The organism is Streptomyces sp. NPDC005931 (assembly GCF_042871235.1).
In the GTDB taxonomy this organism is placed as follows: Bacteria; Actinomycetota; Actinomycetes; order Streptomycetales; family Streptomycetaceae; genus Streptomyces.
This window is the reverse complement of the sequence record NZ_JBIAIG010000008.1, coordinates 260,387-318,057: the sequence shown is the minus strand read 5'-3', so window position 1 is coordinate 318,057 and position 57,671 is coordinate 260,387. Positions and strand designations below refer to the sequence as shown.

At 72.4% G+C, this 57,671-nt stretch carries 48 protein-coding genes and 3 pseudogenes (1 of these 51 cut by a window edge); 38 read left to right on the top strand and 13 right to left on the bottom strand.

From position 1 onward, the window contains the following. Together ACFYOV_RS20940 and ACFYOV_RS20935 are read right to left on the bottom strand one after the other, a co-directional pair. Positions 1-819, bottom strand: partial view of an amino acid adenylation domain-containing protein gene (locus ACFYOV_RS20940; protein ID WP_389089642.1) — the 5' end (the start) only. The gene continues 6,699 nt to the left of window position 1, outside the view; only the first 819 of its 7,518 coding nucleotides appear in the window; it begins with the start codon at positions 817-819; its stop codon lies off the left edge, out of view. Positions 820-863: 44 nt separating this feature from the next. After that, entirely contained in the window at positions 864-1,067 is a 204-nt protein-coding gene (locus ACFYOV_RS20935) for an MbtH family protein (protein ID WP_389089641.1), read from the bottom strand. A gap of 203 nt (positions 1,068-1,270) precedes the next feature. Between ACFYOV_RS20935 and ACFYOV_RS20930 the strand changes: the two genes are divergently transcribed. The 5 genes and pseudogenes from ACFYOV_RS20930 to ACFYOV_RS20910 all read left to right on the top strand — a co-directional run. Next, entirely contained in the window at positions 1,271-1,702 is a 432-nt protein-coding gene (locus ACFYOV_RS20930) for an enediyne antibiotic chromoprotein (RefSeq protein ID WP_389089640.1), read from the top strand. A gap of 71 nt (positions 1,703-1,773) precedes the next feature. Then, a complete protein-coding gene (locus tag ACFYOV_RS20925; RefSeq protein ID WP_389089638.1) occupies positions 1,774-3,018 on the top strand; it encodes a beta-ketoacyl-[acyl-carrier-protein] synthase family protein in 1,245 nt (414 codons plus the stop codon). Between the two features lie 5 nt (positions 3,019-3,023). After that, the gene (locus ACFYOV_RS20920; protein WP_389089637.1) at positions 3,024-4,073 is read left to right on the top strand and encodes a beta-ketoacyl synthase N-terminal-like domain-containing protein; all 1,050 of its coding nucleotides are present in this window, start codon (positions 3,024-3,026) and stop codon (positions 4,071-4,073) included. 22 nt (positions 4,074-4,095) lie between these two features. Then, positions 4,096-5,778 (top strand): phytoene desaturase family protein, encoded by a 1,683-nt coding sequence (locus ACFYOV_RS20915; protein WP_389089635.1) that lies wholly within the window; start codon positions 4,096-4,098, stop codon positions 5,776-5,778. Positions 5,779-5,855: 77 nt separating this feature from the next. Next, positions 5,856-6,614 (top strand): annotated as a pseudogene (locus tag ACFYOV_RS20910) (helix-turn-helix domain-containing protein); the annotation flags it as partial. Positions 6,615-7,013: 399 nt separating this feature from the next. Here ACFYOV_RS20910 and ACFYOV_RS20905 read toward each other — a convergent pair. Then, positions 7,014-7,676: an O-methyltransferase gene (locus ACFYOV_RS20905; RefSeq protein WP_389089633.1), complete on the bottom strand. Its 663-nt coding sequence runs from the start codon at positions 7,674-7,676 to the stop codon at positions 7,014-7,016. A 40-nt stretch (positions 7,677-7,716) separates the two neighbouring features. Further along, positions 7,717-8,475, bottom strand: a complete 759-nt coding sequence (locus ACFYOV_RS20900) for a phenylalanine 4-monooxygenase (protein ID WP_389089632.1) — start codon at positions 8,473-8,475, stop codon at positions 7,717-7,719. A 180-nt stretch (positions 8,476-8,655) separates the two neighbouring features. Here ACFYOV_RS20900 and ACFYOV_RS20895 point away from each other — a divergent pair, with 180 nt between their 5' ends. From ACFYOV_RS20895 to ACFYOV_RS20825, 15 genes are read left to right on the top strand one after another with little or no spacing between them, the layout of a single operon-like run. Further along, positions 8,656-8,916, top strand: coding sequence for an acyl carrier protein (locus ACFYOV_RS20895; protein ID WP_389089630.1), 261 nt, complete (start codon positions 8,656-8,658; stop codon positions 8,914-8,916). Positions 8,917-8,940: 24 nt separating this feature from the next. Next, positions 8,941-10,167, top strand: a complete 1,227-nt coding sequence (locus tag ACFYOV_RS20890) for a beta-ketoacyl-[acyl-carrier-protein] synthase family protein (RefSeq protein WP_389089629.1) — start codon at positions 8,941-8,943, stop codon at positions 10,165-10,167. After that, positions 10,164-11,303, top strand: a complete 1,140-nt coding sequence (locus ACFYOV_RS20885; protein WP_389089628.1) for a beta-ketoacyl synthase N-terminal-like domain-containing protein — start codon at positions 10,164-10,166, stop codon at positions 11,301-11,303. Before ACFYOV_RS20890 ends, ACFYOV_RS20885 begins: the two co-directional genes overlap by 4 nt. After that, positions 11,300-12,292, top strand: coding sequence for a beta-ketoacyl synthase N-terminal-like domain-containing protein (locus ACFYOV_RS20880; protein WP_389089626.1), 993 nt, complete (start codon positions 11,300-11,302; stop codon positions 12,290-12,292). Before ACFYOV_RS20885 ends, ACFYOV_RS20880 begins: the two co-directional genes overlap by 4 nt. After that, positions 12,289-13,155, top strand: coding sequence for an alpha/beta fold hydrolase (locus ACFYOV_RS20875; protein ID WP_389089625.1), 867 nt, complete (start codon positions 12,289-12,291; stop codon positions 13,153-13,155). The genes ACFYOV_RS20880 and ACFYOV_RS20875 overlap by 4 nt, the downstream gene beginning before the upstream one ends. Next, positions 13,155-14,165, top strand: coding sequence for a hypothetical protein (locus ACFYOV_RS20870; RefSeq protein WP_389089623.1), 1,011 nt, complete (start codon positions 13,155-13,157; stop codon positions 14,163-14,165). Before ACFYOV_RS20875 ends, ACFYOV_RS20870 begins: the two co-directional genes overlap by 1 nt. Further along, on the top strand, positions 14,162-15,223 hold the full coding sequence (locus ACFYOV_RS20865; protein ID WP_389089622.1) for a beta-ketoacyl synthase N-terminal-like domain-containing protein: 1,062 nt from the start codon (positions 14,162-14,164) through the stop codon (positions 15,221-15,223). The genes ACFYOV_RS20870 and ACFYOV_RS20865 overlap by 4 nt, the downstream gene beginning before the upstream one ends. Further along, complete coding sequence (fabG, locus tag ACFYOV_RS20860; protein WP_389089620.1) at positions 15,216-15,962, top strand: 3-oxoacyl-ACP reductase FabG; 747 nt, start codon at positions 15,216-15,218, stop codon at positions 15,960-15,962. Before ACFYOV_RS20865 ends, fabG begins: the two co-directional genes overlap by 8 nt. A 30-nt stretch (positions 15,963-15,992) precedes the next feature. Continuing rightward, positions 15,993-16,709, top strand: a complete 717-nt coding sequence (locus ACFYOV_RS20855; protein ID WP_389089619.1) for a 2-hydroxychromene-2-carboxylate isomerase — start codon at positions 15,993-15,995, stop codon at positions 16,707-16,709. A gap of 42 nt (positions 16,710-16,751) precedes the next feature. Continuing rightward, positions 16,752-17,009 (top strand): acyl carrier protein, encoded by a 258-nt coding sequence (locus ACFYOV_RS20850; protein WP_389089617.1) that lies wholly within the window; start codon positions 16,752-16,754, stop codon positions 17,007-17,009. Next, on the top strand, positions 17,006-17,341 hold the full coding sequence (locus tag ACFYOV_RS20845; RefSeq protein WP_389089616.1) for a hypothetical protein: 336 nt from the start codon (positions 17,006-17,008) through the stop codon (positions 17,339-17,341). The genes ACFYOV_RS20850 and ACFYOV_RS20845 overlap by 4 nt, the downstream gene beginning before the upstream one ends. Beyond that, a complete protein-coding gene (locus ACFYOV_RS20840) occupies positions 17,332-17,757 on the top strand; it encodes a DsrE family protein (protein ID WP_389089615.1) in 426 nt (141 codons plus the stop codon). The genes ACFYOV_RS20845 and ACFYOV_RS20840 overlap by 10 nt, the downstream gene beginning before the upstream one ends. Beyond that, complete coding sequence (locus tag ACFYOV_RS20835; RefSeq protein ID WP_389089613.1) at positions 17,758-18,141, top strand: hypothetical protein; 384 nt, start codon at positions 17,758-17,760, stop codon at positions 18,139-18,141. Continuing rightward, a complete protein-coding gene (locus tag ACFYOV_RS20830; RefSeq protein ID WP_389089612.1) occupies positions 18,129-18,590 on the top strand; it encodes a hypothetical protein in 462 nt (153 codons plus the stop codon). Before ACFYOV_RS20835 ends, ACFYOV_RS20830 begins: the two co-directional genes overlap by 13 nt. Next, on the top strand, positions 18,587-19,105 hold the full coding sequence (locus ACFYOV_RS20825) for a 3-hydroxyacyl-ACP dehydratase FabZ family protein (protein ID WP_389089611.1): 519 nt from the start codon (positions 18,587-18,589) through the stop codon (positions 19,103-19,105). Before ACFYOV_RS20830 ends, ACFYOV_RS20825 begins: the two co-directional genes overlap by 4 nt. Here the strand turns inward: ACFYOV_RS20825 and ACFYOV_RS20820 are convergent. From ACFYOV_RS20820 to ACFYOV_RS20810, 3 genes are all read right to left on the bottom strand, one after another. Further along, positions 19,091-20,488: an NB-ARC domain-containing protein gene (locus ACFYOV_RS20820; RefSeq protein WP_389089609.1), complete on the bottom strand. Its 1,398-nt coding sequence runs from the start codon at positions 20,486-20,488 to the stop codon at positions 19,091-19,093. The two genes, ACFYOV_RS20825 and ACFYOV_RS20820, sit on opposite strands and share 15 nt — an antisense overlap. Positions 20,489-20,541: 53 nt before the next feature. Beyond that, the gene (locus ACFYOV_RS20815) at positions 20,542-21,072 is read right to left on the bottom strand and encodes a DUF3995 domain-containing protein (protein WP_389089608.1); all 531 of its coding nucleotides are present in this window, start codon (positions 21,070-21,072) and stop codon (positions 20,542-20,544) included. 178 nt (positions 21,073-21,250) lie between these two features. Continuing rightward, positions 21,251-32,671, bottom strand: a complete 11,421-nt coding sequence (locus tag ACFYOV_RS20810) for an amino acid adenylation domain-containing protein (protein ID WP_389089606.1) — start codon at positions 32,669-32,671, stop codon at positions 21,251-21,253. A 165-nt stretch (positions 32,672-32,836) separates the two neighbouring features. Between ACFYOV_RS20810 and ACFYOV_RS20805 the strand changes: the two genes are divergently transcribed. From ACFYOV_RS20805 to ACFYOV_RS20790, 4 genes are all read left to right on the top strand, one after another. Continuing rightward, positions 32,837-33,217 carry a DUF6191 domain-containing protein gene (locus tag ACFYOV_RS20805; RefSeq protein ID WP_389089605.1) on the top strand — a complete coding sequence of 127 codons (381 nt, stop codon included), beginning with the start codon at positions 32,837-32,839 and terminating at the stop codon, positions 33,215-33,217. Next, positions 33,214-34,518, top strand: a complete 1,305-nt coding sequence (locus tag ACFYOV_RS20800) for a cation:proton antiporter (RefSeq protein WP_389089603.1) — start codon at positions 33,214-33,216, stop codon at positions 34,516-34,518. Before ACFYOV_RS20805 ends, ACFYOV_RS20800 begins: the two co-directional genes overlap by 4 nt. A 314-nt stretch (positions 34,519-34,832) precedes the next feature. Then, positions 34,833-35,300 (top strand): MarR family transcriptional regulator, encoded by a 468-nt coding sequence (locus ACFYOV_RS20795; RefSeq protein WP_389089602.1) that lies wholly within the window; start codon positions 34,833-34,835, stop codon positions 35,298-35,300. An 860-nt stretch (positions 35,301-36,160) separates the two neighbouring features. Beyond that, positions 36,161-38,842: a LuxR C-terminal-related transcriptional regulator gene (locus ACFYOV_RS20790; protein WP_389089600.1), complete on the top strand. Its 2,682-nt coding sequence runs from the start codon at positions 36,161-36,163 to the stop codon at positions 38,840-38,842. 98 nt (positions 38,843-38,940) lie between these two features. On the opposite strand, the gene ACFYOV_RS20785 is transcribed toward ACFYOV_RS20790, so the two are convergent. Next, on the bottom strand, positions 38,941-39,918 hold the full coding sequence (locus ACFYOV_RS20785) for a hypothetical protein (protein ID WP_389089599.1): 978 nt from the start codon (positions 39,916-39,918) through the stop codon (positions 38,941-38,943). 214 nt (positions 39,919-40,132) lie between these two features. Here ACFYOV_RS20785 and ACFYOV_RS20780 point away from each other — a divergent pair, with 214 nt between their 5' ends. From ACFYOV_RS20780 to ACFYOV_RS20770, 3 genes are all read left to right on the top strand, one after another. Continuing rightward, positions 40,133-41,761: an MFS transporter gene (locus tag ACFYOV_RS20780; RefSeq protein WP_389089597.1), complete on the top strand. Its 1,629-nt coding sequence runs from the start codon at positions 40,133-40,135 to the stop codon at positions 41,759-41,761. A 57-nt stretch (positions 41,762-41,818) separates the two neighbouring features. Continuing rightward, positions 41,819-42,307, top strand: coding sequence for a hypothetical protein (locus ACFYOV_RS20775; protein ID WP_389089668.1), 489 nt, complete (start codon positions 41,819-41,821; stop codon positions 42,305-42,307). Positions 42,308-42,436: 129 nt separating this feature from the next. Continuing rightward, positions 42,437-42,634, top strand: coding sequence for a hypothetical protein (locus tag ACFYOV_RS20770; protein WP_389089596.1), 198 nt, complete (start codon positions 42,437-42,439; stop codon positions 42,632-42,634). Positions 42,635-42,707: 73 nt separating this feature from the next. On the opposite strand, the gene ACFYOV_RS20765 is transcribed toward ACFYOV_RS20770, so the two are convergent. Further along, positions 42,708-44,159, bottom strand: coding sequence for a DUF2252 domain-containing protein (locus tag ACFYOV_RS20765; protein ID WP_389089594.1), 1,452 nt, complete (start codon positions 44,157-44,159; stop codon positions 42,708-42,710). After that, entirely contained in the window at positions 44,156-44,797 is a 642-nt protein-coding gene (locus ACFYOV_RS20760; protein ID WP_389089593.1) for a potassium channel family protein, read from the bottom strand. The genes ACFYOV_RS20765 and ACFYOV_RS20760 overlap by 4 nt, the downstream gene beginning before the upstream one ends. Positions 44,798-45,025: 228 nt before the next feature. Here ACFYOV_RS20760 and ACFYOV_RS20755 point away from each other — a divergent pair, with 228 nt between their 5' ends. The 10 genes and pseudogenes from ACFYOV_RS20755 (at position 45,026) to ACFYOV_RS20710 (ending at position 54,026) form a co-directional block, all read left to right on the top strand. After that, on the top strand, positions 45,026-45,688 hold the full coding sequence (locus ACFYOV_RS20755; RefSeq protein WP_389089592.1) for an HdeD family acid-resistance protein: 663 nt from the start codon (positions 45,026-45,028) through the stop codon (positions 45,686-45,688). A 91-nt stretch (positions 45,689-45,779) separates the two neighbouring features. Next, entirely contained in the window at positions 45,780-47,126 is a 1,347-nt protein-coding gene (locus tag ACFYOV_RS20750; RefSeq protein WP_389089590.1) for a hypothetical protein, read from the top strand. Between the two features lie 211 nt (positions 47,127-47,337). Then, the gene (locus ACFYOV_RS20745) at positions 47,338-47,802 is read left to right on the top strand and encodes an SHOCT domain-containing protein (protein WP_389089589.1); all 465 of its coding nucleotides are present in this window, start codon (positions 47,338-47,340) and stop codon (positions 47,800-47,802) included. A gap of 29 nt (positions 47,803-47,831) precedes the next feature. Continuing rightward, positions 47,832-48,320 (top strand): hypothetical protein, encoded by a 489-nt coding sequence (locus tag ACFYOV_RS20740; RefSeq protein ID WP_389089587.1) that lies wholly within the window; start codon positions 47,832-47,834, stop codon positions 48,318-48,320. A gap of 60 nt (positions 48,321-48,380) precedes the next feature. Further along, complete coding sequence (locus tag ACFYOV_RS20735; RefSeq protein ID WP_389089586.1) at positions 48,381-49,745, top strand: diacylglycerol/lipid kinase family protein; 1,365 nt, start codon at positions 48,381-48,383, stop codon at positions 49,743-49,745. Between the two features lie 387 nt (positions 49,746-50,132). Next, positions 50,133-50,957, top strand: a complete 825-nt coding sequence (locus ACFYOV_RS20730; protein WP_389089584.1) for an SAM-dependent methyltransferase — start codon at positions 50,133-50,135, stop codon at positions 50,955-50,957. A 142-nt stretch (positions 50,958-51,099) separates the two neighbouring features. After that, positions 51,100-51,807 carry a nucleotidyl transferase AbiEii/AbiGii toxin family protein gene (locus ACFYOV_RS20725; protein WP_389089583.1) on the top strand — a complete coding sequence of 236 codons (708 nt, stop codon included), beginning with the start codon at positions 51,100-51,102 and terminating at the stop codon, positions 51,805-51,807. A gap of 152 nt (positions 51,808-51,959) precedes the next feature. Next, a pseudogene (locus tag ACFYOV_RS20720) lies at positions 51,960-52,571 on the top strand (ArsR/SmtB family transcription factor); the annotation flags it as partial. Then, positions 52,568-53,101, top strand: a complete 534-nt coding sequence (locus tag ACFYOV_RS20715) for a glutathione peroxidase (protein ID WP_389089582.1) — start codon at positions 52,568-52,570, stop codon at positions 53,099-53,101. The pseudogene ACFYOV_RS20720 and the gene ACFYOV_RS20715, both read left to right, overlap by 4 nt. Positions 53,102-53,174: 73 nt before the next feature. Beyond that, positions 53,175-54,026 carry a MerR family transcriptional regulator gene (locus tag ACFYOV_RS20710; protein WP_389089581.1) on the top strand — a complete coding sequence of 284 codons (852 nt, stop codon included), beginning with the start codon at positions 53,175-53,177 and terminating at the stop codon, positions 54,024-54,026. A gap of 147 nt (positions 54,027-54,173) precedes the next feature. Here the strand turns inward: ACFYOV_RS20710 and ACFYOV_RS20705 are convergent, their stop codons facing one another. The 3 genes from ACFYOV_RS20705 to ACFYOV_RS20695 form a co-directional block, all read right to left on the bottom strand. Further along, positions 54,174-54,365, bottom strand: coding sequence for a DUF397 domain-containing protein (locus tag ACFYOV_RS20705; protein WP_389089580.1), 192 nt, complete (start codon positions 54,363-54,365; stop codon positions 54,174-54,176). Positions 54,366-54,593: 228 nt separating this feature from the next. Further along, positions 54,594-55,451: a helix-turn-helix domain-containing protein gene (locus tag ACFYOV_RS20700; RefSeq protein WP_389089578.1), complete on the bottom strand. Its 858-nt coding sequence runs from the start codon at positions 55,449-55,451 to the stop codon at positions 54,594-54,596. Between the two features lie 387 nt (positions 55,452-55,838). Further along, the gene (locus ACFYOV_RS20695; RefSeq protein WP_389089576.1) at positions 55,839-56,594 is read right to left on the bottom strand and encodes a GPP34 family phosphoprotein; all 756 of its coding nucleotides are present in this window, start codon (positions 56,592-56,594) and stop codon (positions 55,839-55,841) included. Between the two features lie 237 nt (positions 56,595-56,831). On the opposite strand from ACFYOV_RS20695, the pseudogene ACFYOV_RS20690 reads away from it, so the two are divergent. Next, positions 56,832-57,671 (top strand): annotated as a pseudogene (locus ACFYOV_RS20690) (D-alanyl-D-alanine carboxypeptidase); the annotation flags it as partial.

Sequence of the window (57,671 nt, the reverse complement as noted above, 5' to 3'; positions counted from 1 at the left end):
CGCCACCGGCAGGCCGAGCACGAGGTCCTGCGCCCCGGTCACTCGGTGCAGATATGCGGCCACAGCGGCGAGCACGACGGTCGGCTGCGCCCGCCCGGTGGACTCGGTCAGCCGCCGCTGGGCGTCCGGGCCGAGCTGCGCCGAGCAGCGCACCGAACCCTCGGCGCCGGCGGACGACCGCCCGGCCAGGGTCACCGGCTCCGGCCGGTCGGCCAGCCGAGCACGCCAGTACTCCTGGTCGGCGGTGAAGGAGCCGGAGGCACGGTAGGCGGCTTCCTGGTCGAGCAGACCGCGCAGCGGCAGCGGATCCGGCCGGTCGACCGGCTCGCCCGCGACGAGCGCGGAGTACACCTCGGCCACGCGACGGACCACCGTCGCCCCGCTGTAGCCGTCCAGGGCGGCGTGGTGGAACTGGAAGTACCACCACCAGCGGTTCGTGGCCAGCTTGAACAGCAACACGGTGTGCAGCGGGCCACGGGACAGCTCGACCGGCTGGTCCAGGTCGGCGCGCATCTGCTCCAGCGCGGCACCCTCGGGGTCCGGCCGCGCGGAGACGTCCACCAGTCCGACGCCGGTGACCGAAGCGGTGACGCGCTGGCGAGGCCCGTCCGGTCCCTCGGTGAACCTCACGCGCAGCGCCTCGGTCTCCGTCACGACCCGGCGCCAGGCGGCATCGAACGCGCCGGGATCGACGGGGCCGTGGATGTCGAAGTACTCCGCGATCCGGTAGCGACGACCACTGGGATCGAGTTGATGTCCGTACCAGATTCCGCGTTGGGCGGCGGAAAGCGGCAGCAGGTCATCGCCGACGTTGCTCATTCTCATTCCCGGGGTGAGTGCCGGTGGGCCAGGGCGGGCGAGTCTCAGGAGGCTTCGCGCAGGCTCTTCGGCCGCATGTCCGTCCAGTGCTCTTCGATGTACGCCAGGCAGGTCTCGCGGCTGCCCTCGGAGAGTTCCGCGGTCCAGCCCTCCGGAATACCGGCGAACACCGGCCAGAGCGAATACTGCCCTTCACCGTTCACCAGGACGGAAAAGACCGCATCGTTGTCGTCGAACGGATTCGCCATGTGAACTACCCCCATCGCATCGGCACGCTCCACCGCAGGCTTTCCCGCGCCTGGGTGTCCCGGCAAGGGGCAGGACGGTACGGGACGGAACGAGACGCAGGCAGTGGTGTACCGGGCATGGGGCCGACTTGTAGCCTGCCGGACGGAAACCCGGAATTCATTTCCATCCTGAAGAGGGGTCAATAATGCTCGCTGGAGACCGGATGGCGTTACTTTCGAAGGCCGCCCTCACCGCCGCGTCGGTATGCGCCGCGGTGCTGGCCGTAGCCGTACCCGCCTCGGCCGCACCCACGGCAGCGGGCGTCGCCGTCAGTCCCTCGTCCGGGCTCTCCGACGGCGCCACCGTGACCGTGGACGTGACGGGCTTCGGCGCCGGCGAGGCGGTCTCCGTGTCCGAGTGTGCCGGCACTCCCGGAACGGACACGCTGGTGTGCGACGTCGCCGGGATCAGGCAGCTCACCACCGACAGCGCCGGGGCCGGCTCGGCGACGATCACGGTGAAGAAGACGTTCCAGGGCCAGGACCAGTCCGGCAACCCGGTGACCGTCGACTGCGCCACCGTCGCCGGCGGCTGCTTCATCGGCGCCACCGACGAGGCCCGGACCCACGCCACCGCGGCGATCTCCTTCTCCTGACCAACTCCGCACGTCCGGGCCGCCGTCGGCGGCATGAGCCGGTCGACGGGCGACGAGAGGACCAGCAGTACGTGACGGGAAGCCCAACGACGAAACCCGGTCGACGCGTCGTGATCACCGGGGTCGGCGCAGTTTCCAGCATCGGCACCTCGATCGCCGAGTTCCTCGCCGGTCTGCGCGCCGGCCGGAGCGAGGTCCGTCCCATATCCGCGTTCGACACCACCGGCTTCGAGCACGACAACGGCTGCGAGATAGCCGGGTTCGAACCGGAGCGCTGGATCGAGCGGCTCGACCCCGGCGAGCTGGGCCGGGCGGCCCGGCTCGCCGTGGCCGCCGCGAGAATGGCAGCGAGCGACGCCGGGCTGACGGCGCACGTACTGGCCGCGCGCCGCGTCCTGGTGGCCGTCGGCACCACCGACGGCGAGACCCGTGACCTCGACCGGCTGGTGGCGCAGGACGTCGCGGAACCCGGTGTGATGTCCCCCAGGATCGCCCGCCGGGCCTCCACCTCGCGGCTGTCGGCCGCCGTCGCCCGCGAGTTCGCGCTGCCGCACGCCGAGGCGGTGACCATCCCCACGGCGTGCGCCGCCGGCAACTACGCGATCGGCTACGGTCTGGACGCCATCCGCGCGGGCGACACGGATCTGGCCTTCTGCGGCGGCGCGGACGCGATCTGCCTCAAGACCTTCGCCGGGTTCTACCGGCTCGGGACGATCGCTCCCGACCGCTGTCGGCCCTTCGACCTCGACCGCAAGGGCATCCTCACCGGCGAGGGGGCGGGGATGCTGGTGCTGGAGAGCCTCGACTCGGCGCTCGCCCGGGGCGCACAGATCCACGCCGAGGTCCTCGGATACGGCCTCAACTGCGATGCGTACCACCAGGTCGCACCGCTCGAGGAGAGTGTCGCCGACTGCATGCGACTGGCGGTCGCCGACGCGGGCGTCACACCGGACCAGGTGGACCTCATCTCGGCGCACGGCACGGGCACCAAGGCCAACGACAGCACCGAGGCGCGGGCGATCCACGCGGTCTTCGGCGACCGGCCGCCCCGCACGGTGTCGATGAAGTCGATGCTCGGTCACACCATGGGCGCGGCCAGCGCGCTGGCCGCGATCGGCTGCACACTGGCCCTGCAGCACGGGTTCATCCCGCCGACCGTCAACCACACGACGACCGACCCCGAGTGCGACCTCGACTGCGTACCCAACCGGTCCGTCTCGGCGGATCTGCGGATCGTGCAGAACAACGGGCTCGCCTTCGGCGGCAACAACGCGGTGGTCCTCTTCGGCCGCTACGACGACGAAGGAGCAGCGTGACCGGCATGCGATCCGTCATCACGGCCTGGTCCGCGATCTCGCCGTTCGGGCTGGGCGCCGACGCCTTCCGGGCGGGGCTGCGGGCCGGGGTCCCGGCTCCCGCCGAGGCCGCCCCGGCCGCGCCCGCCCGGCTGGTTCCGGAGTTCGACGCCCGTACCGTGCTGGGCAGGAAGGGCACCCGCTCGATGGACCGGGTCACCGCGCTGGCGGTGGCGGTGGTCGGCGACCTGGCGGGCGGGCCGGGGGCCGCCCCGCCCGCCGGGGGCCCGGCCCCCGGCCTGGTGCTCGGCACGACCGGCAGTGTGCAGTCCACGATGGACTTCACCCGCAGCTCACTCGACGGCGACCGGCCGTTCTACGTCGACCCGGCGCGTTTCCCCAACACGGTGATGAACTGCGCGGCCGGCCTGAGTGCCATCTGGCACGGGCTCAAGGGCCCGAACGCAACCGTCGCCGGCGGCCGTGCGGCCGGCCTGCTCGCGCTCAACTACGCCCGCCGGCTGCAGGCCGGCGGGCGGGCCGGCACGCTGTTCTGCGGCGCTGCCGAGGAGTACTCCGACGCGCGGGCACGGCTGCGCCACCACGGCGGACACGGCCCCGCCGGCACGGTCCTCGGTGAGGGGGCGGCCGTGTGGCGCCTGGATCCGGCCGGCTCCGCCGCCGGGCGGGACGGCCTGGCGGAGGTCGTCGCGCTGGAGTTCGGCGTGTTCGAGCACGCCGAGGAGGTCCCGGCGACGCTGCTCGGCTGTCTGCGCCGAGCACTCGAGCGGGCCGGAGCGCGTCCCGCGGACATCGCACTCGTCGCCCCGGGCGACCCGGCCGGCCCGGAACAGGCCGCGCTCACCGCCCTGTTCGGACGCCGATCGCCCGCGCGGATCGACTGCACCGGCCTGATCGGCGACGCGGCGGCCGCCGCGGCCGCCTTCCAGGTGCTGGGCGTGCTCGTCAGCGCCGAGGACGACCCGGCGCTCGCCGGCCGCCTGGCGCTGGTGACCGCGGTCGACCACGACGGCACCCTCGGCTGCGCCCTCCTGCGGCCGTGTCCCGCAGGCTGACCACAACTACGGCGAGGTCCCCTTGACCACAACCAGCACCGAAGAGCAGTGGGACGCCATCGTCGTGGGAGGCGGCCTCGGCGGCCTGACCTGCGCCGCCTACCTCGCCGCGGCGGGACGGCGGGTGCTCGTGCTCGAGCAGCACGACTGGGCGGGCGGCAACAGTCACGTCTTCCGCCGGCGCCGTGCCTACGAGTTCGACGTCGGCGTGCACTACCTGGGCGACTGCGGACCCGACGGTGTCATCCCGGCCATCCTGTCCGGCCTCGGCGCCGGCGACCGCGTACGGTTCCGCGAACTGGACCCCGGCTGCTTCGATCACATCGTGATTCCCGGGCTCACCCTCGACGTACCCGCCGACTGGGACGCGTACCTGACCCGGCTGGAGCGGATCCTGCCCGGTGACGCGGAGGGCCTGCGCACGTTCACCGGGATCTGCCGGGCCGTCGGCGGTGAGCAGCGCTGGGCACTGTTCACCGACGCGGAGCTGCCGGAGATCGCCGCCGGCACCCCGCACGTACGGGCCTGGGGCCGGCGGCCGCTGTCCGAACTGTTCGACCACTGCGGGCTTTCCGTCCGGGCCCGTACGGTGCTCGCCGCCCAGTCGCCGAACTACGGCATGAGCCCGGACGTCGCGACGGTGGCCACCCATGCCATGGTGACCGACCACTACCTGCGGGGCGCCTATGTCCCGGTCGGGGGCGGGCAGATGCTGGCCGCCACACTGATCGAGGTGCTGGAGGCGCACGGCGGCGAACTGCGCACGCGCAGCCGGGTCACCTCGATCGACGTCGTGGAGCGGACGGCCACCGGTGTGCACCTGGCCGACGGGACCTCGCTCACCGCGCCGCTGGTGATCTCCGGTGCCGACTACCGGCGTACGGTGCTGGACCTGGTCGGGGCGGAGCACTTCGGTTCGCGGATCGTCCGCACGACCCGGGAGGCGACGATGGGGCTGCCCTTCGCTACCGTCTACGTGGCCCTGGACCGTCCGCTGGCGCGGCGGGCCGAGGCCAACATCTGGTGGTACGACCACGAGGACATCGGTGAGCTCTACCGGGGTCTGCTCGCCGGCGAGCAGCCGGACGACGTGCGGTTCCTCTTCATCTCGCTCGCCTCGCTCAAGGAGCCCGGCGGCCGGCACCTGTGTCCGCCCGGACACGCGAACTTCCAGCTGATGACGATGTGCCCGCCCGGCTACCGGCACTGGGGGGTCGAGCGGGGGCCGGCCGAGGGCGGGCGGTACCGCCGCGAGTCCGCCTATCTGGCGGAGAAGCGGCGCTTCACCGACGCCGTGCTGCGGGCCGGCGAGCAGGTGCTCGGGCCGTTCCGGGACAGCATCACCCACCTGGAGCTGGCCACCCCGCTGACCCAGGAGCGGTACACGCTCTCCACCGGCGGATCCCCGTTCGGCTTGGCCACCTGGGGCGCCACGGGTGCCCGGCCGGACACCGTCACCGGAGTCAAGGGCCTGTACGTCGTCGGCCAGAGCACCCGCTACGGCAGCGGAATCACCGGGGTGATGGTCAGCGGGATCGCCTGCGCGGCCCGGATCCTCGGGCGGCCGCTGCTGTCCGAGGCGCACGCCGGCGCGGTGCTCGGCGACCCGGGTCGGCTGCCCGAGCGCGTCGCGGGATGGGACCCGCTCGCCGTCTCCCGGGGAGCCGCGAGGCGCACCGCGCGCGGACTGGCCAAGGTGGACTAGTTGTGCTGTCCATGGAGGTTGGTGACAGCGATCACGCACATGTGATCCTGAAATGGGTGAGGGCCTTCTGGCTCGGTGTGGATTGCCGCGTCTGCACCGGCGACCAGAAAGGCCCTCATGCGCCCCGTAACGCATCCCTGACCGAGACCGGCCGTCTGCGCCTGGCCCGCTGCGTCGTCGAGGACGACTGGCCCCTGCGGCCGCGGAACGCTTCCAGGTCTCCGTGAGCACCGCCAAGCGGTGGGCCGACCGCTACCGGCAGCACGGCGAGGCGGGCCTGGCCGACCGCTCCAGCCGTCCCCACACCGGCCCAGGACGAATTGCGACGCGCACCGAGCGGCGCGCATCATCAAGGTGCGCGTGCCGTGCCGATCGGGACCGGCCCGCATCGCGGGCCTGCTGCGGCTGGTGCCCTCCACCGTGCACCGGGTGCTGACCCGTTACGGCCTGGCACACCTGGACCGGGCCACCGGCCGGGTCATCCGCCGCTACGAGCGCGCCCGTCCCGGCGAACCGGCGCACGTCGACATCAGGAAGCTCGGCACCATCCCCGACGGCGGCGGCCACAGTCCTCGGCCGCGCGCGATGCCCTGGCCGCGGCCGGAATCACGCACGAGCGCACCCGCGCCTACCGGCCCCGGACGAACGGCAAGGCCGAATGCTGCAACGGCACCCTGCTCAACTAATGGGCCTACGCCCGCCCCTGCCGCTCAGAGACCGAACGGCGCGACGCCTTGCCCGACTGGCTGCACATCTGCCCTCACCACCACGGACACACGGCGCTGAAAGGCCAACCACCCGCCGGCCGCCTGCCGAGCCTCCCGGGGAAATACAACCAGTACCGCGTCGGCCAAGGTTCGCTCCGTCGCGACGCCCGGCACGCTCCCCCAGCTCTTCGGGCAGAGGGACCCCACTCGCCGCACCGGTCGAAAGCCCAAGTATGTCCAGTACGAGGGCTTCCGGCCGGCACGCCGGGAGCACGCACCGGACGCCGCTCCTTGACGGGAAAACCTTGTCCGACGCGGCACTGGCGCCTGTCGTCCGGATCAGGTCGCGGGGCGTCGACGGCGGCCTGTCGGCTCAGGTGAGCGGGGTCTGGTGCGTACGGCTGCAAGGCGGAGGACGGCGCCGATGCGGAGCATCGGCAACCGACGACAACGCGGCAGATGTGCGTGCCGACCCCGCGTCTGCAAGCCGTTCCTGACGACAGGCCGTGGGCCGGAAGACCCGTCAGGTCAGCGCTTCACGGCGAGGGTCAGGCCGTCGGCGAAGGGCAGCATGCACAGATCGACCCGGTCGTCCTCGCGCAGCTTGGCGTTGAAGGCCCGCAGCGCCCGGGTCTCGCTGTCCTGCGCCGACTCGTCGATCACCAGCCCGGACCACAGCACGTTGTCCGCGGCCAGCAGGCCACCCGGCCGCAGGAGGGTCAGACCGTACTCGTAGTAGGTCTCGTAGCCCTCCTTGTCCGCGTCGAGGAACACGAAGTCGTAGGCACCGGCCGCGCCTTCCTCCTCGACGAGGGCGGCGAGCGTCTCGCGGGCGTCGCCGACCCGGAGGTCCACCTTGTCCGCGACTCCCGCCCGCTCACAGTGCCAGAGCGCGGTCTTCGCCCACTCCTCACTGATGTCGCAGGCCGTGACACGGCCGCCGACGGGCAGGGTCAGCGCCGTACGGAGCAGGCTGTAGCCGGTGAAGACGCCGACCTCGAGGGTCCGCCGCGCGCCGATGGCGCGCAGCAGCACGGACAGGAACTGGCCCTGCTCGGGCGAGATCTGCATGTTGCGCTCGTCGAGCCGGGAGGTCTGCTCGCGCAGTTCGCGCAGCGGCGCCGGTTCGGAGAGGGAGACGTCGGCGATGTAGTCCTGAAGCTGCTCGGTGATGGTGACCTGGATTCTCATCTCTTTGCTCTCCGTCTGGTGTCGGCCGGCGGATCGGTGGTCACAGCCGGGTCAGGAACCGCTGCACCTCGGCGACCAGATGATCGACCGATTCAGCGGCGAAAAGCACGGGCATGCAGGCGGTGTCGTCGAAGTCCTGCGACACGATGTCGGCGGTGTCGAACACCCGCAGCTCCACCTGCTCCAGCGATTCCATCTCCGCGACCGAGGACAGGAGGGCCGCGCCGCACGCCTTGGGCCGGCCTCCCTCGTACACGACACCGGTCTCCAGGGAGAACCAGAAGACCTGGCTCAGGTTGCGCAGGGCGCCGGGTGAGGACACCCGCCTGGCGGCCTGGCCGAAGCGCCGGTACAGGTCCGCGAAGACGGGATCCCCCAGCATCACGGCGTGGCCGACCAGTTCGTGTATGACGTCCGGCTCCGGGGAGTGGTAGAGCGACTCGGGCCTGCGCAGGTACTGCGTCGCGTGGAACCCGCTCTCCGCGAAGGTGCCGAGGAACCGCTGGGCAGGGACGGTGCCCTCGGCGGGCCGCAGATGGAAACCGGTCAGCTCGCTCAGCACGGAGGAGACCTCGGCCAGTTGCGGAACCCGATGCCGTTCCAGGACGACCGACTCGGCGGCCCGCCGGTAATGCGCGCACGCCACTTCTTCGTGCAGTGAACTCAGTTTGCCGGTAACCGCCTCCCAGAGGGCGTCCTCCTCCTCCGAATATGCGATGGCCGGCAACGGTTCACCGGGCTGCCATTCCCTGGCCATTTGCTGACGCCGGGCTTTCTGTCGCTCGTATGCATCCGTCATCGCTCTTCCCCCAAATAACGTGTCGTTCACGCTAGCCCACGGCCCTGGTGCGGGGCACGGGGAACGGCTGTCTCGTTTCGTCCCGTGCCGTCCACGGCCTTGCGGGACACGGCCCGCACACGTGAGATCTGAGTACTGAACCTAAGCTCCACCCGGATACCGGAGAACGAGGGCACTTCCGTGGCTATAACCACTGACGCGAATTTCGCCAAGATTAAGGAAATCGTCTGCGAGATCCTTGAGCTGGAGGAGGACGAGGTCACGACCGAGGGCCTCTTCAATGAGGAGTACGGCGCCGACTCGCTGCGGGCCATCGAGATCCTGGGCGCCCTGGAGCGCGAGTTCGGGGTCGTCATCGAACAGGCGGAGCTCGTGCGGATGACGAATCTCCAGGGCGTCTACGACGTCGTGGCCGAAACCGCCGGCTGGCCGAAGCAGTAACCCGGCACAGGGAATGAGGAGCTGATGGCGTCACCTGACAGGCGGGTGGTCCTGACCGGGCTCGGAGTGCTGTCGAGCATCGGAACCGGGGTCGGGGAGTTCACCGCCGGCCTGCGGGCCGGACGCAGCGGCGCGGGGCCGATCACCGCGTTCGACACCGCCGGCTTCGACCACTCCACCGGCTGCGGGCTCGGCGCATTCGACGCGGAGAGCTGGATCCAGCACCTTCCCGTCGACTCACTGGGCCCGGCGAGCCGGTTCTCGGTGTCGGCGGCGCGGATGGCCGTCGAGGACGCCGGGCTGGACCTCGAGACGCTGCGCGAGAGGCCCTGCGTGATCTCCATCGGCACCACCGACGGCGAGTCGCGCGACCTCGACGAACTGGTGGAGACGGAGCTGGCACACGGCCCCGCGGCCATGGACCCGGATGTCGCGGGCCGTCTCGGGGCGGCCCGGCTGTCCTCCGCCGTCGCCCTGGAGCTCGGGCTGTCGGACGTGGAGGCGGTGACCATCCCGACGGCCTGCGCCGCCGGGAACTACGCCATCGGCTACGGCTACGACACGGTTCGCTCCGGGGACGCCGACATCGCTCTCTGCGGCGGAGCGGACGCCATGTGCCGCAAGACCTTCGCCGGTTTCTACCGGCTCGGCACCATCGCCCCCGATCTGTGCCGCCCCTTCGACATCGATCGCAAGGGCATCCTCACCGGCGAGGGCGCCGGCGTACTGGTGCTGGAGGACCTGGAGTCGGCGCTCGCCCGCGGGGCCCGGATCTACGCCGAGGTGCTCGGCTACGGCCTCAACTGCGACGCCTACCACCAGGTCGCGCCGGACCGCTCCAGCGTGGCCCGGGTGATGGAGCTCGCGCTGGAGAACGCGGGGATCGAACCGCACGAGGTGGACCTCATCTCGGCGCACGGCACGGGAACCAGGGCCAACGACGTCATCGAGTCCCAGGCGATCCGGGAGATCTACGGCGACCGGCCGCCGCGCACGGTGTCGGTCAAGTCGATGCTCGGGCACACCATGGGCGCGGCCAGCGCGCTGGCCGCGATCGCCTGCGCGCTGGCGATCACCCACCGGTTCGTCCCTCCGACCATCAACCACAACCGCACCGACCCGGAGTGCCGGATCGACTGCGTTCCCAATCACGCCGTCGAGGCCGACCTGCGGATCGTGCAGAACAACGGTCTCGGCTTCGGGGGCAACAACGCGGTCGTGGTCCTGGGCCGGTACGAGGAGTCCCGTTGAGCGAGCAGGCAAGCCGGCCGATCGCCGGAACCGGCGCGGTGGCCGCCATCGGACGATCCCCGGCCGAGATCTTCGACGCCCTGTGCAGGGGCACGTCCGGCCTGCATCCGATGCGAGGCTTCGATCGTTCGTACTACGCCGGCGACCGGTTGTACGAGATCGACGACCGCGGCGCCGACGACGTCCCGGGCCGGGCCACCGCCTTCCTCCTCGAGGCGATCGCGCAGGCACTGGCCGAGGCCGGGCTGGACGAGCCGCTGGGGGACATCCCGGTCCTGGTCGGCACGGGGCTGCGGGAGCTGCGCTCGGTCGAGCTGTGGGCCCGCGGCAACGCTCCTCTGTCCGCTGGGCAGTTGCACTTCGGCACGGCGCTGCGGGAGCGCTTCGGCGCGACCATGACCCACACCCTGTCGAACGCCTGCTCCGCCTCGCTCTACGCGCTGTCCATGGGCTGCGATCTGCTGACCGCCGGCGCCGAGACGGTGGTCGTAGCCGGAGTCGACGCCATCACCGAGTCCATGGTGGGGATCGCCGACCGGCTGCAGTCGGTGGCTCCCGACACGGTGCGCCCCTTCGACCGCAAACGCATGGGCACGATCCTCGGCGAAGGCGCCTCGGCCGTGGTGCTGCGCCGCTCCGAGGAACCGGGCCGCCCCGGCCTCGGCTGGGTGCGCGGCGTCGCCGTCAACTGCGACGCCCATCACACCACCGCCCCGGATGCCGGAAGCATCGCCGCCGCGATCCGCGACGCGCACCGCCGGGCCGGCATCACACCGGAGGACGTCGGCCTGGTCATGCTGCACGGCACCGGAACCCACGCCAACGACGCCGCCGAAGCCCGCGCGCTGCGGGCGGTGTTCGGTCCAGCCCCGGAGAAGACACTGATGACGGCGATGAAGTCGATGACCGGTCACACCTCCGGGGCCTCCGGACTGCACAGTCTGATCGTCGCGCTGAGAGCCATGACGAACGGGCTGGTCCCGCCGACGCTCGGCCTGGACGAACCGATCGAGGAGGCCGAGGAGTTCCACATCGTGCGGCACACGGCCGCGCCGGCGGACCTGGCGCTGGCCCAGGTCAACGCGTTCGGCTTCGGCGGGATCAACGCAGTCGCTGTCGTGGCCGGTCGACGATGAGCCACCTTGTCACCGGTGTCGGCCTGGCCGTGCCCGGCGCGCTCGACCCCACCGACCTCACCACGCGCAACGCCTCCGGCGCGGCGCCGGTCGATCCGGCGGCCCGGATCGGCAAGAAGGGCCTGCGCTATCTGGATCAGGCGACCCGGCTCGCGCTGTGCGCCGCCCGGGACGCGCTGAACGCCGCCGGGCTGATGACCGGCGACGCGCGGCTGACCACCACAGGCGGTGCGCCGGCCGTCGCCGCCGAGCTGTTGGTGCCCGCCGAGTCCGTCGCGGTCGTCGTCAGCTCGAACTTCGGCAATCTTGACTCGGTGTGCGAGATCGCCACCACGATCGCCGCCGACGGCGGCACCAGACTCCTCAGCCCGGTGTACGCGCCGCGGCTGTCGAGCAATGTCACCGCCTCCGAGATCGCGATCAGGTTCGGGCTGCGCGGCCCGAACCTCATGGTGTGCAACGGGCCGACGTCCGGTCTCGACGCGGTGCACTGGGCCATGGTGTTGCTGTCGGGCGGGCGCGCCCGGCATGTCCTGGTGGTGGGCGCCGAGCCGGCCAACGACGTCGTCCGCCGCCTCACCGGGCACGACCGTCCGCTCGACGGCGCCGCGGCGCTGGTGCTGGATACGCCGGCGGCCGCGGCCTCCCGCGGCGCCCCGGTCCTGGCGGAACTGGGCGGCTACGTCCGCACCGGCCAACTGGCCGGCTGCCTGTCCGCGCTCGGCGGTGCCCCCGGCGTCTGGTTCGGGCCGCGGCACGCGACGGATGTCCTCGCCGACGTGCCCCGGCACGACCTCGAGGACCGCTGGGGCCCGGCCTCGGGCGCCCTGGGAGTCCTCCAGTGTGCGGCCGCGGTGGGCCACTTCGCCGCCGGCGGCCGAGGCCCGGCGTACGCGGTGGCCGGCACGGACGCCGACGACGCCGTCGCCGGGCTCGTCCTGAGCGCGCCGGGCGGCGCGGTGACCGGAGACGGGGTGGGCCACGCGTGACATCGGCATCCCCGCCCGTCGGCATCCCGCCCGTTCTGCTCCAGCAGCGCACGATCAGCGACGGAGCCGGGCCTCGGGTGCTGCTGCTGCACGGCATGGCGGACAGCAGCACCGTGTGGGCCCGGCTGTTCGCACCGCGGCGCGAGGCGCTGCGCCGAGCCGAGATCCACACGGCCGAACTGCCCTGGCGAGGCACCGGACCGCCCGACTGGGCCCACCGCGCGGAGTCCGCCTCGTGGCTCGCCGAGACGCTGGACGAGCTGGCGAGCACCGTGGGCCCGGCCGATGTCGTGGTGGCGCACTCCTTCTCCGCGATGCTGCTGCTCGACCTGGCCTGCGGTGCGACCGCGCACACCGGGCACCGGCTCAAGGGGATGGTCCTGGTGTCCCCCTTCTTCAGGCCCCGGCCCCAGGACTTCGGCTGGGACACGATGACGGGCCTGCCGGAGCAGTTCGTCCGCACGATGGAGGAAGGCATCCGGGTGGCGGCCGGTCACCGGTCGAAGCCGGAGCTGCACCGTGCCCTGGCGGAGCGGCTGTGCGAGACGATCGGCCCCTACGGCTGGTCACGGTTCTTCGAGCTGTACCTGCGCACGCCGTGGCTGCGGACCACGGAGGTGCCAACGCCCGTGCTGGTCGTATCCGGGGCCCAGGACCGGATCGCGTCGACCGCGGAGGCACGGGCCCTGGTGGCCCGGATGCCCTCGGCGACCCTGCACACCATCGAGGACGCCGGGCACTTTCCGATGGCCGAGCAGCCGGAGCGGTTCGCCGAGGTGCTCGGCGGTTTCCTGCGCCGTTTTGCAGCCATCTCCGAACCGGCCGGGGAGCGGCCCCGTTCAACGCTAGTGGAGCGAATCTGATGACTGACATCGACACCGCGGTCAAGAACGTGCTCACGGAGACCACCACCGTCTCCCTCACGCCCGGATACGAGGGCGCCAACATCGGCACGTACATCGGCTTCAAGCACGTCAACTACCTCGTCGAAAAGGCGGTGATCGAGCACTTCCGGCGGCAGGGGCTGCCGGTCGGCGGGCTGTACGAGAAGTACGGCCTGGGCTTCGACCTCACCGAGCTGGAGGCCCGGCTGCGCGGCGGTCTGTTCGTGGACGACGAGGCCGCGCTCGAGGTGAAGCCGGTGACCGGCGACGGCGACACGGCGTTCCGGTTCAAGGTGGCGATCACCGTCCCGCGCGACGGCACGCCGAAGAAGATCGTCACCGCCTCGGCGGCGGCCGTGCTGCGCCGGGACGAGGACGACCGGCGGCTGCCGGGCCGGGTACCGGCCCCCGAGGCGCTCGACCGCTTCACCGTGACCGCGCTGGGCACTCCGGAACCCGGCGAGGCGGTCCCCGCCACCGGCGGGGACCGGCTGCCGTCCGGTGGCTCGGTCGACCGGGATCCCGTGCTCGACCAGCTCCTGGCCGGCCGCAACGGCTACGGCTGGAAGTTCCGCGTCCCCTATCCGTACGTGCACTTCTTCAGCCGGATGCACATGTCGGCCTATCTCCGTCAGATGGAGGAGGCCAAGCACCGCTTCGTCGACGCCCGCGGCATCTCCATCGGGGCACAGCTGGCCGAGCGCAACTGGATTCCGGCGGTGACCCACTCCAGGATCGAGATTCTGGGCGAGGCCCTGCTCGAGGAAGAGCTGTACACCGTCTACACGGTCGAGAGCGTCTTCAAGAACCTGCTCTACACCGCACGCATGGACTGCTACGTCGTACGGGACGGCCGGCTGCTCCAGGTGGCCACGGGCGAGATCACGCACGGCTACGGCATCGTCGAGAACGGCAACGAGGCGCGGGTCGTCTCCTGGGACGACCGGATCGATCGCTGCCTCAAGGGCCTGCCCGGTGAGGGGGCGTGACGGCACCGGTCATCACCGCCTGGTCCGCGGTCTCGCCCTTCGGCCTGGGGCGGGAGGCCTTCGCGGCGGGCGTGGCGGCGGGGACGTCCGCGGTGACCCGGCTGGAGGAGTGGCCCGTCCCGCGGCAGCGGGTCGCGCCGGTACCGGGCTTCGTCGTCGAGGAGGTGCTGGGGCGCAAGGGCACCCGGTCCATGGACCGGGTCTCGGCCCTGGCCGCCGCCGCGACCGGCGAGCTGCTCGGCACGGGCAGCCGCCACCGTGAGAGGGCGGCCGGGGAGCGGGCGGCACTCGTGCTCGGGACCACCGCGGGGAGCAGCACGAGCATGATGGACATCACCCGCGACACGCACACCCGGGCGAGGCCGTTCCACATCGACACGCCCCGGATCCCCAACGCCATCATGAACAGCTCCGCCGCGCAGTGCGCCATCCGGCACAACCTCAAGGGGCCCAACACGACCGTCGCGGGCGGCAGAGCAGCCGGGCTGTTCGCGCTGCGCTACGCCCTGCGGCTGCTCCGTTCCGGCCGCGCGCGCACGGTGCTGTGCGGTGGTGCGGAGGAGCTCACCCCGGACCGCGGCCGGCTGAGACACCTGGCCGACGGTCCGAACCGGTCGACCGCGCTCGGCGAGGGCTGCTCGCTGCTGCTGCTGGAACCCGCCGCGCCGGCGGGTGAGCAGGTGCTCGCCGAGGTCCTCGGCGTCACCCTCGGGGTGTTCCGCGACGGTGAGCAGGACGCGGCGCTGGCGAAGTGTCTCTCCAGCGCCCTGGCCCGGGCCGGAGCCACGGAAGCGGACCTGTGGGCCGTGTCCCCCGCGGTCGGACAGGGCGAGGTCCGCCTCGACGGGCACGCACCGCTGACGCTGCCCGGGGAGGAGGCCTGGGGAGACGCCGGAGCCGCGGCGGCCCCGTTCCAGATCGGGTCGGTGCTGGCCGCGGCCGAACAGGATCCGGCCGCCCGCGGGCGACTCGCCGCGGTGCTGTCCGCCGACCCCGACAACGTGCTCGGCTGTGCTGTTTTGCGCATCCCGGAGGAACCAGGGAGTACCCATGTCTGAGACTTCGTCACCGGTCGCTCTGGTGAGCGGCGGGTCCCGCGGCATCGGCCGAGCCGTCGTGCGCCGCCTGGCCCAGGACGGCTACGACGTCGCGTTCTGCTACGTCAGCGGTGAGGAGCCGGCCCGGGAGCTGGAGAAGGAGGTCGCCGAGCTGGGCGGGCGAGCGGTCGCCACCCGGGTCGACGTGGCGGACGCCGACGCCGTGCGGGCGTGGGTGCGCGGCACGGAGCACGATCTCGGGCCGATCGGCGCCGTGGTGACCTCCGCGGGAGTGACCAGAGACAGCGCGCTGGTGCTGATGGCGGACGAGGACTGGCGCACCGTCCTCGACATCAACCTCGACGGCATGTTCAACGTCTGCCGCGCGGCGATCTTCGAGATGATGAAGCGCCGGTCAGGGGTGATCGCCAATCTGTCCTCGGTCGCCGGCGTGCAGGGCCACGCCCGGCAGACCAACTACGCGGCCGCCAAGGCCGGGACGATCGGTTTCACCCGGTCGCTGGCCAAGGAGGTCGGCCCGTACGGCATCCGCGCGAACGTGGTCGCCCCCGGGTTCATCGACACCGACATGACCGCGGCACTCCCGGCAGCAGCCGTCAAGGAGGCCGTCGAGCGGACGGCGCTGCGCCGGACGGGCCGGGCCGAGGAGGTGGCGGACCTGGTGTCGTTCCTGGTCTCGCCCCACGCGGCCTTCATCACCGGCACGGTACTGGAGATCGACGGCGGCATCTCGCTGTGAGCGCCCCGCCGGAAAGGAGGCCGTGAGGACATGGCCAGGAAACCACCCCGCTGGTACTTCTCGCTGCGCAGCCCGTACTCGTGGTTCGCGTATCGCGACCTGATCGACCGCTACTCCGACGTGGCGGACGCCATCGAGTGGATCCCGTTCTGGGAACCGGACGAAGAGACCCAGGCGCTGCTGGAGAAGGAAGGCGTCCAGCTGCCGATCGTGGAGATGTCCCGCGCGAAGAACTTCTACATCCTCCAGGACGCCCGCCGCCTGGCCGAGGCCCGCGGACTCACCGTGACCTGGCCGGTGGATCGCGCCCCGAACTGGGAGATCGCCCACCTCGGTTACCTGGTGGCCGAGGACGCCGGCCTGGGCCGGGAGTACGTGGCGCTGGTCTACCGCGCCCGCTGGCAGCAGAGCCGGGACATCACCGACCGGACCGTGATCGCCGAGCTCGCCGCCGAACTCGGCCTGGACCCCGCCCTGGTCGCCGGCGCCTCGGACGACCCCGAGCTCAGGCGCCGGGGCGCCGAGGCACTGATCCGCTCCTACAAGGACGGCCTGTTCGGCGTCCCCTTCTTCATCCACGGCCACGACAAGTACTTCGGCACCGACCGGTTGCGCGCCTATGTCGCGAAGGTCCGGGGCGAGCAGCCCAGACCGGACGCCGAGCTCACCTGGCTGGACGAAGCGGGCCTGGTCCCCGAGCCGATCCCGGCCGGCGGGGACGCCGGCCATGCGGGCGGCTGCGGCTGACGCCGCGACCGTCGCGGAGACGAACAACGGAAGGGAACCCCCATGACTGCTGAAACCGCCCTCGACATCGACGAGTTGTGCGAAATGATCGCCGATGTGCTGGAGGTCGACGCCGGGTCGATCACGCCGGAGATCGACTTCGTCCGCGACCTCGGCGTCGATTCTCTGCTGGCGATGGAGCTGGCCGTCACCTTGGAGCGCCACTACCGGGTCAAGATCGAGTCGCATGAGATCGGGGACGTGCGGACCCTGCCGGACATCTCCGCGCTGCTGGCCCGGAAGCTGCGGAAGCCGGCGTGACCCAGGACCACCCGGCCGAGCGGTACCTGCTCGTCGCCACCCAGTCCGGCGCGACCGCGGAGCGGTTCCTGGCCGACGCCGCCGCACTGGCCGACGCCGGTGAGCGGGTGCGCCTGTTCCTCGCCGCAGACGCTGTCGCGCTCGGGATCGCCGGGGCAAGCCCCGCACTGCCGCGCTTCCTCGGAGCCGGCGGGCAGGTCTGGGCCGATGAGTTCACCCTCGTCCACCGGGCCTTGCACGCCGCGCCGCTGACGCCCGGCGTGCGGACCACCGGCATGGGCGACGTGGCCGACTGGCTGCTGGAGCCCGGTACCCGGGTGGTGTGGCACTGACCATGGCCGCACCCGTCGAACGCCGCATGTGGGACGTGCTGGTCGTCCTCACCGCACCACCCCACACGACCGACACCCTGACCACCGTGCTCCGGCTGGCCCAGGCCGTACTGGACCGGGAGCACACCATCCGGGTCTGGGCGTGCGGGTACAACACGATGCTGACGCAGGCCTCGTTGGGCGAGACCAAACCCGCCGACCTGCGCGACCCGAAGACGCCGGCTCCGACGGCCGGCGCACTGATCCGGGGCCTGCTCACCACGTACAAGGGCCGGTTCAGCTGGATCGTCTGCACGGCGTGCAGCGCGGAGCGGGGCGCCCGGAACCACATCGCCGAGGTCCGGCTGCGCTCCGACGCCCGGCTGGCGGCGACGATCTCCGCCGCCCGCCGGACCGTCTACATCGGAGGTGCGTAGATGGCCTACCTGGTCATCATCGACCGCGGTTATCGCGGCAGCGCCGAGGCACAGTTCTTCGACGCGCTCTACGGCGTCGAGATGCTCGGCGACCAGCTCGGCGGGATGGACGTGGTGCTGCGGGGAACGAGCGTGACCGCCGCGCTGGACGGCGCCGCTCCGCCGCCCGCGCTTCGGGTGGGACCGACGGTGCTGAACACCCTCGCGGATCCCCGCCGATCCGTTCGCGCGCTGGTGGACAAGGGAGCGGCGGTCTACGTCGACGAGCCGGGCCTTGCGGCCTTCGGCCTGGAGGCTGCCCCCCTGATTCCCGGTGTCACCCGGGTGGACTCCGCACGCATGACCGCCCGCTGGGGCGATTACGCCGGCGTGTGGTTCCTGTGAGTGGGCGGCGGCACTACGCCCGGCCGGTCGACGGCGCCGACCGGATCTCGTCCCGCGCCGAGGCGGACGAGCTGCTGATCGAGGCGGTGAAGGTGGTGCGGTCCACCGATCCCTATCTCGGGGGGCACTTCCCGGGGGTCACCCTCTATCCGGCGATCTTCCTGCTCGACGGCATCCGGCAGGCGGTCGGTTCCGAGCTCTCCCGCTCCCCCGCGCTCGCCGGACACCTCGGCCTTGACGGCTCGGCGCAGGAGACCTGGCTCGAACTGGGCACGCTCGACTCGGCACGGGTGCTCAGGCCGATGCTCGAGGGCGACGAACTCCGGCTGCTGATCCGGGTGTCGACGGGACGTCCGGGCGCTCTGCGGGCCGCCCTCGACTGCCGTCGCGCCGACGACACCCAGGTCGCGAAGATGACCGTCGAACTCGTCCGGGGAGGGACCTCATGAACTCCGGGTACGCGCAGTTGCTCGCGCTCCTCCCGGTCCGGCACCCGATGGTGCTGGTGGACCGGGTCGTCGGCTTCGAGCACCGCCGCACCATCGAGACCGCCAAGGCGGTGACCGGCAGCGAGCCGTGCTACCAGGGCATGGCCGACGACCTCCCGGCCGAGCGGTACGCCTATCCCCGGTCCATGGTTCTCGAATCGTTCGGGCAGTCCGCGGCGCTGCTCTGGCTCGGCAGCCCCGGCGGCGGCCCGAACGCCGCCGGGGACGGCCTGCCGATGGTCGGCCGGCTGCGGAACTGCGAGTTCACCGGTTCCGCGTTCCCCGGCGACGTGATCCGGCACCGCGTGCATGTCGAACGGCTGCTGGACGACGGCGCGTTCATGACCGGCGAGAGCCGGGTCGGTGACCAGGTGATCCTGACCGTCGGATCCCTGATCGCCGTCGCCCGCCCGTCGGCCGTGGTCGCCGGTACGGCGTCCGCTGTCCCGGCGCCGACCGCTTCACGCGGCCGCTAGTGTGCGGGGCTCGCAGGCCGCCGCATGCTCCTTCGCCTTGGTCCGCGCGAACACCTGCAGTATGCGATGCATGGTGAACCTGCGCCGGCCGACCTCCGCCACGAGGTGCTCGGACTCCAGCACCCTGGTCAGCCGGTCGGCCTCGGCGAGCGGTATCCCGGCGAGCGCCGCCCCCCTCTCGAGCGTGAACCCGGCGTCGTCGACGAGACCGATCTCCCGGAAGTACCGTTTCGCCTCAAGACCGAGTCGGCGATAGGAGAACTCCAGTTCGGCACGGATGCCGCCGCGGTCGCCGTCGAGCGCCAGGGCGAGCAACTGACTGTCATCGCGCATGCTGCGCACGAAGTGTGCGAAGCCCTGTCCGGGGCGGTCGGCGAACCTCACGGCGGCCAACCGCAGCACGAGCGGCAGATACCCGCACAGCCGAGCCAGTTCCTCCAGGTCGGCACGTGCGTTCACCAGGTGCTTCGCGTCGATGACGGCGCTCAGCACCGCGCATGCCGCCTCCGGGCTGAGCACCTCCAGCGTCAGCCGGCGCGCGGCCTCCCTGGCCACCAGTCCCGACATCCGGTTGCGGCTGGTGACGACCGTCCGACAGTGCTCTCCGGTCGCCAGCAGCGGACGCACCTGGTCGGTGTCACTGGCGTTGTCGAGGACGACCAGCATTCTGCGGTGGGCGATCAGCGACCGATACAGCTCGACCCGCCGCCATGGATCCGCCGGGCAGTCGTCCTCGGGCACACCCAGGCCTCCGAGCAGCACGCCCAGGGCGTGCTCGGTGTCCAGCGGCCCGTGGGCGCTCCGCAGATCGACATACAGCTGGCCGTCCGGAAAGTCGCCGGCCATGCGGTGTGCCCACCGGATCGCGAACGCGGACTTCCCCACGCCGACCGGTCCCGACACGAGGAACACGCTGCTGTTGTGCCGCCGGACGAGCTCGTCGGCGGCCTTGAGCGCACGGCCGCGACCGGCCAGGAACCTCACGTCGAGCGGGAGGTGGCGGGGCACGATCCCCGACCTCGGCGCCTCGGCGGCCGGGCCGCCCGGGGAATCCTCCTCCTCCGCGCCTTCCCCGGCCTCTGCCGCATACAGCACTCGCCACTGGGCCAGCCAGCGTTCGGTCGCCTCCGCCACCTTCTCCGGGGGCTGGCCGCCGTACATCAGGCAGGCCGTCACGAACGCGGAGACGAACTCCGATCGCGGCAGCTTGTTTCCCCGCAGGACCGTCGAGACCGTACTCCGTGGCAGCGCGTCCACCTCGTCGCCGTTGGCTGCTCTGGTCTGTCCTCCCAACTGTTGCAGACGGCGCATGGAAGGCTGGCCGACACTCAGCCGTAGTTCCCGTAGCTGCCGCACGAAATCTGTTGCGTTGTCACTTGTCATCCGGGACATCACTCCCCCGTATCACCGGATTTTTTACGCAATGTGAAAGTGTGTCACCTGGTCAGTGAACCACTGCGGGCCTCCTCTGCCGCCCGGGCCGTCAAGTCCTGGCCGAAGCCGTGCGCGGCCAGCCCGAACAGCACACCGCCGAGGATGAACCAGGGGTTCCACAGTGCGAGCGTCCAGAACTTCTGCGCGGCACTGATCTCACCGACGGCGGACACCCCGGCGATGAGCAGCACCTCGACAAGAAGCCCCCGGGTCAGCAGCAGCGCGGCGATCCCGACGCCGAGCCACCGGAGCGCACGCCACCGGCGCCCGCGCACACCGCGCCGCCGCAGCCCGAGCGCCACCGCGGCGCCGACCAGGCAGGCCAGGCCGACACCCCAGAGACCTCCGGCAACGAACCAGGCCGGCCGCTCGGAGGCGAGGCGCTCGCCCGACGAGACGTCCAGGCCCACTTCCCCGCCGAGGGCCCAGAAGAAATGCAGACCGGCGAACGCTGTCGCCCAACCGGCCGCGAGATATCCCCACCATCGCGACGCACTGAACCGCAACTCACAACCCCCGTTTTGCAACCGCATCGGTTAAACCCCGCGACCGTACTAATTCTTTCCCAGCAGCATCGGGTGATGCAAGCGTCCTGGCGAGCACCTACTCGGGGTACGCGATCGACAACTGCCTGCTATGGGCGGGAAGTTGAACGTTACATTGAATTGCAAAGCAAACTTGGGGCCGGTCCTCCCGCCCATTCGGCGTGCCTCACCGATCGGTTGCCGAGAGCCGTGCCCGCAGGGCCGAGGCGATGTGCGGCAAGACCTTCGGTTCCGTCATCTGATTGTGTTCGCAGTCGATCTCGATCTCGGTGATCCGCCCCGTGATCAAGGGCTGCCAGCGCCGTGCGAAGTCCGGCTCATCGGGATGGGTCCGCCTCGCGGTGAAGAACAGCAGGTCGGTGTCGACCGCACGGCCGAACGGATCTTTCAGCATCGCGGTCTGCCGGCCGAGGATCTCCGGCAGTGCGGCCAGGCTGCGTTCGCCCACACCGGCCAGCGGGTGGTCGATCTCGCGAAGGAACGCGTGCACCCGGCCGTAGTCGAGCTCCTGCCCCGGCTCCTGCGGCAGTTCCAGGCCGACATAGCGCAACGCCTGGAACAGCACGTCGGTGTCCGGATCCGTGTAGTCGGGACCGGGAACCGTGGTGTCGAGCATCGCCAGCAGGCCCACCTCGTCACCCTGGTCGCGCAGCAGCCCGGCGATGGCGTGGGCCACCGCGCCGCCGGACGACCAGCCGAGCAGCTGATACGGCCCGTGCGGCTGCACCGCGCGCATGTGCGCGAGGTAGTCGGCGGCCATCTCGTCGATCGAGGTGGCGTACCCGCCCTCCCCGTCCAGACCTCGGGCCTGGAGCGTGTAGAGCGGCTGCTCCTTGTCGAGCTGCCCCAGCAGGCCCGCGTACACCCAGCCGATCCCGGTCGCCGGATGCACGCAGAACAGCGGGGGGCGGCTGCCTTCGGTGCGCAGCGGCAGCAGGACCTGGAGCGAGTCCGCACCGGGGCGGGCCGGGCCGCTCGCGTCGAGTCGTCCGGCCAGCTCCGCCACGGTCGGCGCTTCGAACAGGGTCCGCACGGCGAGCTCGATGCCGAGCCGTTCCCGCGCCTTCGCCACGAGCCGGGTGGCGAGCAGAGAGTGCCCGCCCAGCTCGAAGAAGCTGTCGTCGATTCCCACCGTCGGCACCCCGATCACCGCGGCGAACAGGTCGCACAGCGCCTGCTCCCGGGCGTCGCGCGGTCCGCGTCCGCCGACGCGCTGTTCGGTCCCCGGCGCCGGCAGCATCCGCCGGTCCAGCTTTCCGCTGGCCGTCAGCGGCAGCCGCTCCAACGCCACGACCGCCGACGGGACCAGATGGCCCGGCAGCTCACGGCGGGCGGACTCGATCAGCTCGGCCGGCCGCACCTCGTGGCCGTCGGCGGCCACGGCATACGCGACCAGCGTGGTGTCCCCCTGCTGGTCACGCCGGGGAATCACCGCGACCTGGGCGACGCTCTCGTGCCGGGCGAGTACGGCCTCGGTCTCACCGGGCTCCGCCCGCTGACCACGGATCTTGACCTGGTCGTCGACCCGCCCGATGAACTCCAGCTGCCCGTCCGAGCGCCAGCGCACCACGTCGCCGGTGCGGTACATGCGTTCCCCGGCGCCGCCGAACGGGCAGGCGACGAAGCGTTCGGCGGTCATGCCGGGCCGTCCGAAGTAGCCCCGGGCGAGACCGGCCCCGGCGAGGTACAGCTCACCGGTGACACCGGGGGGAACGGGGTTCATACCGTCGTCCAGCACATAGGTGCGGTAGTTGGTGAGTGCCCGGCCGATCGGCGCCACTCCGGCGGCGTTGCCGTCGTCGTACCACTCGGTGGCGTAGACGCAGGCCTCCGTCGGGCCGTACAGGTTCGCGATCCGCACACCCGGGGCGGCGGCCCGCAGGTCGTGCACCAGCCGCGGCGTGACCGCCTCACCCACCAGGACGACGGTGCCGATCCGCAGCCGGCCGCCGGTGGCGAGGGCGGCCGACATCGCGGACGGCGCCGTGCAGACCAGGCTCGCCGTGGGGCGTTCCTCGTCGGCCAGAGCGAGCACGTCGCGCACCACCTCGATGCTGCCGCCGTGCAGCAGCGGAAGGATCATGTCCGACACCGACACGTCGAAGGTGGCCGAGGTGGAGGCCAGCGCGGCGGCGAACACGTCCGCGGAGAAGGCCTGTCCCGCCCACGCCGACAGATTCGCCACTGCGCGGTGCGCGACCACCACGCCCTTGGGCCGCCCGGTCGATCCGGAGGTGTAGATCACGTAGGCCGCGTCGTCGGGGCGCAGCGGCGCCGACCGGTCCGCGTCGGTGAGGTCGCCGCCCTCGAGCGCGGCGAGCGCGGTCTCGGTCACCGGGTCGTCGAGCACGATGCGCGGCAGACCGTCGGGCAGTACCTCCGCGCCTGCACGGTCCGTCACCGCCAGCACCGGGCGGGCGTCCTCGACCAGATGGCGCACCCGCTCGGCCGGATGGCCGGGGTCGATCGGCACGTACGCGGCTCCGGAGTTCAGCACCGCCCACATCGCGAGCGGCAGCCGCTCGTCCCTCGGCAGGGCGAGTGCGACCCGCTGCTCGGGGCCGCAGCCGTGGGCGACCAGCAGCCGCGCAAGCCGGTTCGCGGACGTCCGCAACGCGTCGTAGCTCAGCCGCCGGCCCCCCGCGCGCACCGCCGTGGCGGCGCCGTCGCGGGCGGCGGACGCGGCGAACAGCTCGGGCAGGGTGACCGACGGGACCGGTGCGCTGCCGCCGTTCCACTCCTGCAGGATCCGCTGCCGCTCGTCCGCCTCGAGCAGCTCCACCTGGCTGATCCGCTGCTCCGGATCGCTGGTGACGGCCTCCAGCATCAGCAGCAGGCGGTCGGCGATCGCCGCCACGGTCTCCCTGTCGAACAGATCACTGCTGTAGATCAGCGCGCCACGGGCACCGCCCTCCCGGCCGTCCGCGTGATAGCGGGCCTCCAGATGGACCGACAGGTCGAACATGGTGGCGTCGGTGCCGACTTCGAGCGCCTCGGCGGTGAGGCCGGGCAGCCGCAGCTCGGTGTCCCTGGTGTTCTGGAAGGCGAACATCACCTGGAACAGCGGGTGCCGGGCCGCGGACCGGTCCGGGTTGACCGCCTCGACCAGGTACTCGAACGGAAGGTCCTGGTGCGCGTACGCGTTGAGGTTGGCCTCCCGCACCCTGCCGATGATGTCGCGGAACGTCGGATCACCGCTGGTGTCGGTGCGCAGCACCAGCGTGTTGACGAAGAACCCGACGAGGTCGTCGAGCGCTTCGTCGGTACGGCCGGCGATGGGTGAGCCGACGGGGATGTCGGTGCCGGCCCCGAGGCGGGTCAGCAGCGCGGCGAGCGCCGTCTGGACCACCATGAACGCCGTCGCGTTGCAGTCGACGGCCAGCTTGTTGATCCGGGCGTGCAGCTCCGGCCCGTAACCGAAGGCGACACTGCCGCCCGCGTAGCTCGGGGTCTTCGGCCGCGGCCGGTCCACCGGCAGCGGCAGCTCGTCCGGAATCCCGGCCAGCGCCTTCCGCCAGTAGGCGACCTGCTCGCTGACGACGCTGTCCGGGTCGTCCGTGCGGCCCAGCAGGTCACGCTGCCACAGCGCGTAGTCCACGTACTGCACGGGCAGTTCGGTCCACTCCGGCGCCCGGCCGGCGCAGCGGTCCGCGTACGCACCGCTCAGATCGCGGGCCAGCGGGACCAGCGACCAGCCGTCACCGGCCACGTGATGGAGGACCAGCACGAGCACGTGCTCGGTCGGGGACACCGTGAGCACCCTGACCCGCAGCGGCAGGTCGGTGCGCAGATCGAAGTCCCGCTCGGCGATCTCGGCGATCGCCGCGGCCAGCTCGCCCCGGCCGGTCTCGCTCACCGCGAAGTCCGGACGCACCTCGTCCGGGGGGAGGATCCGCTGGTGCGGAACGCCGTCCGTCTCGGGGAAGATCGTGCGCAGCGTCTCGTGCCGGACGGTGACGTCGGCGACGGCGGCGGCCAGCGCCCGGTGGTCCAGTGAGCCGGTCAGCCGGGCCGCCATGGGCAGGTTGTAGGCGGCGTTCGAGCCCTCCAGACGGTTGAGGAACCACAACCGCTGCTGGGCGTGCGACAGCGGCACCCGCTCCGGGCGCGGCCCCCGCACGACCGGCTGCCGCCGGCTGCCATCGGACCGGTCGAGGATCTGCACGAGCCCGGCCACCGTCTGGGTCGCGAACAGGTCCCGGATCGCCAGATCGACCCCGAACGCGACCCGCACCAGGGAGATCAGCCGGGTCGCCATCAGGGAGTGGCCACCGAGGTCGAAGAACCCTTCGTCGATGCCCACGCCGGGCAGGCCGAGGATGTCCGCGAAGATCCGGCAGAGCGTCTCCTCGCGCTGGTTGCGCGGCCCGCGCCCGGCCTTTCGGCCCGCGTGGTCGGGGGCGGGCAGCGCCCGCCGGTCCAGCTTGCCGTTGGGGGTCAGCGGCAGTTCGTCCAGGACGACGAAGGAGGCCGGGATCAGATGCTCCGGCAGCAGGCCGCCGAGGAACTCGCGCAGCGCCGCCGGCTGGGGACGGTCCGCGCCGGCCGGGACGACATAGGCGAACAACCGCGTGTCGTCGGACGCGTCCGCGCGTGCTACGACAACGGCGTGCCCCACGCACTCGTGCCGGACCAGCGCCGCCTCGATCTCGGCGGGCTCGACCCGGAAGCCGCGCACCTTGACCTGGTCGTCGCCGCGACCGAGGAACTCCAGCTGCCCGTCGCTCCGCCAGGCCACCACGTCGCCGGTGCGGTACATCCGCTCCCCGAAGCCGCCGAACGGGCAGGCCACGAACCGCGCCGCGGTCAGGGCCGGGCGGTGCAGATAGCCGCGGGCCAGCTGAGCACCGGCGATGTACAGCTCGCCGGCGACCCCCGGCGGGACCGGGCGCAGCGTGGAGTCGAGCACGTACAGGGCGGTGTTCCACACCGGGCTGCCGATCGGCACCGACACCGCACCCGGCTCGCTCCGGTACGCCCAGGCGGTCACGTCCACCGCCGCCTCGGTCGGCCCGTACAGGTTGTGCAGGCCGGCCGCGATCGTCGCGTCGGCCCGCGCGGCCAGCTCGGCAGGCAGCGCCTCACCGCTGCTGATCAGCCGCCGCAGATCCGGCAGCTCGGCCGCGGCGGGCTCCGCGACGAACACGGCCAGCATCGACGGCACGAAGTGCGCCGTGGTGATCCGCTGTTCGCGCATCAGCCGGGCCAGGTACGCCGGGTCCTGGTGTCCACCGGGCCTCGCCACCACCAGGGTCGCGCCGTTGAGCAGCGGCCAGAAGAACTCCCAGACGGACACGTCGAATCCGGCGGGGGTCTTCTGCAGCACCCGGTCCGTGGCGTCGAGCCGGTAACGGTCCTGCATCCACGCCAGCCGGTTGACGATGCTCGCATGGGACACCACCACGCCCTTGGGCGCTCCCGTGGACCCGGAGGTGTAGATCACGTACGCGGGATGCTCCGGAAGGACGGTCCCCGGGTCGGCCGCGAACGCCTCACCCGCGGGCACCTCGTCGAAGACCGGGTGGTCCTCGGTGAGCACGAGCGCGGGCCGGGCGTCGTCGAGCAGGTACTGGATGCGCTCGGCGGGATACCCGGGATCGACCGGCAGGTAGGCGGCGCCGGTCCTGAGGACCGCCAGCAGGGTGACGACCAGGTTCTCGGAGCGCGGCAGCAGCACCGCGACACAGCTCTCCGGTGCGGCACCGCGCTCGGCGAGCAGCCGTGCGAGCCGGCCCGCACGCAGATCCAGCTCCGCGTAGGTCAGCTCGGTGTCCTCGAACACCACCGCCGTGCGGTCGGGGGTGCGCGCCGCCTGCTGGGCGAAAAGCTCGGGCAGAGTGGCGCGCGGCACCTCGTGAGCGGTGGCGTTCCAGTCCCGTACGACCTGTTCGTGCTCGGCTCGGTCGAGCAGCTCGGCTTCGCCTATCCGCTGCCCGGGGTCGGCGGCCATCGCGGCGAGCAGCCGCGCCAGACGATCCGTCAGCCGCTCGACGTCCGCAGCGTCGAACAGGTCGGTCGAGTACTCGACCATGCCTTCCAGGCCGCCCGGGGATCCGTCCTCGGTGACGGTCTCGCGCAGATGGACGGCGAGGTCGAACTTGTTCTGCACGATCCGCTCGACCGGTTCGGCGCGGACGGTCAGGCCGGGGAACTCCGGCTGCGGCGGGGCCTCGTGCAGTGACAGCAGGACCTGGAACAGGGGCAGTCGGCCCGCCGAGCGGTCCGGGTTGAGGATCTCGACGAGCCGCTCGATCGGCACGTCCTGGTTCGCGTACGCGCTGAGATTGGTCTCGCTGATCCGGCCGAGCAGCTCGTGCCAGGTGGGATTGCCGCCCGTGTCGGTGCGCAGCACCAACGTGTTGAGGAAGTCGCCGATGAGGTCGTCGAGTGCCGGGTCGGTCCGTCCGGCGACCGGCGTGCCGAGGGGGATGTCGGTGCCGCAGCCGAGCCGTGTGAGCAGGGCGGCGAGCCCGGCCTGACTGACCATGTACAGGCTCGTACCGGAAGCGGCGGCCAGGGCGGCCATGCGCCGGTGAGTCGTCGGATCGATCCGGAACGACAGTGTGGCCCCGTGATACTCGCTGCCGGCGCCGCGCGGCCGGCTGCCGGGCAGCCGCAGGTCCTCGGGCAGGTCGGCCAGTGCTGCACGCCAGAACGAGATCTGGCGGCTGATCAGGCTGTCCGGATCGTCCTCGCGGCCCAGCAGCTCTCGCTGCCACAGCGCGTAGTCCGCGTACTGCACGGGCAGCGGTGCCCACCGCGGCCCGCGGCCGGCGCGGTGGGCGGCGTAGGCGTGGGTGAGGTCACGGGTCAGCGGCCCCATGGACCAGCCGTCCCCGGCGATGTGGTGCAGCATCAGGACCAGCACGTGGTCTTCTGCCGACAGCGCGAACAGATGGGCCCGCAGGGGGAGTTCTTCTGCCAGGTCGAAGACGTGACCGCAGGCGCCGGCGATCCGCGCGGCCAGTTCCGCCTCGGTGGTCTCGACGACCTCCAGCTCGACCACGGCGTGTTCCGGGGGGACGATGTACTGGTACGGGGTGCCGTCGACGTCCGGGTAGCGGGTGCGCAGCGATTCGTGCCGGTCCGACACGTCCTGAAGTGCGGCGGCGAGCGCCGCGCGGTCCAGTGCGCCCGTGAGCCGCACCGCGATCGGCATGTTGTACGTGGCGCTCCCGTCCTCCAGCCGGCTGAGGAACCACAGCCGCTGCTGAGCGGGCGACAGTGGTGTGCGCTCCGGACGCCGCTGCCGCACGATCGGCGGCCGCCGAGTGGCTTCGGCCCTGTCCAGGACGGCACCGAGCTCGGCCACCGTCGGCGCCAGGAACAGGTCCCGGATGGCCAGGTCGACGCCCAGGGCGGCCCGTATCCGGGAGACCAGCCGGGTCGCCAGCAGCGAGTGGCCGCCCAGGTGGAAGAACCCGTCGTCGATGCCGACCCGGGGGAGGCCGAGCACCTCGGCGAAGATCCGGCACAGGGTGGCCTCGCGGTCGTCGCGCGGGCCCCGGCCGGAGGTCTGTCCGAGCATCGCCGGCGCCGGCAGCGCCCGCCGGTCCAGCTTGCCGTTCGGGGTCAGCGGCATCCGGTCCAGCACGACGAACGCAGTGGGCACCAGGTAGTCCGGCACCGCGCGCCGCAGGTGCTCGCGCACCGACTCGACCAGCGCGTCCGAGGCCAGCACGGCGGCCGGGGCGTTGGTGTGGGCGGCCCCGCCGGCGGCCGGCGGCCCACCGGGGCGGTATCCGACCTGCACCGTCCCGGGTGCGCTGAACACCACGTCCAGAGTGCCGCCCGAGCGGTCGCCGCCGGCCCAGGTCACCGTGGTCCGGTAACCGGCCTCGTCGCCCAGGGCGGTGAACTCGGCCGGCTCCGGGAGTTCGGACGCGTCGTCCGTCAGGGCGGCCAGCGCGGCCGCCAGGTCCTCGGTCTCGAGCGCCCGCACGGCCGCCAGCTCGCCGGCGATCCTGCGGTTGGGGACGCCGGTGACCCGCAGCCCGTCCGGCCGGGCCGCCAGCGCCGTGCGCAGCGCGTCCGTGTCGGCGGCGTCCCGCCCCCAGACAAGCTCCCGTACGGCGACCGGCTCCGGCTGCGGCGCGGTGCGCAGCGTGACGTCGTAGCGGTGGCCGGTGAGCTCGTTGTGGTCCGTGCCGGGCTTGATCGACAGGTCGGCGGCGGCAGCCAGGCCGCTGAAGTAGTCCGGGTCCACGAGCAGTTCCGTCTCCCGCGCCAGGGCGAGGTCGACCGTCTTGCGCACCTCGGCGACGTCCCGGACCGCGGCGTCGGTCGCGAGCAGTTCGACGGAGGCGCGCAGGGCGCGGTGGAGCCGCAGGTTGCGGACGTCGCCGACGAAGACGTTCCCACCGGGGACGACCAGGTCGAGGGCCCGGGTGAGCACGTCGGTCAGATAGTCGGCACTGGGGAAGTACTGGATGACGGAGTTCAGGACGACGGTGTCGAAGTACCCGGTGGGCAGGCCGTCGAAGACGTGCGCCGGCTGGGCCCGCAGTTCGACCCGGCCGTCCAGCTCGGGCCGCTCCGCGAGCTGGGCGCGGACCCGGTCGATGACGACCTCGGAGATGTCGGTGCCCCAGTAGGCCTCGCACTCCGGCGCCAGTGGCGCGAGGAGCAGGCCGCTGCCCACGCCGATCTCCAGCACCCGTCGGGGACCCAGCTCCCGCACCCGTTCCACGGTGGCGTCCCGCCACCGCCGCATCTCCGTGAGGGGGATCGGCTGCCCTGTGTAGCTGCTGTTCCAGCCGGAGAAGTCCTCGCCCAGCCCGCCGGACAGGCCCTCGTGGTGGGCGTCGTAGGTGGCCTGCCAGTTGCCGAGCTGCTGCCGCTCCGCCGCCTGGTCGCGGTCGGCGTCGTCCCCCTCCGGGACGAGGTACGCGGCGAGCTGCCGGTCCCCGGGACGGTCCTCCCGCGCCAGCACAGCGGCCTGCCGCACTCCGGGATGCCGCACCAGTACGGACTCCACCTCACCCGGCTCGATCCGGAAGCCACGGATCTTCACCTGGGCGTCGGCCCGGCCGACGTAGTCGACCTGCCCGTCGGCCCGCAGGCGCGCGAGGTCCCCAGTGCGGTACATCCGCTCCCCGGAACCGCCGAACGGGCAGGCCACGAACCGCTCCGCGGTGAGCCCCGGCCGGCGCAGGTAGCCGGCGGCCAGGCTCGCACCCGCGACGTACAGCTCGCCCACCACACCCGTCGGCAGCGGGCGCAGGGCCTCGTCCAGCACGTAGACCCGGGTGTTGTCGACCGGCCTGCCGATCGGGGGGCCGACCGGGCCGGACAGCTCCTCGCTCATGGTCGCGATGACGGTCGTCTCGGTCGGACCGTAGGCGTTGAACATCCGGTTGCCCGGTGCCCACCGCTCCACGAGTGCGCCGGGGCACGCCTCGCCCGCCACCGACACGGTCACACCGGCCGGCAGGACGCCCGAGGGCATCGCCGCGAGCACGGACGGCGGCATGGTGAAGTGCGTGAGGCGCTGGTCACGGATGAACTCGGCGAGCTCCTGGCCTGGCATGAGCCGTTCGGACGACCGCAGGAACAGCGTGCCGCCGTTCAGCAGCGCCATGCAGCAGTCCCAGAACGCGACGTCGAAGCTGGGCGAGGAGAACTGCAGCACCCGGCTGTCGGGCCCCGCGCCCAGGCGCTCGCGCTGGCTGCGGGCCATGCTGGCCACACCGCTGTCCGTCACGACCACGCCCTTGGGCCGCCCGGTGGACCCCGAGGTGTAGATCACGTAGAGCGGGCTGTCGAGCGTCCGGCTCGACGGCGGGTCGTCCCCGCCGTACCGGGCCAGTTCGGCGCCGGTGCCCTCGTCGTCCAGTGTCAGCAGCGGGCTGTCGGCCGGCAACCGCCCGGCCAGCGCCTCGGTCGTCACCGTCAGCACCGGGCGGGAGTCGGCCATCATGAACGCGATGCGCTCTGCCGGGTAGCCGGGGTCGACCGGCACATAGGCGGCCCCGGCCTTGGCCACCGCGAGCATGGCCGTCACCAACTCCGCCGACCGCGGCAGAGCCAGCGCCACCAGCTGCCCCGGGCCCGCACCGCGCTCGGTGAGCAGCCGGGCCAGGCGGTTGGCGGCGGTGTTGAGCTCGCCGTAGGTCAGGGTGGCCGACTCGGTGACCAGCGCGACGGCGTCCGGGGCCGCGGCGGCCCGAGACTGGAACAGCGCCGCGAACCCGGCCGCGGGAACCTCGCGCTCGGTCCGGTTCCAGGTGTCGAGGATCCGCTGCCGCTCGCCGGGCAGCAGCACGTCCAGGGCGTCGACCCGCTGGTCGGGGTCGGCGGTCATCGCCTCGAGGACGAGGGTCAGGCGAGCGCCCAGCTGCTGAGCGGTCCGGTGGTCGAACAGGTCGGTGGCGTACTCGATCGTGCCGCCGAGACCCGCGGGCCGGCCGTCGCCGTCGAACTGCTCACCCATGCTGAACGCCAAGTCGAACTTGGAGGTGTCGGTGTACAGCTGCTCGCCCTCCACGACCAGCCCCGGCAGCCGCAGCTGCGGCAACGTGTTGTTCTGGAACGCCAGCATCACCTGGAACAGCGGATGCCGGCCCAGGGACCGGTCCGGCCGGAGGATCTCGACGAGCCGCTCGAACGGCAGCTCCTGGTTCGCATACGCCCCCAGAGCCGTCTCCCTGGACCGTGCGACGAGTTCGCGGAACGAGGGGTCGCCGGAGGTGTCGAGGCGCATCACCAGGGTGTTGACGAAGAAGCCGACCAGCTCGTCCAGCCCTTCCTCGGTACGGCCGGCGATGGGCGAACCGAGGGGGATGTCCGAGCCGGCGCCCATGCGGCTCAGCAGTGCGGCCAGTCCCGCCTGCACCACCATGTACAGGCTGGCGTCCGACCCCGCGGCCAGCTCGGACAGCCTCCGGTGCAGCTGAGCACTCACCTGGAACGGCACGTTGCCGCCCCGGTTGCCGGGCGTGGCCGGGCGCTGCCGGTCCACCGGCAGCCGCAGCTCGTCGGGCAGCCCGGCCAGCGTCTTGCGCCAGTACTCGATCTGCTCGCTGATCAGCGATTCCGGGTCGTCCTCGCCGGCGAGCAGCTCCTGCTGCCACAGGGTGTAGTCCGCGTACTGGACCGGCAGCTCCGGCCAATCGGGCGTCCGCCCGGTACGGCGGGCCTCGTACGCCGCGGTGAGGTCACGGGCGAGCGGGGCCATCGACCAGCCGTCCGCAGCGATGTGATGAATGACCAGGGCGAGCACATGCTCACGGTCGGACAGGGCGAACAGCCGCGCCCGGATCGGTATGTCCGTCGCCAGATCGAAGGCACGGCCTGCCAGCTCGGCGAGTTGGCCGTCCAGCTCCTCCGGCGTGACCTCGGTGACGGCCACCTCCGGGCGAGCCGAGCCCGGGTCGAGGATCCGCTGGTGAGGCACGTCGTCACGACTGACGAACACCGTGCGTAGTGGCTCATGCCGGTCGATGAGGTCCTGCAGCGCCGCGACGAGTGCGGTCCGGTCGAGCTCACCCGTCAGCCGGAGCACGGCCGGCATGTTGTAGGTGGCATTGGGCCCTTCCAACCGGTTGAGGAACCACAGTCGCTGCTGTGCGTGCGAAAGCGGGATCATCGAATCTCCTCGGGCTGCGCAGGCGCTGATCTCCCCTGGAGACTCCGCTGTGTCGACTTGCCGTGCAAGGTCCGAGACGGCACCGGACGAAACGGGACAGCGAATCCCGCTGGGACCGTCCCCAGCCGGCAGATAGCCTCGAACCTTCGACGGGAGGCTTATCCGATGACAGGTATGTGGAGCCAGGCTGTTCTCCCTGGGCTCGCGTTGCTGCTGTTCATCTGCTGCGGGTCGGAGTTGGTCCTGCGTCGCTTCTTCAAGCGCACCATCCTCTTCCGGCGCGGCGGCAGTTCACGGCGCCCCTTGACCGGCTCCGCGTTCGACGAGTTCAACCTGATCTTCAACGGCAACAAGCTGGTCGAGATCAAGCAGCAGCAGCGGCAGGAACTGCAGCGCGACGAGCAGGGTGACGGCGCCCCGCCGCGAACGCGCATCGACCTGACCAACGGCACCGCGCTCGTCGTCCTGCCCGGCGAGGACGGGGCTTCCGGTCCCCGTCCGGCCACCGACCGCCCGTCGGACGCCGAGGAGAATCCCTCCCGGTGACGCCGTCGCAGACGCTCTATCTCCTCCTGGACCTGGCTCTGATCGTCGGCCTTGCGCGCCTCCTGGGAGTGGCCGCGCGGGCGTTGGGGCAGCCGGCGGTGGTCGGCGAGATACTCGTCGGCATTCTGCTGGGGCCCACCCTGCTCGGCGCACACCTCACGGGGGTCCTCTTCCCTGCCGAGGTGCGGCCCCTGCTGAGCGCGCTCGCCGGCGTGGGCCTCGCACTGTTCATGTTCGCTGTCGGGATGGAGATCGATCTCGGCATCCTGCGCGGAGGGGGCCGGGTCACCCTGTGGGCGACCATGTTCTCGGCGCTGTTGCCGCTCGCTCTGGGTGCTGCGCTCGCGTGGATGCTGACGGACTCTCACCACCAGGGCTCGCGAGCGGGATTCGTGCTGTTCTTCGCGGTCGCGATGGCCGTGACGGCGTTCCCCGTACTCGCGAGGATCATCGCCGACCGCGGGCTGACCCGCACCCGGCTCGGCGCCACCGCCCTGACGTGTGCGGCGATCACCGATCTGCTGGCCTGGATCCTGCTGGCGGTGGCCGTGGCCGTGGCCACGGGGCAGGGCCTCGACCGGCGTCTCGCGCTGCTGGTGCCGTATGTCGCCCTGATGATCGCTGTGGTCCGCCCCCTGCTCCGCAGGGCGAGCGAGGCGAGCCGGCGCAAGAAGGCTCAGGGCACGGATTCCAGCGGCTCCGGCGAGGGCAGGAACTTCCTCGCTCTGGTGCTGGTCGGGCTCCTGCTTTCGGCAGCCTGCACCGAGTGGCTGGGCCTGCACTACATCTTCGGAGCATTCCTGTTCGGCGCCATCATGCCGAAGGGCGGCGACGGCGGCCTGCGCGACCTCGCCCTGCAGCGGATGGAGCCGCTGTGCGGGCTGCTCCTGCTGCCCGTGTATTTCGTGCTGGCAGGGCTCAAGGTCGATCTCTCGCAGCTGGACGCCGCAGACATCGGCACCCTGGCCGCCATCCTCGTGGTGGCCGTGGCCGGTAAGGTCCTCGGCGCGTACCTCGGGGCGCGTCTCGGGGGCTACGACCGTCGGCATGCGTACGCGCTCGGCGTCCTGCTGAACACCCGCGGCGTCACCGAGCTGGTCGTGCTCGGCGTGGGCCTGGAACTGGGCCTGCTGGACGGGACGCTGTACTCACTGATGGTGGTGATGGCTGTGACGACAACAGCGCTCGTCGGCCCACTGCTGCCCCGGATGCTGCCGGACGACGGGAAGAGGGGGACAACGGGAGTGCATTCCGCTCCGGTGGGCTCCTTGGAGGACCGGCCCGTGAAGCAGTCCCGGTGAGCTCTGCAGCTGGGAGCCCTTCAACCGGTCCACAAGGGGGCGCTGCGAGGTCGGCCCCGGCCCACGCAGGGCGGCCGCAGCCTGCGCAATCCGGGAGACCGTACTCGGATCCTCCTTGACCGGAAGCCCGAACCACCACGCCGCGGCCGCTCCACGGCCTGATCAACTTCTCCCGTGCGGGGACTTCTTGTCGTCGCGCCACCGGCACCGGAAGGTAGGTCGCGCGCTTGCCCTCAATCGCACGTGAAGTCTTACGGTCTCGGCATGACCTGCACGGAGTGCAGGAACCCACCGAAGTGCCAGGAGGACATCCCATGACGACCCGGCAGATCTCCGACTCCGAACTCGCCGGACAGCCCGCCGCGTACTGGACTGGTTTGGCCTACGAGGCACTCATCGCGTACACCCGGGCCCAGCAGGCTGAAAAGGGCTATACCCAGCCCCAGTTCTGGCTGCTGCGCAACCTGTCGGTGAACGACATCTCACCCGACGGGGAGGGGATGACCCTGTCCGAGCTGCGGGAGGCAATGGCCTCCTACATCCGCCCCGAGGACGATCTGGCGGCGGAGGCCGAGGTGCTCCTGGAGCGCGGCTGGCTGACCCGGGACGCCGAGGACCGGTTGTGGCTTACCGAGGTGGGGGAACAGGCCCGCGCCGACCTCGCACGCAACGCACCCGCGATCCGCGCCGCCCTCCACGAGGGCATCGACGACGTCCACTACGTCACCACGGTCAAGGTGCTCCAGCGGCTGATCCGCAACGCGGGCGGGACGGTCACATGACGGATCCGAGGGCACGGACGAGGTCCGCGCCTGGGCGAGTCCGGGGCAGGTCGGCCAAGCTGTGGCGGCGGGCCTCGTCACCCCACTGTTCATCAAGGGGGCCGCAGGTGTGCCCGCTGTTCCCACGGGGCTGAGCCTGGACGGGCGAGTATGCGCGGGCCGGACTGGGCCAAGGCCCCGGGCCGCACGGTGCCCCTGAGCACATCCCTGTTCGGCTCGGCGACCTCCCCCGGGAGTGCCTCCGCGGAGGTCGACGCAGCCGACGGATCTCCGACAGCGGCTCGGATCCCCATCGACGTCAGCATCGGCTGTTGGACAGCCGATGACGACCTGCACGAGGCGCTACGCGGTCTGTACGGGCTTGCGCGCGAGCGGAAGGGGACGACCAGGAAGCGGCCGTCGCACAGAGCAGGTGGGCGTGGCGGGGGACACGGGGACACCTGTGGCGAGGTGAAGACCGCCCTTGAAGCCGCCCTGTGCGCTGGCCGCGATGTGCCGCGCACAGCACTTGCAGCTCCCTTGGTGAGGGACGGGGTCTCCTGGATCTCTCACCGTCCGCGGAGTCTCGAAGGTGCCGTCCGGAGGATCACCCGTCGCGCCGCCCGTGCCAGCCGGGGAAGACCGGCTCGAAGAATGCCCGAGCGGGCCGTTTCGGGGGCCGTACCCACCCTGGGGGACGTGCTGCACTCTCGCCGCCCGCGCTTCTGGGCGGATCGTTCCGGAGCGGGCCGGCAGGCCGGTGGACGGGCCCGTGCTCCGGTACCGCGCGCCGGAGCGGGAAGGCTGCGATCCTGGGGAGAGCGCGCGGCCCATGACGTGGCCCTGGCCGACAGGAATGCCCACAGGGAAGGTGGAGCGCCGTGGCCGAGTCCAACGCGAACGCCCGAGGGCCGGGCCTTCCCGCCGCCCCGTGGGCCGATCCCCTGGGAGACCCGTTCCTGCGCACCCGGTTCGCCCTCCCCGCGAGACCCGCGACGTTCCTGTGGCGGCAGCGGCTCGTCCAGCACCTCGATCAGGCTCTGCGGACACCGTTGACCCTGGTCAACGGGGAGGCCGGGGCCGGCAAGACGCTGCTGACCGCCGACTGGGCCGCCGGACTGCGTCCGCCGGTCGCCTGGCTCACCGTGGAAGCGGGGGACCGGCGTCCCGGGGTGTTCTGGGCCTACGTCCTGCAGGCGCTGCGTGCCGGCTGTGCGCCGGTGTCCGACGCGGTCCGGGCTCCCGCGGAGGCGACCGGGGTGGACCGGAGGCTGCTGGCAGCCCTCGCCGCCGAGCTGAACGAGCGTGACCGGCCGGTCGTCCTCGTACTCGACGAGTACGACCGCGTGATCGCCCCGGAGATCGCGGAGCAGCTGGAGTTCGTACTGCACCACGCCGGGGACGGCCTGCGTCTCGTCCTCGTCACGCGCACCGAACCGCTGCTTCCGCTGCACCGGTACCGCGCGGCCGGCGAGCTGACGGAGATCCGCGCCGCCGAGCTGGCCTTCACCCCCGAGGAGGCCGCCGCACTGCTCGAACTGCACGGTCTGAGCCTTCCGGTCCACGCCGCTCGCGCCCTGGTGGACCGCACCCGGGGCTGGGCCGCCGGGCTGCGCCTGTCCGCTCTGGCCGCTCTGGAGAGCGCCGACCCTCAGCTCTACCTGAAGGCGTTCGAGGCGGGCCGCAGTACGGTCGCGGACTTCCTGCTGGCCGAGGTCCTCAAGGGGCAGCCGGCGGAGACACAGGACCTCCTGCTGCGCGTCAGCGTCCTGAAGCGCTTCTCCCCCGACCTGGCCGACGCGCTGACCCTGCGGACCGACGCGGAGCCCATCCTCGCCGGGCTGCACCGTGACAACGCGTTCGTCGAGCGCCTGGGGCACTCGTGGTACCAGCTCCATCCGCTGTTCGGGGAGATACTCCGGGCCCATCTGCGCGAGCGCCTGCCCGGCCTGGAACCGGAACTCCACCGGCGGGCCGCGCGGTGGCTGCGTCGCTCGGGATTCCTGCCGGAGACACTTGCCCACGGCGCCGCCGCGGGCGACTGGGATCTGGCCGCCGGTGCCCTCGTCGACGACCTGGCGATCGGACAGCTCTTCACCGGTCTGCGCTCGGGCGACCTGACCCAGTTGTTCTCCCGTATGGCGCCGGAGGCACGGAGTTGGGCGACGGACCTCGTACGCGCGGCCCACGACCTGTCCCGGTACGACCCGGACCGCGGTCTGGCCCACCTGCGGCACGCCGAGAAGCACCTGGCCGACGACGCGCCCGACCTGGCGACCGCCCAACTGAGCTGTGCGCTGCTGGAGGCACTGGCCGCCCGGCTGACCGGATGTCCACCCCAGGCCGAGAAGGCTGCCGAGGCGGCCGGTGAGCTGTGGCGGGAGGTCCCGGCCCGGCTCCTGGACAAGCATCCCGAGGTCTCCGCGCTGCTGCTGACCCATCTGGGATCGGCCCGCCTGTGGGCGGGGCGTTTCGAGGACGCGCGCGCCGCCCTGACCGCCGTGGCGGGGACTTCCGGCGGAGAGACCACCGTGCTGCCCCGGGAGGAGTCGTTGGGGCACCTCGCCCTGCTCGACTACCTGAACGGCTGGCTCGGCCGGGCGGAACGCAAGGCCCTCGCGGCGGTGTCCGAAGCGGAGCGGGTCGGCCTGCCCCAGCCCTCCGGCTCCGGCATCGAACGGCTGGTCCTGGCCGCCGTGGCCGTCGACCGCAACGAACTGGACCGGGCCGAGGCCCTCCTCGACGAGGTGGCCCTGCCCTCGGCGGTGCGTGATCCCGTGCCCGCGGCGGGACGCGCCCTCGCCACCGCTCGTCTGCTGATGGCCAGGGGCAGGGCACAGGCCGCCGTCGAGGCGGCCGACCCGGCCGTCTCCGCGGCCGTGGCGTCGCCTTGGGCGGCGAGCCACGAGGCGCTCGTCGCCTCCGCCGCCCACCTGGCCGGAGGGCGGCCGGACCAAGCCACCGAGACCCTCCGGCGCGTGTCCGGCGACCAGCCGGCGTGCGCCGTGGAGGCCGCGGCGATCCTGATCGCCGCGGGGCGTCCCGAGTCGGCCGTCGACCTGCTCGACAGCATCCGCGTCCAGGGCGGGACGGGTCCGGCGGTGGCCGTGAGGGCGGCCCTGGTGAGGGCTCGGGCCGCGGAGGCGGCGGGAGACACCGCCACCGCCCGCAGGCTCGTGGCGCAGGCGCTCCTCGACGCCCGGCGCGAGCGGCTGAGGCGTCCGTTCCTCGACGCCGGAGCGTGGCTCCGGCCCCTCCTGGCCACGGCCCCACTGCACGAGCTGGCAGCGGGCTGGCTCACGCCCGGGCCGCCCCCCGCACGGCTCGGCGATCGGCCCGGCCCGGAAGCGCCGCCCTCGCCGCTCGTCGCGGTGGACCTGAGCGATCGCGAGCGCGACGTCCTGGAGCGGCTGGCCCGGATGATGTCGACGGAGGAGATCGCCGCCGATCTGTACGTGTCGGTGAACACGGTGAAGACCCACCTCAAGAGCGTGTACCGGAAGCTGGCGGTGAACCGGCGGGGCGAGGCCGTGCGCCGCGCGCGCGACCTCCGGCTGCTGTGAACGCGCGTCGGTGGGGGGCGTCCGGTGCCCGCCACCCCACCGGCACGGACCTCACCGGGTGGCTCCTGCTTCCCTCGCTGCGGCGCGGTCGAGGCCGCCTACGGTCCGGAGCGGCTCCCGCCGCCCCGCGGCCTGCGCCGGTGGCGTCGCCAGTACCAGAGCCCGCCCACCGCGGCGGACGCCGTGGCGAGGGCGAGGCCGATGACCGGCCAGCGGTTCCCGGCGATGCGCAGGCCGGTCAGGAAGGTCACGGAGGTCAGGGCCAGCGGAACGAGGAGGGAGAGGAGCGCGCGGAGCCCGGCTGCCATCACTTCCGGTTCGAGGCGGGAGGTGCGGTGGCGTGGGGCGGGTGCGGTGTCGGCGAAGTAGTGGGCGAGGACGCGGTCTGCCAGGCGGGCGTCGGCGCGCCGGTAGTTCACCGCCATGTAGGGGAGCCAGACGAGGGGCGCGACCAGCCCGACCAGGAAGACGACGGCGAGGAGGAGCCACCGCCAGGCCGGGACGGCGACCCGACGTGCGCGTCGGCCCGCGGCCCGGCTCTCGTCGGCCGGCGCGACGATGCCGAGGAGGTGGGCCATGCGGAGGGTGACCTCCCCCAGGGCCACCCATCGCTTCCGGCGGGCGGGTGCGCCGGTGGCGCGTCCGGTGCGGGCGAGCGCCTCCTGGGCCTGTCGGGCGTCCTCGTACACGCCCTGGAGGACGAGGAGTTCGGCGGCGCGGGCGCTCGCCGTGGGGTCGCGGCCGTCGAGGGCGGCCAGCTCCAGGATCGTGCGTGCCTGGCGGAGCAGCGCCGCGCAGAACGCGAGGGGAATGAGCACGAGGAACGGGCCCCCCACGACCGCCCCCTCCGACACGACGGCCCGTCGGCCGCGGGCGACCACCCGAGCCCGGAGCTCCGCCTCGGTGGCGTCGGGGTGGCTCGACCGGAGCGAGGCGATCGCTTCGGGCACGGCCGGACCGATGCGGCGGACGGCGAAGCCGGCGAGGAGTTCCGGGAGGTGCCCGGGATCGGTGACGACCGACGCCAGCAGCGAGCGTTCGGGGGAGGGCTCCCTGCGGGGGCCCTCCGTTCTCACGTTCTCCCAGGAAGGCACACGTCGTACCTATCATGAATCGCCCTGATGAGGACGGGTTCGTCCGCGCCCCCGCGGCACAGCCTTTCCCCCGTGGCGGGTGAGGCACGGGGGCGCGTGCCCGGGATGCGATGGCAGGAGCGGCGAGGCGTGCGCCGGCTCTCTGGCCCGCCTGTTCCGGGGGGTACCCGGGCGGGCACTCTGCGAGGTGGACACCGTGAAGCACTGGCGGGCTCTGATCGTCCTCGGTACGGCCCAGTTCCTCATGGTCCTGGACACCTCCGTCATGAACGTGTCCATCAGCCGGCTGGTCGAGGACTTCGACACCGAGGTGACCGCCATCCAGGCCGTCATCACCCTGTACGCGCTGGTCATGGCCGCCTTCATGATCATCGGCGGCAGGTTCGGGGACATCCTGGGGCGCCGCCGCATGTTCCTGCTGGGGCTGGTGGTCTACGGCGTGGGATCGGCCCTGACCGCCGTGGCACCCACGCTGTGGGTCCTCACGCTGGGCTGGTCCGTCATCGAGGGGCTGGGAGCCGCCATGGTGCTGCCGGCCATGGCCGCCCTCGTCGCGGAGTCGTACCGCGACAAGGACCGGGCCGTCGCCTACGCGGTCATCGGCGGCCTCGCCGGTGCCGGAATCGCGGTCGGCCCCCTGCTGGGCGGCTGGGTGACCACGTACCTGACCTGGCGGCTGGTCTTCGCGGGCGAGGTCGTGGTCGTCGCGGCGGTCCTGCTGTGCCGCCGGATGATCGCGACACCCGCCCCGTCGGGCCGGCGTCCCCGGCTGGACGGGGTCGGCGCGGTGCTCTCGGCGGCCGGACTGGGGCTGGGCGTGCTCGGGGTGCTGCAGAGCACCACCTGGGGATGGGTGCAGCCCCGCAACCCTCCCTTCACCGTCCTCGGCTTCGCCCCGACGCTGTTCGTCGTCGGCGCGGGGGTGGCCGTGCTGGCCCTCTTCCGGCACTGGGAGCGGCGGCGGGAGCACCAGGGCGCCGACCCCCTCGTGCACCTGTCCCTGCTGGGCAGGCCCGTGCTGCGAGCCGGCCTGTTGACGCTGCTGAGCCAGAACCTGATCCTGCTCGGCCTGTTCTTCACGATCCCGCTCTACTTGCAGGTGGTTCAGGGGTTCGACGCCTTCGAGACGGGGCTGCGCCTGCTCCCCGTGTCCGCCACCATGCTGGTCACCTCCCTCTCCGCGTCCCCGCTGGGACGACTGTGGGGGCCGCGCCGGGTGGTCCGGCTGGCCCTGGCGATCCTGGCGGCGGCGATCGTGTGGCTGCTGGCCACCATCGACCCGGTGATCGACGACGCCCAGTTCGCCGGCGCCATGGCCCTGCTGGGCGTGGGCGTCGGCCTGCTCGCCTCGCAACTGGGCAACGTCGTCCAGTCCGGCGTCGGCGAGGAGGAGCGCAGTGAGGCAGGAGGACTCCAGTTCACGGCACAGAATTTGGGCTCGGCGCTCGGCACCGCGCTCATCGGGTCGCTCCTCATCGGCGCGTTGGCCCACGCCTTCACCACGCAGGTGGAGGACGATCCGCGGCTGTCCGGACAGACCCGCGAACAGGTCGGTGTCGCGCTGCAGGCCGGGGTCACCTTCGTCTCCACCGATCAGCTGCGCTCAGCGGCCGAGCGGGCCGGGTTGCCGCCGTCCGAGGCCGAGGCCGTCACGGACTCCTACGCCTCCGCGCAACTGGACGGACTGAAGGCGGCGATCCTGGCCACCGGCGGTGTCGCCCTCGCCAGTTACCTGGTGACGCCGCACCTGCCGAGCGCCCGGACACGCCGTCCCCGGCAGCCGGACGCCGATGCCGCGGCCCCGATGACCGGATCGACCCGCTGATCTGGGAGGAAGTGACCAGTGTCCAGGATCAGGACCGGCCCGGCCACGGCTCACAGGATGCGCCGGGCGGAGCGCCGGGCCCACGCGGACTACACGGGCGGCGTCTACGGATCCATGCTCGCGGCCTCCGTGGTAATCGGCGCCGGCTCCCTGGGCTCGTTCCCCCGCACGGAGCTGGTCGCGCTGCTGCTGCTCACCGGAGTGGTGTTCTGGATCGCGCACGTGCATGCCCAGCTGTTCGGGGCCCGCCTGGCGCAGCGGTCCCCGGACCGCCGGGTCGTCCTGAACGTGTGCCGGGACGAGTGGCCGATCGTCAAGGCGGCCGTTCCGCCGGCCGCCGCCGTGGCCGTCAGCCCGCTCCTGGGTCTCGACGTGCGCGGTGCCCTCTGGCTCGCCCTCTGCGTGGCCGTGGCCGGCCAGGTGGGCTGGTCGGTGGCCGCGGCACGCCGCGCCGGTGCTTCGCCGCGGCTCATGGCCGCCACCGCGTCGGTCAACCTGCTGCTCGGCCTGCTGATCATCTCCTTCAAGATCGTGCTGAAGCATTGATCCGCGGCGTTCGCGGTGCGCCGGGCGACGGTCACCTGTACCGGGTGAGGCCCGAAGGAGCGCGGTGGCGGACGATCGTGGGGAAGGGCGCCGTCCGCCTGTCCGAGGCCGTCCACGGAAGGACAGCTCGTGCGCTACGAGATCCGCGTCGAGGGACACCTGTCGGAAACGCTGGCCAAGGCTTTTCCGGAGCTGGGCCACGTGGTGATGTCCGGACAGACCGTGCTGTTCGGCCCTGTCGTGGATGAGGCACACCTGTACGGGCTGCTGGCGCGGTGCCAGTCACTGGGACTGCGGGTCGTGGAGATGCGGCGACTGCCGGAGTGACGGGCCGGGCGTGTCCGTCGCCCGGAGCGGCTCCGGGCGGTGGGCGCTGCCCGGAGCGGCGCGCAACGGGCACTCAGAGCCGCTCCGCCTCGATCCGGCCGGAGCGGCAGGCGGCCCCCAGCGCCTCGAAGTCCCGTTCGTTCTGGTCGGCGTAGGACTGGGCGAACTCGGTGAGCGCGCGGTCGAAGCGGTCGCTGCCGCCCAGGTAGGCGGCGAGGGCGATGGGGTCGCCCGAGCGGGCGTGGGCCCGTGCCAGGGACGCCCCGCACAGCCTGGCGAAGAGGGCGAGCAGCCCCGGCCCCATGGTCTCCGGCTGTGCGATGCCCTTCCAGTCCCACAGCTGGCGCACGTAGAAGTCCCGGCCCCGGCCGTCGAGGCCCACGACGTGCGTCCAGCCCAGGAAGATGTCGCCGGTCGTCTGCATCAGTCGCTGGCCGGCCACCACCCGGCGGCCCTGGTTGTCGTAGCGATCGCCGCCCGTGTGGGCGGACAGCACCGAGTCCTGGGCCTCCTTGGCCTGGAGCAGCAGCGGATCGTCGTCGTCCCTGCCGAGCAGGAGCAGCACCCAGCACCGCGTGCCGACACTGCCGACGCCGACCACCTTGCGGGCCAGGTCCACCAGACGGTAGTGGCGCAGCAGGTGCCGGCGCTCCGACGGCAGGGTCCGGGCGTACCCGTCCAGCAGCGTCCGCAGTTCCTTCTCCCGCCCGGCCCGGGCCGAACCGGCCTCGGACGGCCCCGCCTCGGACGGCCCCGCCTCGGACGGCCCGGCCGACAGCTGGTCGAGCGGCGTGATCAACGGTGGGTCCGGTGCGATGCGCCGGCCCTCGGCCGTGACACGGGTGAGCTTCGCGAAGGCCCGGAGATGCGTGCGCGTGCGGGCCCGCGCCGTGGCTGCGGCGGTACGGCGCACGGCCTCCCCGTCCGTCGACGAGGCCAGTTCACGGATCCGGTCGGCGTCGTCCTGGGCGTACCAGATGTCGAGGGTGCGCATCCCGGCGAACTCGCGCATCCGCTCCCGGTACGCCCGCACGCAGGCCCGCACGGCAGTGTTCTGCTCCTTGGTCGAGAAGCCGTTCGCCCGGGCCGCCGTCACGAAGCCGGCCGCCAGCCTCTTGACGTCCCACTCGAACGGCCCGGGCAGTGTCTCGTCGAAGTCGTTGATGTCGAAGACCAGACGGCGCTCCGGTGAGGCGAGCAGCCGGAAGTTCAGCGGGTGGGCGTCCCCGCAGAGCTGCACCTGCAGCCCGGTGCCGGGGAGGGGGGCCAGGTCGGCCGCCATGATCGCGGCAGCGCCGCGATAGAAGCGGAACGGCGACTCCAGCATGCGGCCGTAGCGGATCGGCACCAGTTCGGGTACCCGCTCGGCGGACTGACGCTCTATCACCTCGACGGGATCGGGTCGCTGCTGTGCGGTCTCGTACCAGCCGTGCGAGGAACGCGACGCCCGCCTGCGCGCGGTCCTGCCGTACTCCGCTCGCTCGGCCGGAGACAGGGACGCGGTGAAAGCACTGGGTACGGTCATGGTCCGTCCTCCCGGTCGGGCATGTCGGCGTCGCTGCCGGAACGCGGCCGGTCGGACGGCTCCCCGCGTTGCCGGCGCAGCCCCGCCTGGACCGCGCTCGCCAGCACGCGTGCGGCGACGCCGACGAGCAGCAGCCCTCCCGCCATCTGGAGCATCGCCAGCACGCGCCCGGTCTGGGAGCGCGCCGCGATGTCCCCGTAGCCGACGGTGCTGAACGTGGTCAGAGTGAAGTACAAGGCGTCCGTCCTGGTCAGCGGCTCGCTGAAGGAGCCCGGCGTGGAGCGGTCCAGCAGGTAGTAGGCACCGGCGAAGAGGACCAGGAACAGCACCAGCGTGGCAGCCAGGGCCTCGACGGCCCTCAGCCGCGGGTGGGGTGAGCGCGCGATGACCCGCACCTCCCACGCGAACACCAGGAGCACCGCCAGCAGGCCGCACACGAGCAGCGCCGACGCACCGGCCGTGCCGCGTTCGTCCAGGGGCAGCAGGAAGTAGGCGGTGAGGAGGCCGACCGCGATGAGCACCGCACGGGCGACGGCGACGACCGCCGCCCAGCGACGGGGGCGGAGCCGCCGCCGCGGCCGGTGCGGGTCGGGACCGGACCGGGCGCGGTCCGTCCGGGCAGTGCTCGGATCGCTCATTTCGTGTCGTCTCGTTCCGTCCGGCCGGACGCCGGAGGGGCCGGGCGCCGGGGACCTCCAGCTCACCGCCCCGGCGGCGTCGGTGGATCACCCGTGGTGGGTGACCCGGTCGCCGTGCCGGGGCGGGAGTCTGGAGCGGTCGGGTGCCGGCACCCCGCCCGCCCACCCCGCCCCGTCGGCTTCCGCAGGCGGCTTCGAGGGCGACGGCCGATCACGCGAGGAGGAGCCATGACCATGTCGCGTGGTGCGGCATCGCTCACCGGGCCGGAGCGTGAGCCCGGCGGGGCGGTCCCCGGCCCGCCGGGAGACCCCGCAGACGTACTGGCGCGGCTCGGCCGCAGCTGGGCCTGGCTCGTGGGGTCGGCTGTCGCGACGCTGGTGCCGGGCGTCCTGGTGCTGGTCTGGCCCGAGGCGACACTGCACGTCGCGGCGGTGCTCATCGGCCTGTACCTGCTGGTGACCGGCGGGTTCCGGTTCGTGGCCGTCTTCGCACGGGAGGGGCACGAGCGGCTGCCGGGGCTGCTCCTGGCCGTGCTGTACGTCCTGGCCGGGGTGCTGTGCCTGAGGAACCCGCTGCAGACGATCGCCACGCTCTCGCTGATCACCGGGGTCGTCTGGCTCGTGTCCGGCGTCCTCACCCTCTACACCGCCATCTCCGCCGAGGACCTGCCGCACCGTGGCGTCGTCATGGTCGCCGCCGTACTCGGCATCGTCGCGGGGGTCGTGGTGCTCGCCCTGCCCGCCGAGTCGGCCCGCGCGCTGACCCGGCTGCTGGGCCTGTGGCTCGTCCTGCTCGGCCTGGCCGAGGCGGTGGTCGCCCTCGCCTGGCGGGCGGCGCTCCGCAGGACGCGGCCCCCGGGGCCCGGCGCCCCGGCCGCGATGGCGGCATGAGACGCCACGCCCGCTCGGGTTCGGCCGCCTCCCACGACCGTCACCCCGATCGGCGACCGTCGCCCCGCTACGCACGTGGAGAGGAGCACCCATGAACCCGGGAACGCCACCGGATCCGCCGGGCCCCGGTGTATCCGCCGACCGGCACCACGTCATGACCGCCGAGGAGCGAGCGGAGTACGAGCGACTGCGCCGTCATGCCGCGGTGCGCCACCGGCGGCTGCGGCAGGCCGGCTCCTCGGTCCTCCTCCTGCTGGCCCTGCTGCTCGCGCCCCTGGCCGTGGCCGCGGCCTGGGTCCAGGACACGGTCTCCGACACCGACCGTTACGTGGAGACCGTCGCGCCGCTGGCGTCGGAGCCGGCCGTGCAGGACGTCGTGATCGACCGGGTCACGGACCGCGTGGTGAGGAACGTGGACGTCGCGGCGGTGACGGACTCGCTCGTCAAGGCCCTCCAGGATGCCGGGGCTCCACCGCGCGTCGTGGAGGGGGCCGAGTCGCTCGAGGGTCCGCTGCGCAACGCGGTCAGGACCGTCGTCGACCGCACCGTCACCCGCGTCATCACCAGCGACGCCTTCCAGCAGGTGTGGGAGGGCGCGAACCGGCGCTCGCACGCCGCGGTGGTCACCATGCTCACCGGAGAGCGCGAGGGTGCTGTGCGCGCCGAGGGAGACACCGTCCTGCTGGACGTCGGAGGAGTCGTCGACGAGGTGCGGGAACGGCTCGTCGACGCGGGTTTCGACAAGGCCGCCGCCATCCCGGACACCGACCGGACGATCACGCTGTTCCAGACCGAGGAACTGGGCAGGGCGCAGGACGCGATGCGGCTGCTGGACATCCTCGGCACCTGGCTGCCCGTCCTGACCGTCGTCCTCGCCGCGCTCGCCGTGTGGACCAATCCGGCCCACCGGGTGATGCTGATGGTCACAGCGACGGGCGTGGGCGTGATGATGGTCGTCCTGCTCGTCGTGCTGGCCGTCGTCAGGCGGACCTATCTGGACTCGGTCCCGCCGGACGCGCTGCCCACCGACGCGGCCGCGACGATCTACGACACGTTCGTCCGCTTCCTGCGCGACAGCACGCGCACGCTGCTGGTCGTGGCAGTGATCACGGCACTGGTCGCGTACCTCTACGGTCCCGGGCGCCCCGCCCGCGCCGTCCGCACGGTGACGGACCGGACCACAACGGCCGCGGGCCGAGGTCTGCGCCGGGCCGGACTGCGCACCGGGACCACCGGACGCTGGCTGACGGACCACCGGTCATGGACCACGGGTGTGGTCATCGGGGCGGGAGCATTGGCGCTGGTTCTCTGGAACCGCCCCACGGTCGCAGCGGTGGCCCTCGTTCTCGGCATCGCCGTGGCCGTCCTGATCGTCCTGGCGATCCTCGCGGCGGCCACCGGACCGGGCGGCCGTGCGGCGGACCGGGCGACCCCGTGAGCCGTGGACGGGAAACCAGGCATCGGGCATTCGCCCCGCAGGCATCCGGCGTCCCGCCGGCACACGGCCGCGCCGTCGCGGCGGGCGGGTGGTCCGAGGCGGACCGCCTGCCGTACTCACCCGCATCGGGTGAGGCCGTCCGGCGCTTGCCGTGCCCACGCTGAACACAGCACGCAAGCGGCCGGGCGGGCGCCCGGAACGGAGGCGAGACATGAGTGCGCAGACCTACCTGGCGTACGACTATCCCCTGCTGAGCGTCTTCTGGAGCATGCTCCTGTTCTTCCTGTGGATCATGTGGTTCGTCCTGCTCTTCAGGATCATCACCGACATCTTCCGCGACGACGGCCTGAGCGGCTGGGCGAAGGCCGGCTGGCTGGTGTTCACCGTCCTGCTGCCCTTCCTGGGCGTCTTCGTCTACGTGGTCGCCCGGGGCAAGAACATGGGCCGCCGGGAGATCGCGCAGGCGCGTGCGCAGCAGGAGGAGTTCAACACCTACATCAGGCAGACCGCGGCCGGCGGCCGGACCAGCAGCGTCGACGAGCTCGCCAGGCTGTCCGAGATCCGCAACCGCGGCGACATCACGGACGAGGAGTTCCGCAGGGCGAAGGACCTGGTGCTGACCGGCCATGGTCCGGCGGAGCACTCGGGGTCCGCCTCCCGCACCTCTGGTCTCTGACCATCCGATCACATGAAACGAGGCCCAAGATGACCGCGACACACACCCGGCCGGCGCACACGGCCAAGCAGGACTGGGCAACCGGCCTGGCGGCCTTCGCGGCCGTGATGCTCTTCCTCGTAGGCCTGCTCGACATCTTCCGGGGCATCATGGCCATCGCCGAGGACGACATCTTCGTCACGACGCGCAACTACGTGTTCGAGTTCGACCTGACCGGATGGGGATGGATCCACCTCGCTCTGGGTGTGGTCGCCCTGATCGTCAGCTTCGGACTGCTCAGGACGGCGACCTGGGCACGTGTCGCCGGCGTGGCCATCGCCGGACTCGTCATCATCGCCAACTTCCTCTCCCTGCCGTACTACCCGGTGTGGTCGGTCGTGATGATCACCATCTCGGGCTTCATCATCTGGGCCCTGTGCGTGGTCCAGCGCGGCAACCTTTTCGACCTGTCCGAGGAACGTCCCATGTCCGAGGGGTACCAGCCGCACAGGGGCTCGTACCCGCACGGACCCACCTGAGCACAGCGGTCAGGGCGTGAGGCGGGAGAGAAGGGCCGACCGGTGACATCCCACGGTGACATGAGGAGATCGCGGAAGGCAGGACCCCGGACGGTGGGCGAGGGCGGTGTCGCAGGGGCCCGCCTCGCCGTGCTCGCCCTGCTGGGCAGCATCGTGGTGCCGATCGTCGCCGCCGGTCTGCGGAGCGTGCTGTGGGCGCTGGTCGGCATCGCCGGACTGGCGCTCGCCGCCGTCGGGGTGTGGTGGACCCTGGCGCACACCGGGGCGCTCCGTGCCGTCGGGGCGGGCCTGTCGCTGGCCGCACCGGTGGCCGTCCTCGCCCTGTACGCCACGTTCGGCATGCTGGGGCCGGCCCTGCTGTCCCTCGGCCTGTGGATGCTGGCCCTCACGGCGGCACGTACGGCCCTGGCACCCGCCGCCACCCCACAGGCCGTCGTGGAGGCACCCCGTACACCCTGGGTCCTCATGAATCCGCGCTCCGGCGGCGGCAAGGTGGATCGTTTCGGCCTGGTGGAGAAGGCCCGGGCCGCGGGCTGCCGTGTGGTTCTGCTCGACGCGGGCCGGCACCAGGACGTCACCGGACTGGCCCGGCAGGCCGTCGCCGAGGGAGCCGATCTCCTGGCGGTGGCGGGCGGCGACGGCACCCAGGCGCTCGTGGCCGAGGTGGCGGCGCGCCACGACCTCCCGTTCGTGGTGATTCCCGCCGGCACCCGCAACCACTTCGCCCTCGACCTCGGCCTCGACCGTGACGATCCGGCGACCGCCCTGGAGGCCCTGACCGACGGCGTCGAACTCCGCATCGACCTCGGGTACGCGGCGGACCGGGTCTTTGTCAACAACGCCTCGTTCGGCACGTACGCGTCCATCGTCACGGACCCCGCCTACCGGGATGCCAAGACCCGCACGACCCTGCGCACCCTCCCCGGCCTCCTCACCGGTGAGGAGGCGACCAGGCTGCGGGCGCAGGCCGACGGAACCCGCCTCCACGGACTTCAGGCCCTCCTGGTCAGCAACAATCCCTACGGACGCGCCGTCGACGCGGCCCGTCCGGGGCGCAGGGAGCGGCTGGACTCGGGACTCCTCGGCGTGGTGTGCGTACGGGTCGGCAACACCGCTCAGGCGGCGCGCTTCGTGGGCGGTCCGCGGTCCGGGGGGCTCATCCGGCTGAGCGCCGGGGAAGTCGTCGTCGAGGCCGGCACGGACACCCTCCCGGTCGGCATCGACGGGGAGCACGTCGTTCTGCCGTCACCCGTCGTGTGCCGCAGCGCGCCCGGCGCGCTCCGGGTGCGTGTGCCGCGCCGTCGCCCCCACGCCCCGCGGGCCGGCGGCGGGGCGGCCGACTGGCCGCGGGTGGCACGGCTCGCGCTGGGCCACCGCTCCCCGGGTCGGCGACATGACGTGCCGTCGAGCCGAGAGGGCCAATGAGCGCTGCGCCTCCTCGGGTCCGGGAGACGGCCCCAGGGTCGACCCGTACGACCGGAGCACGTCGACGGAGGCGCGCATGCGGGAGGCCGACGGTGCGGAGTGCGGGACTGCCACGCGCTCGTGAGCGGCACGGTTCCGTGTCCGGGTGCGGGGTGAGCCGGGACGTCTCCCGCGCCGTGCACCTCATCGACGCCGGCGGTCGGGGTCGGGGCAAGGGGGGCTCGTCCCATTCCTCGCACTCGTCGACGGGGTCTGCCCCGAAGACGGTGGCGCGTGGCCGGAAGTGGGCGGGCGTCCGGGGGGCTGATCGTGGGAACTTGCGCCCACGGAAGGCCGGTTGGCCTAAGTTGGCGGGAGTGATCAGCGCCAGCCGGAGGAGGCCCAGCCGTGTCGGAGGACACCACTCAGGACAGTGCCGGATTCGCCACGCGTGCCCGGATCGACACGAGCAGGCCGCACTCGGCGCGCTTCTGGAACTACTTCATCGGGGGCAAGGACAACTACGAGGTCGACCGGGAGCTCGGCGACCGGATCAAGGAGATCTTCCCGGGTCTGGTGGACGTGGCGGTCACCAGTAGGCACTTCCTCGGGCGGGCCGTGCGCCACCTCGCCGGTGAGCAGGGGATCCGGCAGTTCCTCGACATCGGCACCGGGCTGCCCACCGCCGACAACACCCACGAGGTGGCGCAGCGGGTCGCTCCGGACGCGCGGATCGTCTACGTCGACAACGACCCGATCGTCCTCACCCACGCCAACGCGCTGCTGACCAGCACCCCCGAGGGGAGGACCGCCTACCTCGACGCCGACCTCCACGACCCGGAGGCCGTCCTGCGTGCCGCCGCCGGGACGCTGGACCTCTCCCGGCCCGTCGGGCTGATGATCCTCAACACGCTCGGCCACGTCGCCGACCACCAGCAGGCGCAGGGCCTCGTGCGCACGCTCATGGCGGGGCTCGCCCCGGGCAGCCACCTCGTGATCTGCGACGGCACCGCCACCAGCGAGGGCATGATCGCCGCGTCCGAGGCCTACAACGCCAGTGGGGCCGTGCCGTACTACGTGCGCAGCGTCGAGGAGATCACCGGGCTCTTCGACGGGCTGGAGCTCGTGGAGCCGGGGGTCGTGCGGGTGCCCGAGTGGCGGCCGGAGGAGGCGGACGACGCGGGGAGCGGGGCGCCCGTGGACGCCTACTGCGGGGTCGGGCGCAAGGCGTAGCCGCCGGCAGGGCAACGCGCGACGGACCGTGCGCGGGAACCGTGCGCGGGTGTCGGCGCGCGGTGGAGGGCGGCGCCGGACGGCTCACTCGTCCGCGCCCGCCGTTTTCGCAGGTCGGTGGGCGCGGACGATAATCGGGGACATGGCCTCACCGCTCGGCCCTCCCCGACCGCATCCGGCTCCCGCTCCGGCTCCGCACGAGCGGCTGCCGGGGGACCTCCTCGCCGTCGGGGCGCCCTACGGGATCCTGCTGGCCGGTGGTGACGCCGTGCGGGCCCACGGGCTCGTGGACCGGCCCAGCAGGGGCGTGGACCTGGCCACCGAGCACCCCGCGGGGATGGACGTGATCGCCGGTGCCCTGCGGGCGGGGCTGGAGGCGCGGGGGTGGGTGGTGAGCGGCGTGGAGGTCGATCCGCTGGCCGCCCGGCTCGTGGTGAGCGACGCGGACGCCGGGGAGCGGTGCGAGGTCGATGTGCGCAAGGAGGTGCTGTGGCGGCCGCCCGCCGGGACGCGGGCCGGGCCGGCGCTCTCCCTGGAGGATCTCGTCGGGACGACCGTGCGGACGCTGGCCGACCGCGGACTGCCCCGTGACCTCATCGACGTCCATGCCGCGGCGGACCGCTGGAGCCGCCCGGAGCTGGAGGAGCTGGGGCGGCGGCATGCGCCGGACACCTTCGACCTCACCGAGCTCCAGGCGCGGCTGACCGGCACCGACTGGCTCGACGACGGCGAGTTCCGCGCCCACGGGCTCGACGGGCGGGCGATCGAGGAGCTGCGCCGGTGGGCGCAGGAGTGGGCCGACGACATCGCCGAGCGGCTGGTGGAGGGGGAGGCTCCCGAGGAGGAGTGACCCGGGGGGCGTCAGTGATCACCCCCTCCGGACGCGCATGATCCGTTCCATCCGCTCCGCCGGTTCCGACCGTTCCCGGGCCGCCCGCTCCTGCTGGGCGCTGCGGTAGTGGTGCTCCGTGCACGGTCGTCTCGGCGGCGCCGGTGAGCGCGGCCAGCTCGGGCAGGTGGGGCTGGGTGGCCGTGCTGGATGCCCTGCGGCCGGGGACGCGGTGGCTCGGGGAGAACCGGCTCCAGGTGAACGCGCACGAGTTCCCGCCCCGGGAGATCTGCGGGGCGGAGCTGGTGTTCTTGCCGGTGACCGTGCAGCGGGTGGGCTGGGTGTCGTGGGAGGGCACGGACCGTTACGCGCTGGTCTACCCGTGCCGGGGCGCGCTGGCCGGCCGCGGCGGGCGGGTGCCCGCGGGCCTGGGGGCGCTGCTCGGGGGCGCGCGGGCCCGGGTGCTCGTGCTGCTCGCCTCGCCCATGAGCACCAGCCAGCTCGTGGCCGTGACCGGGCAGGGCCTCGGCTCGGTGGGACGGCATCTGCGGGTGCTGCGGGAGGCGGGGCTGGTGGAGCGCCGGGGCCGGGCGGGTCGGTCCGTGCTGTACGTGCGGACGGCGGCCGGGGAGGTGCTGGTGGAGTCGTCGGCCGGCCGGGGCCGGGCGGCGCTCGCCGGCCGTGGCCCCGTCGCGTCGGCCGGTCGAGACGGCCGCGACGGGCCTGCCGGTGGCGCGGGGGCGGGGCCGGGGGTGTCACCCGGCGGGGCTAGCATCCGGGCATGACGACTTCCGAGATGCACGACGGCTCCCCCCTCGATGTGGCGATCGGCTCGCTCAGCGGCGGGTCCGCGGACCTCGCGCAGTACGCGGGCCGGGTCGTACTCGTGGTGAACGTGGCCTCCAAGTGCGGGCTGACACCGCAGTACGAGGGTCTGGAGCGGCTGCACGAGCGGTACGCGGGCCAGGGCTTCACGGTGCTCGGGGTGCCCTGCAACCAGTTCCTCGGGCAGGAGCCGGGCAGTGCCGAGGAGATCGCCGAGTTCTGCTCGGCGACATACGGCGTGACCTTCCCGATGACCGAGAAGGTCGAGGTCAACGGGGAGGGGCGGCACCCGCTGTACGAGCGGCTGACCGGGTTCGCCGACACGGAGGGGCACAGCGGTGACATCCGCTGGAACTTCGAGAAGTTCCTGATCGGGCGGGACGGCCGGGTCGTCGCCCGGTTCTCGCCGCAGACCGAGCCGGAGGCGGCCGAGGTCGTGGCGGCGGTGGAGAAGGCGCTCGCCGGGCCGGGACCGGACTCCGCCCGTTGACCTTGCCCCTGGGGCAGGGCCGAGGGTTCCCCGTGCCGGGCGGACGGTCCGCCCGGTGACGGAGGACGGCTCTGTGGACGGGACACTGCTCGGCATCGGGACGTTCGCGGCCCGGGCACGGCTGTCGGCCAAGGCGCTGCGGCTGTACGACCGGCTCGGGCTGCTGGCGCCCGCGTACGTGGACGAGGCCACCGGCTACCGGTACTACCGGGCCGATCAGGTGGAACGGGCCCGGCTGGTGGCGCTGCTGCGACAGCTGGACATGCCGCTGGCCCGGATCGCCGAGGTGGTCGACGCGGACGACGGCGTGGCCGCGGCCGGCCGGCTGGCCGCCTACTGGACGGACGTCGAGACCCGGTTCGCCGGGCAGCGGACGCTCGCCGAGTACCTCCGTGCGCGTTTGTCGGGGAGGAACTCCGAGATGTACGAGAAGTTCGTGGTCGAGACGGTGGACGTGCCCGAGCAGGTCCTGATCACCGAGACACGGCACCTGCTGGCGCACGAGCTGCCGGCGTGGATCGACGCCTCATTGGGGCGGCTGGAGGAGGCCGCCCGGGAGTTCGGGGGCCCGGCCGGGGTGCCGTTCGTGGCGTACCACTCCGAGGTGTCGGCGGAGAGCGACGGTCCCGCCGAGGCGTGCGTGCCGGTCGCCGACGGGGCGGCGGCGCGGGCGTGGGCCGGGGCACGGGACCGTACCCGGCAGACGGCGGTGCGGGTGGAGCCGGCCCGGCGGCTGGCGTACACCCGGATCACCAAGGCGCAGGTGGCGGACCCGCAGATCCTGGCCGCGTTCGAGGCGGTGGAGGAGTGGATCGCGGCGCGCGGGCTGACGCGGACGGGCCCGTGCCGCGAGCTGTACTTCGCCGACTGGGAGGCGGCGGGGGCCGGGGACCCGGTGTGTGACGTGGCGTTCCCGGTGAGCTGAGCGGGGGCCGGGGCCCGCCCGGGGTCCGGCCCGGGCGGCCGGGCACACGCCGAGCCCTCTCGGCAAGGACGGCGAAGCTGGTCGAGAGGGCCCTTCCGGTGGTGCGGCGGGCGAGCGGACCGGCCGGGTGGTCGCCGATCGGGGTTTCTACACCTTGACGGAGGCCACGAAGACGTTCCACGCGTCGGCGGGGAAGGCCAGCTTGGGGCCCTCGGGAATCTTGGTGTCCCCGAGCTCCAGCGCTTCCTCGGTGGTCGACCTGACCATCACGCACGCGCCGTTGTTGTTGGTGTACGAGGACGTCGTCCACGTTTCCGTGGCACCCAGACGAATTGCCATGTTCGCTCCGTAGCGAGTTTGCGAGTTGCTGAAACCGGGCTGCCGGACCCGACGGGGGCCGCAGTACGGTTTGCGCCAACCTGTGCTGGTGGTTGGCGTGATCGACGCTACTCGCCACCCTCCTCGGACGGAGGACTCATTCACTCGACCGGATGGCATATTCCAATGGACTCCCAGGCCTGAGGTACCAGAGGTGTATGATCCGGCCGCTCCTTCACTGACGACGGGTCAGCGGGCGTAGTCCTTCGCGAGCCGCTCGATCAGCCGGCGCGACTGGTCCACGTTCAGGGACTGCGCTCTGAGGTGTTCGTACATCACCGTGTACTTCTGCACGTCGTGCGGCTTCTCCAGGTACAGGTCGCTGGTCACGCCCTCGATGTAGACCACGCTCGAGTCGGCGGCGTCGGCGAACTCCAGGATCGAGTACTGGCCGTTGATGCCGGCGTGCGCACCGACCTCGAACGGCAGCACCTGCACGGTGATGTGGGGCAGCTGGGACATCTCCATGACATGCTCGAGCTGCTCGCGCATGACCTGACGGCTGCCGACGACCCGGTGCAGCGACGCCTCGTCCAGGACCACCCACAGCCGCAGCGGGTCCCGCTCCGCGGTGATGCGGCTCTGCCGGCGCAGCCGGACCTCGACGCGCTTGTCGTTGTCCGCGTCGGACGACTCGGGGGAACCGCCGCGGATGATGGCCTCGGCGTAGTCGCGGGTCTGCAACAGGCCGGTGATGATCTGGGGTTCGTAGACCCTGAGCGACTCGGCGTCCGTCTCCAGGCCGATGTAGACGCTGTACGGGATGTCGCCGAAGGCGTGCCACCAGCCCTGCTGGCGGGAGTCCTTGGCCATCTGCATCAGCGAGTCGACGATCCGCTGGTCCTCGACCTCGTAGACCCCGCACAGGTCGCGCACGTCGCGCTGGCTGATGCTGCGACGGCCGTTCTCCAGGCGGCTGATCTTCGACTGGGACACGAGCAGGCGGTCGGCGACCTGTTCGGCCGTCATGCCCTTGTCCTCACGGAGTTTCCGCAGTTCCTGGCCCAGCCGACGCCGCCTGACGGTGGGATTGACATTGGACGCCACGGGACGTGCACCTCCGGCTGCGTGACTCGTACGTGCCACTTTGCGTATCTGCTGTTGAGCAGACTGCCACCAAGGAGCTTTCCGGCGCTGGGAAACGGTGGATGTCCAGCGGGTTCGCGCTGGTTCACCGGCCGGTCGCGGCCGGGGGCGCCGGTTCTCGGCACGCCGAGCGGGGCGGAGAGAGCGTGCGCTCTCTCCGCCCCGCTCGGACAGCGGCTCCCGTGACCGGGTCTGCGGTGTCGTGGATCCGTGTGGTGCGGTGGGGCGTTGGACCGTGCCGGGTCCGGGGTCCTGGGCCCGTGCCGGGTTCGGCGGCCTCATGGTCGGTCCGTTCGGGTTCGAGCCCTCGGGGTTGGGTTGGGGGTCGCGCCCTCGGGGACGTGCGGCTCAGTGGGCCACGGCACGCACCATGGATCCGCGGTGCGGTTGCGTCGGAACCCCTCGTGCGGGTTCCGGCGCGCCCTTGCCACCGGCGGCGGCCTGCCGGCCGGCCGGGGCCGGGCTGCGGCGCGGCTGCGCCGCCACGCCGTTCTGGACGTCCATCACGGCGTGTGCCACGAGGCCGCCCATCGGGTCGTGCCGGATGAGGTCCCGCAACCGGGAACGGGAGGACCGTCCTTCGTTGCCCGGGTACAGGTGCTTGCCGAGGCCCACCGCGTGCGCGAGCGCGGCGAGCGCCGCGGTCCGCGGGTCCGGCGGTACGCCGGTGCGGATCGCGGAGTCCAGCCGGGCCCTGATCTCCCGGCTGATCTCGGTGTCCGTCGCCTGGTAGCGAGTCGTCGGCAGCACTCCGCACATCTGACCGGCCACGGCGTGCACCATGCCGCACCGCTCCAGATGCGAGAGGTAGGTCTGGCGGAGCCCGAGACGCGGCCCGCCGATCCAGTGGACGGCACGCACGGGAGCGCCACGCCTTCGCAGCAACTCCAACGCGCAGTCCAGTGTCGGATCTCCAGTCGGCCGTGGTACGACCACGGCGATACGATCCCCGTCTGGGGCTATCCGTCCGGCCAGCGCCAGCTCCACTAGCTGTGCACCGGCCAGACCCAGGTCGAGCGACTGCGGCTGTGCAGTGGTACCCGTGGCCGGGTCCAGTGCCAGCAGCAGAAGCTCCTCCGGAAGTGTTCTGCGGCTCCTGCCCATCCATGCCTCCCCGCGTGGATGAATGACAGGGTGACCCCTCTCACATTGGTCTGTCGAGGGTGCGTGACCGGTTCGTAAGGGAACCGGTAGGTATGTCGTTCTCGTCTACCGCGTGGGGCAAGCCCGCACACAGGACACTGGTACATGGTTCGGACAGCGTTGTGAAGCGTTGTCGCGGGCGGCGGTTCACGGTTCGGTTGGCGCACGCGGGGCGTGCGGCGCATGGAGGAGGCATCGGTGGCGGGCGAGTCCCCCGAGAGGTCGAAGCAGCGCGAGTCGTCGGCAGAACCGACGTCGGGGAGCGCGGGCCCGGTTCCCGAGGCCAGGAGCGGGACGGAGGGCTCCGCGGGGGCCTCCGCACCCCAGCGGGACCCGCGTCTGGCGGTCGCCCGCGACGCGTCGCCCTCCGGGCGGCGCGGGGGCGTCGACACGGCGACCCGTGTGCTGTCGGTGCGGGAGGCGACGGCGGAGCGCTCCGACGCGGACGCGGACGCCGGGACGGCCGGGGACACGGACGCCGCTCCCGGCGAGTGTGACGAGTCTCCTGCGGAGAGCGACGGTCGCCTGCGCAAAGCGGTGAAGGCCTGGGTGGCGTCGGCGAACGCGGCCGAGTCGGACACGGAGGACGGGAACACGTCCCCTGACGCCGCGTCGGCCGACGCGGACACCGACGCCGAGGCCGACGGCGACGTAGCGGCCGAATCCGACGACGACGGTGACGATGACGCCGCCGGGCAGCGGACTGCGCGTTTCAGCGACGCGACGACTGCCGAGGCGGGGCGGGAGGCCGCCGACGCCGAGCCGCGGGACGGTGAGGCCGGAGACGCCACGGACGACGCTCCCGCGCGCACCGGTGACGGCAGCCCCGGCGCGAAGGACGGGAAGGCCCGGGCCGGGCGCCGGGCCGCCGGGGGCACCGGGGCCAAGGCGGGCGCCGAGCGACCGGCTCCCACCGCCCGCGACACCAAGGACGCCGAGGCCGAGACCGCCGACACCAAGGCGCGGGACGCCGAGACCCGAGACGCCGCGGACGACGCTCCCGCGCGCACCGGTGACCACACCGACCGGGAGACCGAG

Excerpts from the sequence above, each read along its gene's own strand:
- ACFYOV_RS20765 (WP_389089594.1), bottom strand. The coding sequence starts at position 44,159 with ATGACCGTACCCAGTGCTTTCACCGCGTCCCTGTCTCCGGCCGAGCGA.
- ACFYOV_RS20930 (WP_389089640.1), top strand. The coding sequence starts at position 1,271 with ATGGCGTTACTTTCGAAGGCCGCCCTCACCGCCGCGTCGGTATGCGCC.
- ACFYOV_RS20795 (WP_389089602.1), top strand. The coding sequence starts at position 34,833 with ATGACGACCCGGCAGATCTCCGACTCCGAACTCGCCGGACAGCCCGCC.
- ACFYOV_RS20745 (WP_389089589.1), top strand. The coding sequence starts at position 47,338 with ATGAGTGCGCAGACCTACCTGGCGTACGACTATCCCCTGCTGAGCGTC.
- ACFYOV_RS20735 (WP_389089586.1), top strand. The coding sequence starts at position 48,381 with ATGAGGAGATCGCGGAAGGCAGGACCCCGGACGGTGGGCGAGGGCGGT.
- ACFYOV_RS20810 (WP_389089606.1), bottom strand. The coding sequence starts at position 32,671 with ATGATCCCGCTTTCGCACGCACAGCAGCGACTGTGGTTCCTCAACCGG.
- ACFYOV_RS20890 (WP_389089629.1), top strand. The coding sequence starts at position 8,941 with ATGGCGTCACCTGACAGGCGGGTGGTCCTGACCGGGCTCGGAGTGCTG.
- ACFYOV_RS20725 (WP_389089583.1), top strand. The coding sequence starts at position 51,100 with ATGGCCTCACCGCTCGGCCCTCCCCGACCGCATCCGGCTCCCGCTCCG.
- ACFYOV_RS20880 (WP_389089626.1), top strand. The coding sequence starts at position 11,300 with ATGAGCCACCTTGTCACCGGTGTCGGCCTGGCCGTGCCCGGCGCGCTC.
- ACFYOV_RS20935 (WP_389089641.1), bottom strand. The coding sequence starts at position 1,067 with ATGGCGAATCCGTTCGACGACAACGATGCGGTCTTTTCCGTCCTGGTG.
- ACFYOV_RS20870 (WP_389089623.1), top strand. The coding sequence starts at position 13,155 with ATGACTGACATCGACACCGCGGTCAAGAACGTGCTCACGGAGACCACC.
- ACFYOV_RS20740 (WP_389089587.1), top strand. The coding sequence starts at position 47,832 with ATGACCGCGACACACACCCGGCCGGCGCACACGGCCAAGCAGGACTGG.
- fabG (WP_389089620.1), top strand. The coding sequence starts at position 15,216 with ATGTCTGAGACTTCGTCACCGGTCGCTCTGGTGAGCGGCGGGTCCCGC.
- ACFYOV_RS20775 (WP_389089668.1), top strand. The coding sequence starts at position 41,819 with ATGCGCCGGGCGGAGCGCCGGGCCCACGCGGACTACACGGGCGGCGTC.
- ACFYOV_RS20850 (WP_389089617.1), top strand. The coding sequence starts at position 16,752 with ATGACTGCTGAAACCGCCCTCGACATCGACGAGTTGTGCGAAATGATC.
- ACFYOV_RS20805 (WP_389089605.1), top strand. The coding sequence starts at position 32,837 with ATGACAGGTATGTGGAGCCAGGCTGTTCTCCCTGGGCTCGCGTTGCTG.
- ACFYOV_RS20755 (WP_389089592.1), top strand. The coding sequence starts at position 45,026 with ATGACCATGTCGCGTGGTGCGGCATCGCTCACCGGGCCGGAGCGTGAG.
- ACFYOV_RS20835 (WP_389089613.1), top strand. The coding sequence starts at position 17,758 with ATGGCCTACCTGGTCATCATCGACCGCGGTTATCGCGGCAGCGCCGAG.
- ACFYOV_RS20695 (WP_389089576.1), bottom strand. The coding sequence starts at position 56,594 with ATGGGCAGGAGCCGCAGAACACTTCCGGAGGAGCTTCTGCTGCTGGCA.
- ACFYOV_RS20760 (WP_389089593.1), bottom strand. The coding sequence starts at position 44,797 with ATGAGCGATCCGAGCACTGCCCGGACGGACCGCGCCCGGTCCGGTCCC.
- ACFYOV_RS20715 (WP_389089582.1), top strand. The coding sequence starts at position 52,568 with ATGACGACTTCCGAGATGCACGACGGCTCCCCCCTCGATGTGGCGATC.
- ACFYOV_RS20905 (WP_389089633.1), bottom strand. The coding sequence starts at position 7,676 with ATGAGAATCCAGGTCACCATCACCGAGCAGCTTCAGGACTACATCGCC.
- ACFYOV_RS20920 (WP_389089637.1), top strand. The coding sequence starts at position 3,024 with ATGCGATCCGTCATCACGGCCTGGTCCGCGATCTCGCCGTTCGGGCTG.
- ACFYOV_RS20815 (WP_389089608.1), bottom strand. The coding sequence starts at position 21,072 with ATGCGGTTGCAAAACGGGGGTTGTGAGTTGCGGTTCAGTGCGTCGCGA.
- ACFYOV_RS20750 (WP_389089590.1), top strand. The coding sequence starts at position 45,780 with ATGAACCCGGGAACGCCACCGGATCCGCCGGGCCCCGGTGTATCCGCC.
- ACFYOV_RS20855 (WP_389089619.1), top strand. The coding sequence starts at position 15,993 with ATGGCCAGGAAACCACCCCGCTGGTACTTCTCGCTGCGCAGCCCGTAC.
- ACFYOV_RS20900 (WP_389089632.1), bottom strand. The coding sequence starts at position 8,475 with ATGACGGATGCATACGAGCGACAGAAAGCCCGGCGTCAGCAAATGGCC.
- ACFYOV_RS20825 (WP_389089611.1), top strand. The coding sequence starts at position 18,587 with ATGAACTCCGGGTACGCGCAGTTGCTCGCGCTCCTCCCGGTCCGGCAC.
- ACFYOV_RS20705 (WP_389089580.1), bottom strand. The coding sequence starts at position 54,365 with ATGGCAATTCGTCTGGGTGCCACGGAAACGTGGACGACGTCCTCGTAC.
- ACFYOV_RS20820 (WP_389089609.1), bottom strand. The coding sequence starts at position 20,488 with ATGACAAGTGACAACGCAACAGATTTCGTGCGGCAGCTACGGGAACTA.